Consider the following 56,726-nt stretch of genomic DNA (forward strand, 5'->3'; position numbering starts at 1 on the left):
GACCGGCTCGGCCGGTCCGGGCCCCCGTGCGCGAAGGGGCGCCGGTCTCAGAACAGCCGCAGCTTGTCGTCCTCGATGCCGCGCAGCGCGTCGTAGTCGAGCACCTGGCAGCCGATGCCGCGGTCGGTCGCGAGGACCCGGGCCTGCGGTTTGATCTCCTGCGCTGCGAAGACGCCGCGCACCGGAGCGAGGTGCGGGTCGCGGTTCAACAGCTCCAGGTAGCGGGTGAGTTGCTCCACCCCGTCGATCTCGCCGCGCCGCTTGATCTCGACGGCGACCGTCTGCCCGGCGCCGTCCCGGCACAGGATGTCCACCGGGCCGATGGCCGTCATGTACTCGCGCCGGATGAGCGTGTAGCCCTCACCGAGGGTGTCGATGCGGTCGGCGAGGAGTTCCTGGAGGTGTGCTTCCACGCCGTCCTTGATCAGCCCCGGGTCCACGCCGAGTTCGTGCGAGGAGTCGTGGAGGATCTCCTCCATCGTGATGATGAGCTTCTCGCCCGCCTTGTTGACGACCGTCCAGACGCCTTCCTCGTCGCCCGCGCCCTCCTTCAGCGTGCACGGCGGCGACATCCAGTTCAGGGGCTTGTAGGCGCGGTCGTCCGCGTGGATCGAGACGCTGCCGTCGGCCTTGACCAGGATCAGACGGGGAGCCGACGGGAGGTGGGCGGTGAGCCGGCCGGCATAGTCGACGGAGCACCGGGCGATGACGAGACGCATGGTCGGCAACGCTACTCGACGCACCGTGCCGTACGCGATTCGCCCGTCCTGCTCCGCTCGCGCCCGAGGGAGGCTCCGCCGGGCGCCGTCCCATTTTTCCCTGGATCACCCGTGTTCACTTGTGGCCGATTGTGTGCCCAACTCGACCGGCCGGTCCTCGCATTCGCCTGGTAAGCCCTCGTTTCGTTGCCTACCGTAGGAACGGGAGGTCGCGAGGTGTGTACTCACCGTGTTCGGTATCGCGAACTCCCTCATCTGTCCGGCAACCCCTGCTGGTCGGGGGTGCGAGAGGAGAACCCATGTCGCTCGACGTCTCACCGGCCCTACTCGAACAGGCCGAGCGAGGCGAGGTCGACGAAGCAGCTTTCGTCGACTGCGTCCGGACCTCCCTGCCCTATGCGTGGGAGATGATCAGCTCCCTGGTGGCCCAGCTGAAGGTGGACGGCGGAGAATTCGCCGACAACCAGACGCCCCCGCCGGACGAGCAGGCGCGCGGTCAGCTGCTGCGCGCGCTCGCGAGTGATGCCATACGCGGCGCGCTGCAGCGGCACTTCGGTGTGCGGCTGGCTTTCCAGAACTGCCACCGGGTCGCGGTGTTCCCGCTGGACGCCTCGGCCGACGAGCGGCTGTCCCGCTTCACGTCGGTGCGCAGTCAGCTGCTCAACCAGTCGCCGGAGCTCCGGGACTGCTGAGGGGGGCAGGTTCTTCCGTCTGGATCGGGCCGGATCGCCACACCGCGAACCGGCGTGATCCAGGCGCGAGGACCTGGTCGTCGGTTTGCCGCCCCGCCCGCGGGAGGTGCATGGAGGGCCGGGGCGGCAGGCCCGCCCGTGACGGCACGGGTCAGGCCAGGTGGGGGAGTACCTCGGCGCCGAGCCGTCGTACGGTCTCCTCCGTCGCCGCCAGGTCGCCGGAGCCTTCGACGAGCAGGGCGAAGCGGGAGATGCCGGTGCGCTCGAAGGTCGCGGCGAGCCGGTCCGCGCACAGCCTCGGCGTCCCCACGGGGTGCAGTGCGCACAGCAGCTCCGTGTAGGCCAGCGGATCGCGCATCCGGCGGCTGCGGCCGTCCACCGTGACATGGGCGTCCAGGCCCTGTTTCAGCCAGCCCGGCATCGCCTTCAGCAGGGTCTCCTCCGCGTCCGCGCGCCGGTCGGCGATCTGGCAGACCCCGGCCGAGACATGGGCCGCGTCCCGGATCGCCTCGGCCGGGTGCCCGGCGGCCCGTGCGCTGCGCCGCCACAGGGCGATCATCTCCGCCTTCTCCTCGTCGCCGACGTGCATCCCGAGCAGCATCGGCAACCCGCGCTCGGCGGCCAGCCGGACGCTCGCCGGTGAGGTGCAGGCGACGACGACCTCGGGTCCCGGGGCATCGGTCAGCGCCTCTGAGGGGCGGGGCACGACGGCGACCTCGCGGAAGCCGAACCGGTCGCCGGAGGCCGACACCGACGGCTCGCGCAGCCAGCGCACCAGCAGATCGAGTGATTCGGGGAACCCCGTCTCGTACGCCGCGAGGCCCGTCCCGAAGACCTCCAGGTCGACCCACGGACCGCCACGGCCCACGCCCAGCGAGAACCGGCCGCCGCTCGTCACGTGCAGCAGGGCGGCCTGTTCGCCCAGGGCGACCGGATGGGCGGTGGGCAGCACGCTCACCGCCGTCCCCACCCGCAGCCGGCGGGTGCGGCCGAGCAGCAGCGCGGCCAGGGTGATGGCCGACGGGCACGTCCCGTACGGTACGAAGTGGTGCTCGGCGAGCCAGACCGCGTCCAGGCCGGCCTCCTCGGTGACCTCGGCCGTCCGGACCGCGCGGTGCAGCGCCTCCCCTTGGCCCTGCCCGGGGAACTGGGCCGCCAACACGAAACTTCCTACGCGCATCGCTCTTCCTGCTTCCTCGGCTCCGACGCGGAGCTCCCCCACCGGGCATAACCGCACGACACGTGCCGAGGTCACGGCCTGGCGGAGGGATTTCCGGATTGTCTGCGGAATTGACCGTTCCGTAGAGCGACTTGTGCGGTTCGGCAGGCGATCCGGTTCCTTGCGCGTCCGCCCGGCGGCGCCGCGTACGCTGGACGGACCCCGTCCTTCCACAGAACCGGTGAGGTGTCCCGTGTCCCCGCGTCGCAACCGCCCCAAGGGTCCTGGCTCGTCCGGCCGGAGCGCCGAGGACGACGCGGCGAGTCGCTACGGGGGCTGGCAGTCCACCGAGAGCTGGCAGGGCGAGGAGTGGAACGTGCGCCATGTCGCGGGTGCCAGCGCGGCGGGCAAGACGTACCGCTGCCCCGGCTGCGACCAGATGATCGGCTCGGGCGTCCCGCACGTGGTGGCCTGGCCCGAGTACGCCGGGGTGGACGACCGCCGGCACTGGCACAAGTCCTGCTGGAACGCGAAGGACCGCCGCACCACGCGAGTGCAGCGGTCCCGTAACGCGCCGAAGTTCTGAAAGCGGGGCCTCCACGGCCCCCAGGGTCCGCGGACCTACACGTCCCGCTCCCGCAGCAGCGCCCACGCGCCGGCGCCGAAGGCGGCCGTCACACCCAGCATGATCCACAGCGGGTCCCAGCCCGACGGGCCGGAATCGCTCAGCGAGCTGGAGTAGAAGACGCCCAGCTGGTTCGGGATGGAGTACTCGAACAGGGCGGTGCGCACCGGCTCCAGCGACCGCGTGAACATGAACAGCGCGATGACCAGCGGCGCGAGCACCACGCCGATCATGATGGTGATGGCGCCCGCCGAGTGCCGCAGCACCGAGCCGATGAGCAGCGAGATCAGCCCCAGCAGCGCCAGGTAGAGGCTGACGCCGACCGTCGCCTTGAACCACTCGCCGCCGGACGGCCGGCGCGCGCCCCTGCCGTCGAGCATCGCCGACTGCGCGACGGCGACCACCGCGGTGCACGCCAGGGTGATGACGAAGGAGAGCAGGAAGAACACCAGCGCCTTGGCAGCCAGCACCCGCCCCCGGGTGGGGCACGCGGTCATCGTGGTGCGGATCATGCCGGTGCCGTACTCGGAGGCCGTGGTCAGCACGCCCAGCGTGATGATGCAGATGCTGCCCAGGAGCACGCCGAAGAAGCCCAGCGTCAGCGCGTTCTCGTTACCGGACAGGTCGCTGGAGGAGTGGGCGACCACCCCGCCGGTCAGCAGCCCGATCCCGATCACGAGGACGACGAACACACCCAGGGTCCACAGTGTGGAGCGCACCGACTTGATCTTCGTCCACTCGGAGGCGAGGGCGTGCCCCAGGTGCGTGCGGACGACGGGGATCGGCGAGGTGTAACCGGGGTGCGAAGAAGCGGCCCCCGCCTCCCAGGCGGGCGGTGCGGCCGGCGGCATCGGAGTCTGCGGCGTGCTCATCGGGCGTCCTCGGACTTGGTGAGGTCACTTGCGGGGGAGGCCGGGGCGGCCTGCGCGTACGGGTTGGGCGTGCCCGCGCCGGGCTGCGCCTGCGGCGGTGGCGGGGCGTACCAGCCGGGCTGGCCCTGGCCCGGCACCGGCACCGGCGGCTGGGTACCGGGCGGCAGCGGCTGCATCAGACCGGCCTTCTCGTCGGTCGTCGAGCGGTAGTCGACCACCGCCTGCGTCATCCGCATGTACGCCTCCTCCAGCGAGGCCTGGTGCGGCGACAGCTCCCACAGCCGTACGCCCGCCTCGTGCGCGAGGTCGCTGATGCGGGGCAGCGGCAGGCCGGTCACGCGCAGCGCGCCGTCCTGCTCGGGCAGCACCTGCCCGCCCGCCTCGGTCAGCGCGGAGGACAGCTTCTCCCGCTGCTGCGGGTCGGTGCCGGGGGTGCGGACCCGGGCGAAGTCGGCGGAGTTGGCGGAGATGAAGTCCGTCACACTCATGTCGGCGAGCAGTTGGCCGCGCCCGATGACGATCAGATGGTCCGCGGTCAGCGCCATCTCGCTCATCAGGTGACTGGAGACGAACACGGTCCGTCCCTCGGCGGCCAGCGCCTTCATCAGGTTCCGCACCCAGAGGATGCCCTCGGGGTCGAGGCCGTTGACCGGCTCGTCGAACAGCAGCACCTGCGGGTCGCCCAGCAGCGCCGCCGCGATGCCGAGCCGCTGCCCCATGCCGAGCGAGAAGCCCTTCGAACGCCGGCGGGCCACCTCCTGAAGGCCGACCACGCCCAGCACCTCGTCGACGCGGCGGGCCGGGATGCCCGACAGCTGGGCCAGGGACAGCAGGTGGTTGCGGGCGCTCCGGCCACCGTGCACCGCCTTGGCGTCCAGCAGGGCGCCCACCTGGCGCGGGGCGTTGGGCAGTCTGCGGTACGGATAGCCGCCGATCGTCACCGTGCCCGCGGTGGGGTTGTCCAGGCCGAGGATCATCCGCATGGTCGTCGACTTGCCCGAGCCGTTCGGCCCGAGGAAGCCGGTCACGGCACCGGGCCGCACCTGGAAGGAGAGGTTGTTCACGGCGGTCTTGGCGCCGTAGCGCTTGGTCAGGCCGACTGCCTCGATCATGCTCCGGTCCCATCGGAAGGTAGCCGTCCCGAGGTTCAGGACAGCGGGGCGCACGCCCCCGTAAGGCTTAGGAGGATATCCGGGCGCTGACGGTTCCGGCCAAAAGAAAGTAAAGGCGAGTGGGGCTGGTACGGCGTGATCTGCGGGGATACGCCCTCAGGCATCCCGCTTGCGCAGGAGCGCGTAGCCCACCGCGAGCGCCGCGAGCACCCACAGCGCCATGATGCCGAGACCGCCCCAGGGACCGTAGGGGGTGTCGTCGCCGACCCGGGGGATCACCCGCAGGATGCGGCTGCCCGCCTGGTCGGGAAGGTACTGGCCGATCTTCTTCGTCGCCGAGACATTCCCGAGGATGTTGGAGATCAGGAAGAAGAACGGCATCAGGATGCCCAGGGACAGCATCGGCGAGCGCAGCATCACGGCGACGGCCATCGAGAACACCGCGATCAGGGTCATGTACAGCCCGCCGCCGATCACCGCGCCCAGCACACCCGGCGCCTCCAGCGAGGTCCGCAGCGAGCCGAGCATCGCCTGCCCGAGGAAGAACGCGGCGAAGCTGGTGGCCATGCCGACGAGCAGGGCCAGGAGGGCCGCGACGGCCACCTTGCTCGCCAGGAAGGCCCCGCGCCGGGGGACCGCGGCCAGCGACGTGCGGATCAGGCCCGTGCTGTACTCGTTGGACACCACCAGGACCCCGAAGACGATCATCGCCAGCTGACCGAGGGTCATGCCCGCGAAACTGACGAAGGTGGGGTCGAAGGAGAGCCGCTCGCGCGCGGGCATGTTCCCGAACTCGCTCCTGGTCAGGCCCGAGATCAGCATGCCGAGGGCGATGGTGACCACCGCCGCCAGGGACAGGGTCCACACGGTCGACGCCACCGACCGGATCTTGGTCCATTCGGACCGGATGACCTGGGTCGCCGCCATGCCTCAGCCCTCCACCGTCGTCCGCGCCGCGCTCTCCTCGAACCCCGCCGGAGCCGCCGCCGTCCTGCTGTTCCAGTCCACGCCCCAGGGCCGCCCGGCCGGCTCCGCGTGCGCGTGGTACTCCACCGAGGAGGCGGTCAGCCGCATGAACGCCTCCTCCAGGGAGGACTGCCGGGTACTCAGCTCGTGCAGCACCACCTGGCTGCGCGCGGCCAGCTCCCCGATCTCCTCGGAGCTTTTGCCGTCCACCTCCAGCGCCCCGTCCCCGGCCCGGACGACCTGGATCCCGGCCCCGTGCAGCGCCTCCAGCAGCCGCTCGCGGTCGGGGGTGCGCACCCGGACGCAGGAGCGCGCGTTGCGTGCGATGAAGTCGGCCATCGAGGTGTCCGCGAGCAGCCGCCCCTGCCCGATGACCACGAGATGGTCGGCGGTCAGCGCCATCTCGCTCATCAGATGGGAGGAGACGAAGACCGTCCGGCCCTGTGCGGCCAGCGACTGCATCAGGCTGCGGATCCAGTGGATGCCCTCCGGGTCGAGCCCGTTGACCGGCTCGTCGAACATCAGGATCCGCGGATCGCCGAGGAGCGCCCCCGCGATGCCGAGGCGCTGGCTCATGCCGAGCGAGAACCCCTTCGCCTTCTTCCGCGCGACCGCCGTCAGACCCACCGTCTCCAGCACCTCGTGCACCCGGCGGGTGGGGATCCCGTTGCTCTGCGCCAGGCACAGCAGGTGGTTGTACGCGCTGCGCCCACCGTGCACGGCTTTGGCGTCCAGCAGCGCACCGATGTACGTCAGCGGGTCCCGCAGCTCGTGGTAATGCCGGCCGTCGATGCGCACGTCCCCGCCGGTGGGGTGGTCCAGGCCCAGGACCATCCGCATGGTCGTGGACTTCCCGGCACCGTTGGGCCCCAGGAACCCGGTGACGGTGCCCGGCCGCACCGTGAACGTGAGGTCGTCGACCGCGACCTTCTCGCCGTAGCGCTTGGTCAGGCCCGCCAGCTCGATCATGCGGCCACGCTAAGGGTGCGCCGAGCCCCCCGCCACCGGAAGGCGGCGGGGGGCTCGGCGATCATCGGTCCGTGACGCGTGTGCTCCGACCGGGCCCACTTCCCCGTACTTGCTTACCGGCCCGTACTTGCTTACCGGGTCTGCTGCGCGGGAACCCCCCGGGAGACCGGCTCGTCCTCGGCCGGGGTGCCCGCGGCGGCCACCGCGGCACCGGTCAGGGTCGCCAGCATCTCGCGGACGTTCGTCAGCTGGGCGTTGATCGAGTCGCGGCGGTTGGTCAGCGCCGCCAGCTCGCGCTCGGACTCCGAACGGATGCGGTCCGCCTTGGCGTTGGCGTCGGCCACGATGTCCTCGGCCTGACGCTGCGCCGTCTCCACGGTCTGGCGGGCGCGGCGCTCGGCGTCCGTGCGCAGCTTCTCCGCCTCCAGGCGCAGCTGCTCGGCGCGGTGCTCGATCTCCGCGAGCCGCTTCTCCGCCTTCTGCTGGCGCAGCGTCAGGTCACGCTCGGACTGCTCGCGGCGCTTGGCCAGGTTCGTCTCGAAGTCGGCGGCGGCCTGCGCGGCCTTGGCGCGGGTCTCCTCGAAGAGGGCGTCCGCCTCCTCCCGCTTGGACTGCGCGTCCTTCTGCGCCTCACTGCGCAGCTGGGAGGCGTCGCTCTTGGCCTTCTCGACGATCCGGATGCCCTCGTCCTCGGCCCTGGCCTTGCGCTCCGCGGCGAAGGACTCGGCGTCGTTGCGGACCTGCTGGGCCGACGCCTCGGCCAGCTCACGGTGCTGCTCGGCCGCGCGCGCGGCCTCCTCACGCAGATCCTTGGCCTCCTCCTCCGCGAGGCGGAGGATCTTCTCGACCCGGGCGCCGAGACCCGCGTACGACGGTTCGGCGTCGGTGATCTGGGCCTGGGCGCTCTGCGTCTCGAGGTGGAGCTCCTCGATGCGCTTCTCCAGCATCTTGGTCTGGGAGCGGGCGTCGGCGAGGTCTGAGTCGAGCCTGGCGATGTAATCGTCCACCTGAGCGCGGTCGTACCCACGCCGCACATGCTCGAAGCCGTAGGGGGAAGTGTCGCTCATGGGGTTCCTGTCGAATGAGACCGGTGAGGTGATAGGTCGAATCCTAGGGGCCGAAGCGGTGTGTCATCGAGCGGATACGTGTTTGATCTGGAGAATGACACCTCTTTTGAGTGGCTGACCGCCCGAGCGCTTGCCAAGTACCCCGGCGGAGCCTTCGGAAGCTCCCCCGTGAGGCCCCGAATTCACCCAGAAGGCTAACCTTCTGACTACCCCTCTGACGACTTCCCGCCCGAACGCGGCGCACCCACCGTCGCGCCCGCCCTGACTCCGGTGTCCTTCCCGGACGACGGTGCCTCGAAGGACTCCAGCGCCTCCAGCACGTCCTGGACCCGCGAGATCTCGGCGTTGATGTCCTCGCGCCGGCGCACCAGGATCTCCAGCTCGCGCTTGCCCTCCTCGACCGTGCGCCGCGCCTCCTGGACCGCCTCCGCCTTCAGCTCCTCGGCCTCCTTGACGAGCTTCGCCTTCTTCTGCTCGGCCTCCTTCAGCAGCCCCTCGGCCTTCTTGACCGCGGCGATGCGCACCTTGCCCGCCTCGGAGTTGGCGTCCGAGACGATCTCCTTGGCCTTCGCCTGCGCCTTGCCCAACTGCTCCTCGGCGGCCTTGATCAGCGCGTCGCAGCGGTCGCCGGTCGACTTCATCGTCTCGGCGGCCTCGCGGCGGGCCCGCTCGTGCAGTTCCTCGATCTCCGAGGTGAGGCGCTCGCGCAGCTCCTCGGCGCGCTCACGGATCTGCGTGGCGTCCCGGCGGGCCCCGACGAGCAGCTCGTCCGCGTCCGTACGGGCCTTCTCCACCGCCGTGTTGCCCTGGACCGTCGCCTCGGCCAGGATCCGCTCGGCCTCCTGGCGGGCCGCGCCCACCATCGTGTCGGCCTGGGACTCCGCGTCCGCCTTGGTCTTGACCGCGCTCCCCTGCGCCTCGGTGAGCAGCTTGTCTGCCTCGGCGGTGGTCTCGGTGATGAGCTTGTCGACCTGCTCGGCCGCCTCCGAACGCCGCTTGTTGGCGTCCTGGCGCGCCTCGTCCAGGGTCCGCTCGGCCTCCTCGCGGGCCGCCGTCACCAGCCGCTCGGCCTCCGCCGCGGCCTCGGCCTTCACCCGGTCGGACTCGGTACGGATCCGCTCAGCACGGGACTGCGCCGAGCCGACCGTCTCGGCGGCCTCGGCCCGCAGCCGCTCCGCGTCCCCGGTGGCGTCCGAGATCAGCTTCTCCGCCGTGGCGACGGACTGCGCCCGCACCCGCTCGGCCTCGGCGAGCGCCTCGGTCCGCACCCGCTCGGCCTCGGCGGCCGTCTCCGTGCGCAGCAGGTCGGTCTCGGCGACCGCGTCGGCCCGCAGCCGGTCCGTCTCGGCGACCGTGTCCGCGCGCAGCCGGTCGGCCTCCGCGGCCGTCTCCGTCTGCAGCCGCTCCGCCTCCGAACGCGCCTCGGAGATCAGCGTGTCCGCCTGGGTCGCCGCGTCCGAACGGATCCGGTTCGCGTCGTCCCGGGCGTCCGCACGCGTGCGCGCGGCGGCCTGCTCGGCCTGCGCGATCGTGTCGGAGGCCTCGGTGCGCACCCGCTGCGCGTGCTCGGCGACGTCCGTACGGATCCGCTCGGCCTCCGCGATCGCCTCGGACACCGTGCGCTCGGCGAGCGCCTTGGCGGCCTCGGTCTCCTCGCCCGCCTCGCGCCGCAGCCTTGCCGCGTCCTCGCTCGCCCGCTCCCGCTCGGCGTAGGCGTCGGCGCGGACCCGGTCCGCCTCCTCTTCCGCCTCCCGCTTCGTACGGTCCGCGGAGTGCTCGGCGGCCGAACGCAGCCCGGCGATCTCCTCCTGCGCCTGCTCGTGCAGCCCGGCCACGGAGTCCCGTACCTGCTGCGCGTGCTGCTCGGCGGCCGAGACCATCTCGGTGGCGCGCCGGTCGGCCTCCTCGACCAGCCGGACGGCCTCGGCCTGCGCCTCCTCCACCCGCCTGCGCGCCGAAGCCAGCAGCTCCTCGCTCTGCTCGCGCGCCCGCTCCCGCTCCTGGCCCGCCTCCTGGCGCGCGGAACCGAGCAGTTCCTCGGCCTCGCGGCGGCGCCGGGCGGCCTCCTCGCGGGCGGCGTCCAGCGTCTCGGACGCCTCCGCGCCCAGCCGCTCGGCGGCGGCCTGCGCCTCGGCGCGGACCCGGTCGGCGGTCTCCTGGGCCTCCGTCTTGAGCCGCTCCGCCTCGGCCGCGGCCTCCGAACGCAGCCGGACGGCGACCGCCTCGCCCTCCGCGCGGGACGCCGACGCGTCCGCGGCGGCCTCGTCGCGCAGCCGCTCGGCCTCCGCCTCCGCCTGCTGCTGGAGCGTGCGGATCCGCTCGGCCGCCTCGCTCCGCAGCCGGTCGGCCTCCTCGGTGGCCTCGCGGCGGATCCGTTCGGCCTGCTCACGGGCGTCGGTGAGGGCCTGCTCGGCGGCGGCCAGGCGCTCCTCGGCCTCCGCGTGCAGCCGGGTCAGCTCCTCGGTGGCCTCGCTCTGCCGGGCCGCCAGCGCCCGCTCGGTCTCCTCGCGCAGCTCCGTCGCGGCCCGCTCGGCGTCCGCCCGTACCGACTCGGCGTGCTCGTCGGCCTCCGCGCGGTGCCGCTCGGCCTCGCCGCGGGCGCGCTCCAGGGTCTCCTCGGCCTGCCGGCGCAGCGCGGTGGCGCGCTCGATGGCCTCCGTGCGGACCTTCTCGCTGTCGGCCGTCGCGCTCCCGCGCAGCTCGTCCGCGTCCGCCTTGGCCTTGGCCAGCAGCTCCTCGGCGGACTTCGCCGCCTCCTCGATCTGCGCCACGGCCTCGCGCCGGGCCTCCGCGCGGATCTTCTCGCCCTCGGCGACCGCGTCGGAGCGCAGCTGCTCGGCCTCGCCGCGCAGCCGGCGCGCCTCCTCCTGCAGCTCGACCGTCTTGGCGCGGTACTCCTTGGTGTCGTCCTTCGCGGCGCCCTTGAGCTGCTCGGCGATGTCGTGCGCCTCGGCGCGCAGCCGGTCCGCCTCGGCCTCCGCCTCCGAACGGATCCGCTCGGCCTCCTCGGACGCGGCCTTCGTGGTCTTCTTGGCGTCCTCGGACGCCTTGTTCAGCACGTCCTCGGCGGTCTTCGCCGCCTTGGACAGCTGGGTGGCCGTCTCCTCCGCGGTGACGCTGCGGGCCTTCTCCGAGGCCTCGGCGACGATCTTCTCCGCCTCGGCGCGCGCGTCCGCGACCAGCTGCTCGGCCTCGGACTTCGTGCTCTCGGCCTCCTTGGTGGCCTCCTCGACCAGCCGGGCGACCTGCTCCTTGGCCGTGCGGGTGCGCTGCTCGTTGGCCGACTCGGCGCTCGCCAGCGCCTTCGCGGCGCTCTCCTTGGCCTCGGTGACCAGCTTCTCGGCCTCGCTCTGCGCCTTGCGCAGCGCCTCCTCGGCCTCGGTCATCCGCTGCTCGGCGGCCCGGCTCAGCTCGGCGCTCTGCCGACGGGCGGCGTCCGACTCGCTGGCCGTGGAGCTGCGCAGCCGCTCGGCGTGGTCGGTCGCCTCCTGGGCCTGGGTGGAGGCCGCGGTGAGCAGGCGTTCGGCGTCGGTGCGGGCGCGGCGCAGGATCTGCTCGGCCTCGGCGCGCGCCGACTCGGCCTCGCCGCGCAGCCGCTGCCGGGCCTCGGCGGTCAGCCGCTCGGCCTCGGCGCGCGCGGCGGCCATGGCCTGCTCGGCCTCGGTGCGGGACTCGTCGAGGAGGCGGCGGGCCTGCTGCTCGGTACGGGCACGCAGCTGCTCGGCCCAGGCGACGTTCTCGTTGACGTGCGACTCGACGGTCTGCCGGCGCTCGGCCAGCTCCTGGTCGAGCTGCTGGCGCCGGGACACCGCCTCCTGGTGCAGCTCTGCCTGGAGCTGGGCGGCCTGTTCGGCGTGCTCCTGGAGGATGCGCTGGGTCTGCGCCCGGGCCTGGCTCAGCTCGCGCTCGGCGTCGGCGCGGATCTGCTCGGCCTGCACCTGTGCCTGGCGCAGCAACTGCTCGGCCTGGTAACCGATGTCCGCGCTGTCGTAGGCGGGCCGGGTCATGATGGTGCGGCGCGCCTCGTGCAGCTTGGCGCGCAGCACCTCGACCTGGTAGCCGAGGTCCTCGGCGTGCTGGATCGCCTTTTCCCGCTCGGTCTTCAGCCGCTCCATCTCGGCCTCGAACCGAGAGAGGTGGTCGACGTCAGCCGCCGGCTCTCGCTCCTGGCGTTCGTAGCCCCGCACTGCGCGGTCCCATCCGTCCCCTGGTCGCAAGCCTGTCCAAACGAGCTCCGTCCATCCGCCGAACGGGGCCCCCGGGGGAATGGTGTCAGATCAACGGCGGAGCATGGGCTGCTGCCCCGTCGCTCGTCCCCCGAAACCCGGACCCCGGCGGTCCTGCCATCCTCGACGGCACGACCGGACCGCCCCGTTGCCGGGGACGATCGCCCCCAACCCTACCGGCCCTTATGTACGTCGGTCAGTGCTCGGCCGACTCAACGGGCGCCGAAGTGACCAGTTCTGTGAGGACGCCATGGCAGTCCTTGGGGTGCAGGAAGGTGATCCGTGACCCCATGGAGCCGCGTCGCGGCTCCTCGTACAGGACGCGTACGCCCTTGTCCCGGATGTCCGCTGCCTCCGCGTCGACGTCCGCGGTGCCGAAGGCGATGTGGTGGACGCCCTCCCCGTTCTTCGCGAGCCACTTCCCGACGGCGGAGTCCTCGCGGGTCGGTTCCAGGAGCTGGAGGTAGGAGGCGCCGCCGTCGGACGTCTCGTTGATCTTGAGCATGGCCTCGCGCACGCCCTGCTCCTCGTTGACCTCGGTGTGGAACACCTCGAAGCCGTAGGTGGCCCGGTAGAACTCGACGGTCGCGTCGAGGTCGTGGCAGGCGATCCCGATGTGGTCGATTCGCGTCAGCATGGTCTCAGTGCAGCGCGAGCGGGGTGGTTACGCAACGTGCGCGCGATCACACCGACGGCCCGATGACGGGGCCGACCGCCGCTCAGTACATTCGAAGTAAACCCTCGTTCACTCCTCGGCCGCGCAGGCCGGTAAGGGGAATCGCAGCTCATGTCTTCTGGAATTTCCGGTACGACCGGCTCGGTGATCGTCGCCGGCGCGCGTACGCCCATGGGCCGGCTGCTCGGCTCGCTCAAGTCGTTCTCCGGCGCGGATCTGGGCGGTTTCGCGATCAAGGCGGCCCTGGACCGTGCGGGCATCGGGGGCGACCAGGTGCAGTACGTGATCATGGGCCAGGTGCTGCAGGCCGGCGCGGGGCAGATCCCGGCCCGGCAGGCCGCCGTGAAGGCGGGCATCCCGATGAGCGTCCCGGCGCTCACGATCAACAAGGTGTGCCTCTCGGGCCTCGACGCGATCGCGCTGGCCGACCAGCTCATCCGCGCGGGTGAGTTCGACATCGTCGTGGCCGGTGGCCAGGAGTCCATGACCAACGCCCCCCACCTGCTGCCGAAGTCCCGCGAGGGGTTCAAGTACGGCGCGGTGGAGATGCTCGACGCGATGGCGTACGACGGTCTGACCGACGCCTTCGAGAACATCGCCATGGGCGAGTCGACGGAGAAGCACAACACCCGCCTGGGCATCGGCCGCGCCGCGCAGGACGAGATCGCCGCCCTGTCCCACCAGCGCGCCGCCGCCGCCCAGAAGAACGGCGTCTTCGAGGCCGAGATCACCCCGGTGGAGATCCCGCAGCGCAAGGGCGACCCGGTGCTGTTCAGCAAGGACGAGGGCATCCGCGGCGACACCACGGCCGAGTCGCTGGCCAAGCTGCGGCCCGCCTTCACCAGGGACGGCACGATCACCGCCGGTTCCTCCTCGCAGATCTCCGACGGCGCCGCCGCGGTGGTCGTGATGAGCCGGGCCAAGGCCGAGGAACTGGGCCTGGACTGGATCGCCGAGATCGGTGCCCACGGCAATGTGGCGGGTCCGGACAACTCCCTGCAGTCCCAGCCGTCCAACGCGATCCTGCACGCCCTGAAGAAGGAGGGCCTGGAGGTCTCCGATCTCGACCTCGTCGAGATCAACGAGGCCTTCGCCGCCGTCGCCGTGCAGTCAATGAAGGACCTCGGCGTATCCACGGAAAGGGTGAACGTGAACGGCGGCGCGATCGCCCTGGGTCACCCGATCGGGATGTCCGGCGCCCGTCTCGTGCTGCACCTGGCGCTGGAACTGAAGCGGCGGGGCGGCGGCGTCGGCGCGGCGGCACTGTGCGGCGGCGGCGGCCAGGGCGACGCGCTGATCGTCCGGGTCCCCAGGGCCTAAAGGCGCCCGGTCCTGGAGTCCGGCCGGACCGGCCGGTGAGCGGGGTATCCCCCGACCGACCTCTCCCCGTACGTTCGAAAGCGTCGTACGCGGAACTCGTGAACGGAGCTGTGATGCAGGACGTCTCCTCTCTGGTGGCCCAGGCCAGGGACGGCCGGCCCCGGGCCGTGGCCCGGCTGATCTCCCTGGTGGAGGGGGCGTCCCCGCAGCTGCGGGAGGTCATGGCGGCCCTCGCCCCGCTGACCGGCAACGCCTACGTCGTCGGCCTCACCGGCTCGCCGGGGGTCGGCAAGTCGACCTCCACCTCCGCGCTGGTGACGGCGTACCGCAAGCAGGGCAGGCGGGTCGGCGTGCTCGCCGTCGACCCGTCCTCGCCCTTCTCCGGCGGCGCGCTGCTCGGCGACCGGGTCCGCATGTCGGAGCACGCCTCCGACCCCGGCGTCTATATCCGCTCCATGGCGACCCGTGGCCACCTCGGCGGCCTCGCGTGGGCCGCGCCGCAGGCGATCCGGGTGCTGGACGCGGCGGGCTGCGACGTGATCCTGGTGGAGACGGTCGGCGTAGGCCAGTCGGAGGTGGAGATCGCCTCCCAGGCCGACACCAGCGTCGTCCTCCTCGCCCCCGGCATGGGCGACGGCATCCAGGCGGCCAAGGCCGGAATCCTGGAGATCGGTGACGTCTACGTCGTCAACAAGGCCGACCGGGACGGCGCGGATGCCACCGCCCGCGAGCTGAACCACATGCTGGGCCTCGGTGAGGCCCGCGGCCCCGGCGACTGGCGCCCGCCCATCGTGAAGACGGTGGCGGCCCGCGCCGAGGGCATCGACGAGGTCGTCGAGGCCCTGGAGAAGCACCGCGCCTGGATGGAGGAGCGGGGTGTCCTCACCGAACGCCGCCGCGCCCGCGCGGCCCGCGAGGTGGAGACCATCGCCGTCACCGCCCTGCGCGAACGCATCGGCGACCTGCACGGCGACCGCCGTCTGAGCGCCCTGTCCGAACGCATCGTCGCGGGCGAACTGGACCCGTACCGAGCGGCCGACGAACTGGTGGCGGGCCTGACCGAGCGCTGACCCGCCTCTGGCCGGGGGTGAGCGCGCCGGGGGAGGGACCGCCCGGCGCGCTCGCGGCGGAGCGTCGGTTCCCGCCGGGAGGCGTCGATGACTGCCGGGACGGGCCGGGGCCTGCCAGGACGGGCCGGGGCCCGGGCGGGACCGCTGTCCTCGTCCGCCCCGGCGGGTCCACCCGCCCGGCCCCGGGCGGGTGGCGGTGCGCCGCTAGGGGAGGCCCCGTTGGCCCCGCAGGTGCTCCGCGATGGGCTTCAGGGACTTGTCCAGCTCCGTCAGCGCCTCCGGGTCCAGCAGGTCGATGAAGTGGCGCCGTACGGACGCCACGTGGTGCGGGGCGACCTTCCGCATCGTCTCCATGCCGTGCTCGGTGAGGACGGCGTACAGCCCGCGGCGGTCGGACTCGCAGTTCTCCCGGCGCACCAGGTCCGCGTTCTCCATACGGGTGATCTGGTGCGAGAGGCGGCTCTTGGACTGGAGGGTGGCGGACGCGAGGTCGCTCATCCGCATCCGTACGTCCTCCGACTCGGAGAGGTTCACCAGGATCTCGTAGTCGTTCATCGTCAGGCCGAACGGCTGCAGGTCCTTCTCGAGCTGGTACGTCAACAGCCTGTTGACCTCCAGGTGGGTGCGCCAGGCGCACTGCTCCGCTTCCGTCAGCCAGCGCGTGGCCGTCTCGGTCTCCATGAATGAAGTCTACCTAAGAAGTTGAAAGGCGAACTAGTGAGGGTGGCGTGACGGCGCGCACGCGTTCGAGCCGTCACACTCCGCAGACTACCGCTCACAGCCCGAAGCGACGCTGGAGGTCTCCCAGCTGTCCGGGAAGGCGCGGTGCGCCGGCCTGCTGTCCGTGCCCCCCGGAACCCGCCCCGCCGGGCACCCCGGGCTCGTCCGGAGGGGCTCCGACGGCCTGCTCGGCCATCAGGGCCTCCGTCGACTGGAGCAGCACCGTGCCGGCCCCCACGAACTCGAACTGGTGCTCCTCCCCGGAGGCCCCGCCGAGCCCCGTCATCGCACGTAGACCACCCAGGACCCCGGTCAGGTACCCGTGGTCGTAGTGATGGCACGGAGAGGGACAGTCGGCCCAGCCGACGAGCGCCTGGGGGTCCACGCGGATCGGGGGTTCCATGAAGACCACCGGCCCGTTCGACGCGGCCACGAACTTCCCGGTTCCGATCAGCGTCAGGAAGCCCGGCACGATCGACTGCTTCAGCGCGAGACTTGGCTGAAAAGCGAGCAAGTTGCCCGAGCGAATGGTCAGATTGCCGTCGTCCAGGTCGTAGGAGTTCACATCGAAGGCCCGGTCGGCGAGGAGCATCTTGCCCGAGCCCTCCGCCACCACCCAGTCCGCGGCGTGCAGAGGCGAATGGAACGACGTCCGCACCAGACGGTCCAGCCGCCCGTGCCCGAAGCCGTTGAACTCGATCGCCCCGTAGTAGGCGATCATCTTCCCCTTCTGCAGGAACCACTGGCTGCCCTTCAGCTCCACGCAGAAGGTGTAGTGGTTGACGTTGTCGTCGGCCGGCAGCGTCATCGGGTCGTACACCACGGGCCCGGCGCCGGGCGTTCCGTACGCGCTCACAGCTTCTCCTCCGACGCCTGGACGTAGACCATGCCGCTGCCGCTCAGCTCCAGCTGGAACGCCTCCCCCGACCCCCGCCCCACCATGTCCCGCCAGCCCAGCGCGGTCGACAGCTTGTTGCGGACGTCACCGTGATGGGCGACGTAGGCCTGCGGGTCGACGTGGACCGGGCGCTGCGGGGTGACGGGGATCTCCAGGACCCCGCCGTGCGCCATGACCGCCACCGCGCCGTGCCCCTTCAGGGTGGTCGTGAACAGTCCCTGGCCCGTCACCTGACCGCGCACCATGCCCATGACCCCGCCCTGCGAGCCCATGAACATCGTGCCCTGCTGGAGCGTGCCCTCGAAGGCGAGCAGCCGGTCCGCCTCCACGTACAGCGTGTCGCCGGACAGGCCGATCACCTGGATGTGGTGCCCGCCGTGCCCGAAGAAGACCGTGCCGCTGCCCTCCACGGTCATCAGGGGCGTCGCCTCGCCCGCGACGCGGCGCCCGATCATGGACATCAGGCCCCCCTGACCGCCCTGGATGTTCGGGGTGAAGGAGACGTCCCCCCGGTACGCCAGCATCGCGCCCCGCTGGCTGAACAGCCGCTGCCCCGGCACCAGCGTGGCCTCGACCATCTTCGAGTTGATCTCACGGAAGGTCATCTCACACGTCCCCCGCGATCGTGTTCCGCTCGCTCGGCTGCACGTACACCAGGCCGTCCCCCTCGAAGCGGATCTGGAAGGCATCCCCGCCGCCCTCGCCGAGGAAGGTGCGGAAGGTCACGCCGGACTGGAACGTCTGCCGCAGGTTCCCCTGGTGCGCGATGTACGCGCCGGGGTCGACGATCAGCGGGTACTGCGCGCTCACCCGCAGCACCACGGCGGGCCCGTCCGACATGATCGCCGCCTGCCCGCTGCCCTCGACGGTGGTCGTGAACAGCCCGTTGCCCTGGGAGGCGCCGCGCAGACCCGTGAAGGTCGTGCCCGTCCGCAGCCCCGCGTCCGTCGCGAGCAGGTTGCTCGACTCCACGTACAGCTTGTCCCCCTGGAGCCGGACGAGATTGATCTCGGACGCCCGGTCCGCGAACCAGCAGGTCCCCTGCCCCCGCACCTCCATCACGGTCATCTGCTCACCGGTGAGCCGCCGCGTCACCATCCCGCGCAGGCCCTCACCGCCACCTGTCAGCTTCTTGAAGGCCATCTGCCCGTCGTACGCGACCATCGAGCCGTTCTTCGCCTTCACGGCGTCCCCGGTCATGTCGACGGCGAGCACCTTGCTGCCTTGCAGTCGGAACATCGCCACGCACTGAAGGTAGCGGCGAAGGGGGAGGAGAAGACAGGACCCACGGGTGGACACCGCCCCTGAGCGCCCCCCTAGGGGCCGGGACCCGAGCCGGTTTGCCACAATGGACGAAACTTTGTGCCTGCGTTCACAAACCCGGCCGCAGCCCCCGTGCCTCTCCCACCGAAGGTGACCTGTGGACATCAAGACCGCCACCGCCCTCCGCCGCCTCCGCCTGGTCTCCGCCCCCGAGGCGGTCAGCTTCATCCTCCTGCTGGTCTGCTCGGTCCTGAAGCGGACCACCGACTTCAACGCGGTGCCCGCGATGGGCTCGATCCACGGCGTCCTCTTCGTCCTCTACGTGATCTTCTGGGCCGACGCCTGGAACCGCACCAAGTGGCCGCTGAAGACCGCCGCCCTCTACTTCGTCCTGTCGGTCCTGCCCACCGGCGGCTTCTTCGCCGAGCGCAAGCTGAAGCGCGAGGCCGAGGACGCGGTCATCGCCTCCCGCGCCCGCCGCGAAGGAGTGGTGAACGCGTGATCGTCGCCTTCTCCGTGACCCCGCTGGGCGTCGGGGAGGACGTGGGCGAGTACGTCGCCGACGCCGTCCGCGTGGTCCGCGAGTCCGGCCTGCCCAACCGCACCGACGCCATGTTCACCTCGATCGAGGGTGAGTGGGACGAGGTCATGGATGTGGTCGGGCGCGCCGTGGCCGCGGTGGAGGCCCGTGCCCCCCGCGTCTCCCTCGTTCTCAAGGCGGACATCCGCCCGGGCGTGACGAACGGCCTCACGGCCAAGGTGGAGACGGTCGAACGGCACCTGGCGGGGGAGTAGCCCGCCGGCGCTGTGCCCTCCGCCTGCGCCGTGGACTCCGTCGGCCGTTCACTCGCCGGAGGGCGTCAGCACCGGTGCGGCCGCCCCGGACGGCTTCAGGGCGGCTGCTCAGGCGCAGGCCGCCGCCCCGGAGGTCTTCCACTCCGCCGAGGGCGGCGGCATCGGTGCGCCCACCCGGCCGCACACGCCGCCGACGGTGCGTGCTCCCTCGTCCACTGCCCCCGGCCGCGCTCCCGCCTGCCGTCCGTGCGTTCGCCTGCCGGGTGCGCGCCCCCGCCTCGCCGACGGTCCGTCCTCCCTCGCCCGCCGCCCGGGCCCGCGCCTCACCGGCCGCCCCTGCCTCCTCGCCCGCCGCCCTCGACGGCATACCCCGTCGGCCGTCCGTGCCCCTCGCCCTCCGGACAGGCCCCCACGCGCCGCCGCCCGCCCACGTCCCTCGCCCCCCGGCTGCGCCCCCCACGCGCCGCCGCCCGCCCACGTCCCTCGCCCCCCGGCTGCGCCCCCCACGCGCCGCCGCCCGCCCGAGCCCCTCGCCCGCCGGACGCGCCCCTCACCCGCCGGACGCGGCCAGTGCCATCCCCAGCGGTGTCCGTTCGTACAGCACCCGGTGCCCGTACCGCCGCGCCGTGAGCAGCCCCGCGTCCCGCAGCACCGTCAGATGCGCGGACACCGACGAGGGGGCCAGAGCGAGCCGGTGCGCCAGGTCCGACGTCGTCGCGGGGTCCGTCAGCGCGGCGAGCACCGCGGCCCGCCCGCGCCCGAGCAGCCGTACCAGCGCCCGAGTCTCCGCCGCGTCCGGCTCGCTCCACAGCCCCGCCAGGCCCCGCGCCGGATAGACCAGCGTCGGCTGCCACGGCGGCTCGAAGCCGCTGATCACCTCCGGCCACGAGAACACGCTCGGCATCAGCACCAGCCCCTGCCCGCCCAGATCGCGCCCGTGCTCGCCGTGCCAGTCCACGGTCAGCGTCCGCCCCTCCCAGGCCAGCCGCCGGTCCAGCTCGGGCAGCAGCGCCTCGAGGCCGACCTCGGCCAGCCGCCGCGAGTGGAAGGCGATGTCGGCCTCCAGCAGCGCCCGCAGTCGCGGCCACTCCGGTTCCACCAGCACGCTCCACGCGGCCTCCATCAGGTCGGCGAGTTCCCGCACCGCCCGCGCCGGATCGGCGAGCAGCGCCCGCCCCTGGGGCGAGCGCAGCGCGCCCGGCGTGTCCGCCAGCGCCCGTGCCAGGTCCTCCCGGGCCGCCACCGGATCGGCCGCCCGCACCGCCGCGATCTCCTCCTCGAACGTCGCCGCCGGACCGAGCGGCGGCGGCCCCAGGAAGTCCGGGCTGTGCCCGCGCCGCGGCATGAGCAGCCACAGCGGCGCCAGATCCAGCCCGCGGGCGGTCTCCCCGATGCGCCGCAGCCAGTGCGGGTGGTACCCGTGCCGGTCCGGCCGCCCCAGCGTCCGCACCGCCTCCTGGGTCTCCCACAACGGCGACAGGGCGAACCGGCACCGCAGCAGGTCGTCGTCGCCGAAAAGCAGACGGAACGGCATGCGCACCCCACGGACGAGGAAGATTCGGCTGTCGCCGAAAGACTAGGGCCCGCGCCGGACCGCCCGCACGCTGCCGTGCATGCACCAGCGCTACGCCCGGGCCTTCGCCGTCCCCGAGTTCCGAGCGGTCTTCGCCGCCCACGCCCTCTCCCTGCTCGGCGTGATCGTCAGCGAGATCGCCCTGTCCGTCCTCGTCTACGACCTCACCGGCTCGCCCCTGGTCAGCGCCCTCACCTTCGCGCTCGGCTTCCTGCCCTACGTCGTCGGCGGCACGCTCCTGGCCGGCCTCGCCGACCGTTTCCCGGCCCGCCGGGTCCTGGTGACGTGCGACCTGGTGTGCGCGGCGTGCGTGCTCCCCATGGTCACGCCGGGGGCGCACATCGGTGTCCTGCTCGCGCTGCGATGCGCCCTCGCCCTCGTCTCACCGGTGTTCCAGGGCACCCGCATGGCCACCCTCGCCGACATCCTCGGCGACGGCGACCTGTTCGTCCTCGGCCGCTCCCTGCTGCGGATCGTCTCGCAGAGCGCGCTGCTCGTCGGCTACGGCCTCGGCGGGCTGCTGCTCACCGTGGTGAGCCCCCGGCACGCCCTGCTGATCACCGTGGCCACCTTCCTCGCCTCGGCCGCCCTGCTCCGCCTCGGCACCCGGCGCCGCCCCGCGCGCACCGGGAAGTCCGGCGCGCTGGTCGGCGACTCACTGCGCGGCGCCCGGCAGGTGCTCGCCGACCGCAGGATCCGCGTCCTGCTCCTGCTGTTCTGGGTGCCGCCCATGTTCGCCGTGGTCCCCGAGGCCCTGGCGGCGCCGTACGCCGCCGCGCTCGGCGCCGGATCCACCGGGCTCGGGCTGCTGATGTGCGCGCTGCCCGTCGGCACCGTGGCGGGCGAGCTGTACGCGGGCTCCCGGCTGCGGCCCGCCGCCCGGGAACGCATCGCCCTGCCGCTGGTCAGCCTCGCCCTGCTCCCGTACCTCGGCTACGCCCTCCACCCCGGCCTGCCCGTCTCGCTCCTCCTGCTGCTCGTCTCCGGCGCCGGGTCGGCGTACACGCTGGGCCTGGACCAGTGGTTCGTCGCCGCCGTGGCCGAGGAACTGCGCGGGCGGGCGATGACCCTGCTCACGGCCGGGCTCATGACCGTGCAGGGCGTGGGCATGGCGCTCGCGGGCGTCGCGGCCGAGTTCGCCGGGGTGCGCGCGACGGTCGCGGGGGCCGGGGCGCTGGGCACGGTGTCCTGCGTCCTGCTGGCCGGCGCCGCCCGGCGCACCGCGCCCGCCCTGCCAGGAGCCCCGGAGACCGAAGGGCGAGACAGGGCTGAGCGCGATATGACCGGCGGGTAGGGTCTGATGCCGTGCCGAAGCCCCTCAGTCTCCCCTTCGACCCCATCGCACGCGCCGACGAGCTCTGGAAGCAGCGGTGGGGAAGCGTGCCGTCCATGGGGGCGATCACCTCCATCATGCGCGCGCACCAGATCCTGCTCGCCGAGGTCGACGCGGTGGTCAAGCCGTACGGGCTCACGTTCGCGCGCTACGAGGCCCTGGTGCTGCTCACGTTCTCCAAGGCCGGCGAGCTGCCGATGTCCAAGATCGGCGAGCGGCTCATGGTGCATCCGACGTCCGTGACGAACACAGTGGACCGCCTGGTGAGGTCGGGCCTGGTGGCCAAGCGCCCCAACCCCAACGACGGCCGCGGCACCCTCGCCGTCATCACCGACAAGGGCCGCGAGGTCGTCGAGTCGGCCACCCGCGACCTGATGGCGATGGACTTCGGCCTGGGCGCCTACGACGCCGAGGAGTGCGCGGAGATCTTCGCGATGCTGCGGCCGCTGCGGGTGGCGGCGCACGACTTCGACGAGGACTGACGCGCCGGTCGCCGGCAGCGCGCCCCGGGGCAAGATCTCCCGGAACGGGCGGTTACGCTCGACTCCATGAAGAAGAGCGTGCTGACCCGCTACCGCGTCATGGCCTACGTCACCGGCGTGCTGCTGGTCCTGCTGACCCTCGGCGTCATCGCCAAGTACGGTTTCCAGATCGACGGGGCGGCGAAGTTCACCACCGTGATCGGCATCGCACACGGCTGGCTCTACGTCATCTACCTCGTCGTCGCCTTCGACCTGGGCTCCAAGGCGAAGTGGCCGGTGGCCAAGCAGCTGTGGGTGCTGCTCGCCGGGACCGTGCCCACCGCCGCCTTCTTCGTCGAGCGCCGGATCAGCCGCGAGCTGGAGGCCAAGGTCACCGACCGCGCCCCGGCCGTCGCCGAAGCGTAACCGCACCGCCGTACCGCACGCGTACGGCGGTCAGCCGTCGACATTTACTAGGACGTCCTAGTAAATTTGGAGCATGGACGCTGACGCCATCGAAGAGGGCCGCCGCCGCTGGCAGGCCCGGTACGACGCCGCGCGCAAGCGCGATGCGGACTTCACCACGCTCTCGGGTGATCCCCTGGAGCCGGTCTACGGGCCCCGGCCGGGGGACACGTACGAGGGCTTCGAGCGGATCGGCTGGCCCGGTGAGTACCCCTTCACCCGCGGGCTGTACCCGACCGGCTACCGCGGGCGGACCTGGACCATCCGCCAGTTCGCCGGGTTCGGCAACGCCGAGCAGACCAACGAGCGCTACAAGATGATCCTCGCCGCGGGCGGCGGCGGACTGTCGGTCGCCTTCGACATGCCCACGCTCATGGGCCGCGACTCCGACGACCCGCGCTCCCTGGGCGAGGTCGGCCACTGCGGGGTGGCCATCGACTCCGCCGCCGACATGGAGGTCCTCTTCCGGGACATCCCGCTCGGCGACGTCACCACCTCGATGACGATCAGCGGGCCCGCCGTGCCCGTCTTCTGCATGTACCTGGTCGCCGCCGAGCGCCAGGGCGTGGACCCCGCCGTCCTCAACGGCACGCTCCAGACCGACATCTTCAAGGAGTACATCGCCCAGAAGGAGTGGCTCTTCCAGCCCGAGCCGCACCTGCGCCTCATCGGGGACCTGATGGAGCACTGCGCCTCGAACATCCCCGCCTACAAGCCGCTGTCCGTCTCCGGCTACCACATCCGCGAGGCCGGGGCCACGGCCGCGCAGGAGCTGGCGTACACCCTCGCCGACGGCTTCGGCTACGTCGAGCTGGGCCTCAGCCGCGGCCTGGACGTCGACGTCTTCGCGCCCGGCCTGTCCTTCTTCTTCGACGCGCACGTCGACTTCTTCGAGGAGATCGCCAAGTTCCGCGCGGCGCGCCGCATCTGGGCCCGCTGGATGCGCGACGTGTACGGCGCGCGGTCCGACAAGGCGCAGTGGCTGCGCTTCCACACCCAGACCGCCGGTGTCTCGCTCACCGCCCAGCAGCCGTACAACAACGTCGTCCGCACCGCCGTCGAGGCGCTCGCGGCCGTGCTCGGCGGCACCAACTCACTGCACACCAACGCCCTCGACGAGACCCTCGCCCTGCCCAGCGAGCAGGCCGCCGAGATCGCGCTGCGCACCCAGCAGGTGCTGATGGAGGAGACCGGCGTCGCCAACGTCGCCGACCCGCTGGGCGGATCCTGGTACGTCGAGCAGCTGACGGACCGGATCGAGGCGGACGCCGAGAAGATCTTCGACCAGATCAAGGAGCGCGGCCTGCGCGCCCACCCCGACGGGCAGCACCCGATCGGGCCGGTCACCTCCGGCATCCTGCGGGGCATCGAGGACGGCTGGTTCACGGGCGAGATCGCCGAGTCCGCGTTCCGCTACCAGCAGGCGCTGGAGAAGGGCGACAAGCGGGTCGTCGGCGTCAACACGGCCACCGGTTCCGTCACCGGGGACCTGGAGATACTGCGGGTCAGCCACGAGGTGGAGCGGGAGCAGGTGCGGGCGCTCGGGGCGCGCCGCGGCGGCCGGGACGACGCGGCGGTGCGCAGCTCGCTGGACGCCATGCTGGCCGCCGCGCGCTCGGGGGCCAACATGATCGAGCCGATGCTCCGGGCCGTACGCGCCGAGGCGACGCTCGGCGAGATCTGCGGGGTGCTGCGGGACGAGTGGGGGGTGTACACGGAGCCGGCGGGGTTCTGAGGCGGCGGGGCGGCTGAGGGCGGCGGGCAGCGGCGGCGCGGCGTCGGGAGCCGCGGTCACCGGCGCGCCGTGGCAGGGCGCCCGGGGCCGTCGCGGTCCCGAGGGCGCGGCGGCGAGGCGGGCGCCCGGGCCGCCGTCACGAGGACGCGGCGCCCAGCCCCAGCAGCAGCACCCGCGTGAAACTGCGCACCCACTCCTCGTCCGCCGGTTCCGCGCTGACCAGGGTGCGGTGGACGACGGCGCCCGCGACGACGTCGAAGATCAGGTCGGCCGTGCGTGCGGCTTCCCCGGGGCCCGTCTCCGGGGGCAGTTCGCCGCGGGCCTGCGCCCGCGCCCGGCCCTCCAGGACCAGCCGTTTCTGCCGCTCCACGATGGAGCCGCGGATCCGTTCGCGCAGGGCGTCGTCGCGGGTGGACTCGGCGACCACGGCCATCAGGCCGCTCTTGGCCTCGGGGCGGGCGAGGATCGCCGCGAACTGGAGGACCACGCCCTCGATGTCGGCCGCCAGGCTGCCGAGGTCGGGCAGCCGCAGTTCGTCGAAGAGTTCGGCCACGGCGTCGACGACCAGTTCGTTCTTGCCCGCCCAGCGGCGGTACAGCGTCGTCTTCGCAACCCCGGCGCGGGTTGCCACGTCTGACAGGGTGAGCTTCGACCAGCCCAGCTCGACCAGGGCCGCACGGGTGGCGGCCAGGATGGCCGTGTCCGCGGCGGCGCTGCGCGGGCGGCCGGCGCGGGCGGGCGGGGTGCGGCTCTGCATCCCCCGACCATAGCCGGGCGACCTCACGGCCTTGCACGCGCGGGAAACCGGCGGGTCCTGTGTGGCCGTGAGGGAGATCACCGGGAGACGGTTTCGCGGAGGCACGCCGTGCCATTACGCTACGGGTCGTAGCGAAAGCGGGGCCGCAGCCCCCGCGAGCGACGACCACAAGAGCATCACGCACGCAGCACACGCAGTCATCACGCACGGCCGGCACACAGCACGGACCATCAGAATCCGGCGCCCGGTGGGGACCAGGCGCCCGGCACGGTCCGGTTCATCCGGTCGTTTTCACTCAGACACGCGGAACGGGGGAGGATAGACGCATGCAGCCACGGAACATGTCCATGAGCGGAGTCGTCGACCTCGCCGCGGTGAAGGCGGCCCAGGAGGCCAAGGCGAAGGCGGAGCAGGCGCGCGCCCAAGCGGCCCGCGAAGGCGGGGCGGGGGCCGTGTCGCCCGCCGACCTCGTCATCGACGCCGACGAGGCCACCTTCGAACGCGATGTCCTGCAGCGCTCCGCCGAGGTGCCGGTCGTCATCGACTTCTGGGCCGAGTGGTGCCAGCCCTGCAAGCAGCTGAGCCCGGTCCTGGAGCGGCTGGCCGTCGAGTACAACGGGCGCTTCCTCCTCGCCAAGATCGACGTCGACGCCAACCAGATGCTGATGCAGCAGTTCGGTGTCCAGGGGATCCCCGCGGTCTTCGCGGTGGTCGCCGGGCAGGCGCTGCCCCTCTTCCAGGGGGCGGCGGGCGAGGCACAGATCCGGGAGACGCTCGACCAGTTGGTGCAGGTCGCCGAGGAGCGCTTCGGCCTGACCGGTCTCACCGTCGATCCGGATGCCGAGCCGGGCGGCCAGGCGCCGCAGCAGGCCCCGGCGGCCGGTCCGCACGAGTCGCTGCTCAACGCGGCGGCGCAGGCGCTGGACGCCGGTGACCTCGGCGGCGCGGCCCAGGCCTACAAGAACGTCCTCGCCGAGGACCCCGGCCACCCGGAGGCGAAACTCGGTCTCGCCCAGGCGGAGTTGCTCCAGCGGGTCCAGGGCCTGGACCCGCAGAAGGTCCGTCAGGAGGCGGCCGAGAAGCCCTCGGACGTGCAGGCCCAGATCACCGCCGCCGACCTCGACCTGGTGGGCGGTCATGTGCAGGACGCGTTCGGCCGGCTCATCGAGACCGTACGGCGCACCGCGGGCGAGGACCGGGACGCGGTGCGGCTGAGGCTGCTTGAGCTGTTCGAGGTCGTCGGCTCGGAGGACCCGCGGGTGAGCGAGGCGCGCCGGGCGCTGGCACGGGCCCTGTTCTGAGCCCCGCGGGGGCCGCGGCGCCGACCAGTCGCTAAACGCCAGGGCCTGTGATGCCCGGGTGAAAGATCTGCCGACGAGTCACCACAGCGGCCGTGCTTTACCAAAACTTGGTAATCACGGCCGCTGTTACTGCGAGTAAGGGCAGGGTGTCGGTCTGACCGGTTCCGTCCGGAGATCAACATCTTTGTTCTGCCCATTGTTGCCACCCAGTGTCGCCGTTCGGGGCCGGTGCGTCGAACGGCGGTTATCCGGCCGTTACTAGCGAGTAACGAACCCCCTTGTGCGGGCGGCGAGAATGCACCACGATCGGCGACGCTCGGTCCATTCCCGTACCCCGGCAGCCGGCCGGGACGCGGGATGTCTGGGTCCCCACCGAGCAGGGCCGGCGGCAGTGGCGTCGGTCCTTGGGACAGGGGGGTCTTCGCCTTCCGGCGAAGCCTGTCCAGCAGGGTTGTGCGTGATGCGTGTCAGGCGCGACCAGTGGTTGTCGCTCGGGGGTGATCGCCGGTGATTCGGGCGCGTTCCGCGCCACCGAGCGCGGGCGCTCTCCTTCCCGAGGACGTAGCACTTCTCCCATCCCTGCCCGGCCGAACCCCCGTCGGGGGCGGGCCGAGGCCAGGAGATGTACGTCCGAGAAGGAGGAAATATGGAGTCCCAGGTGCGTGGCGGGACCAGATGGAAGCGGTTCGCTGTGGTCATGGTGCCCAGCGTCGCCGCCACGGCGGCGATAGGCGTGGCCCTGGCCCAGGGCGCGCTGGCCGCTTCGTTCAGTGTGTCGGGGCAGGAGTTCAAGGTTACGGCCGACGAACTGAACGGCAAGAAGTTCACGCAGTACGGAGCGGTCGACCCCGGGTACACGCTTTCCGGCAAGCAGACCGCTCACGCCGTGGCGGTGTCGTCGTTCGAAAGCGCGACGATCAAGAACCTCTGCCAGTCGGTCGTCACTCCCGACATCCCGTTCGTCGGGACCATCACCCTGAAGCTGCAGGCTGGAGACAGCAGCGACGCAAAGCAGCAGGTCTCGGCGGACAAGCTCTACATCGACATCGCGGATCTGAAGACCACGGGCTACGCCCAGTTCGGCAACATCGACATCGGTGTGGCCGCCGGTGACACCGGCAACCCTGACAAGGGTGGCAAGGGCATCGGCATGAAGGGCGGCAAGGAACAGGCCAACGGTGCCGGCTTCGCCCAGCAGGCCGACACGGCCAAGCTGGTCGGGGTGCAGCAGACGGCGTGGGCCACGACCGCGGGCACCTTCACGCTGCCCAAGCTGCACATGTCGCTGCACAGCGGCAGCGGCAGGGGCGTCGAGTGCTACTGAGCACCCGCTGACGGGCGGGGAGGAAGGTACTCCCCGCCCGTCCACTCCCGAGCCGCGCTTCCACCCCCCACATCTCCACCGCACCACCACCCACAGCAACGCTGCACCAGGGAGCTGTTTTCCATGAGCGCCGAGACTTCCGCCGTGCCCGGCCAGTTCACCCGCCGGAGGCTGCAGTTCCGCGCCTGGCGAGGCAGCCGGCCCTTCTGGGCCGGTCTGTTCGTCCTGCTCGGTGGCTTTCCGATCATGTACTTCCCGTACGCGCATCTCCAGGTCGGCCACCTGACCCTCGCCATGGCCACCACCGCCGGCGCGGGCTCCCTGATCATCGGCGTGTTGCTCGTCGTCCTGGGCATCAGCCTCTGGTTCCAGAAGCACATCCGGGTCTTCGCGGGCGTCGCGTCGATCCTGCTGGCGCTGGTGTCCCTCCCCGTGTCCAACTTCGGCGGCTTCCTCATGGGCTTCCTGCTCGCCCTCCTCGGCGGTGCGATGGCCGTCTCGTGGGCACCGGGCAGGCCGCCCGCGCCGGAGGCGGCCGAGGAGACCGGGACGGCGGACGCGATGGGTGAGTCGAACGACCTGTCAGGAACGAGCCCGGCCAACGGGGCGAACGGGAGGCACAGTGCCGGCTGACGAGGTGACCCACGGGGCTGATGTGGAAGAGCCCCGTGCGAGAACCGGGCCCCGCCACGCGGCTCCCAAGAGGCCGCTGTTCACCAGGTTCCACATGCCCGCGGGCAAGGCGATAGCCACCGTGGCGATGCCCACGGCGGTCCTCGTGGGGATGGGCTTCACGTCCTCGCTCGCCCTCGCCGACAACAACCACAACTCGACCACGTCGGCGTCGTCGTCCGAGACGATGTCGCCCGAGGACTACAAGAAGTGCGTCGAGGCGCTGGAGAAGTCCAAGGACGACTCCTCGGCCTCGCCCACGCCTTCGGCCTCCGCGAGTGCCACCGACTCCGCCAAGGACAAGGGCAAGGACGGGGACAAGGCCAAGGACAAGACGGACGCCGAGGACGAGACGGACGCCAAGGACGAGAAGGGCGGCACGCCGTCCCCGTCGGCCACCGACACCGGCAAGCCGGGCACGAAGGACAACGCCGCCGCGGGCACCTCCTCTTCGCCGGATTCAGGTTCCGACGACAAGGCGCACCCCACGGCGTCCGCCACCGCGTCCCCGTCCCCCTCGGCGACGGCGACCAAGAACAGCGGCCTGCTCGGCGGCCTCGGCGATGCCCTCGGCGACCTCCTGACCGGGGGCAAGAAGGACCCCGGGGCCGGTGACCGGACCGCCACTGCGTCTCCGTCCGCCACCCCCTCGGCGGATGCGAGCACGAAGGACCTGGGCAAGACGGCGTCCGACACCGTGAAGGACACCACCAAGAAGGTCACCGACACGGTCGACGGCACCGTGAAGGGCGCGACCGACGCGGCGTCCAAGGCGGCCGAGGACACCACCGGCGCCGTCAAGGACACCGTCAAGGGCACCGTCGACGACGCGAAGAAGAAGACCGAGGACGCCGTCAAGGACGCCACTTCCTCGCCCAGCCCGTCCACGAGCGCGAGCACGGACCCCGGGGACTGTCCGGCGGCCACCGACGCCCAGGGAGGCGTCGACAACAGGATGCCCCTGGCGGACGATCCGTGGTACCTGGACGCCAGCTCGCTGACGCTCAAGGGCGCCAGCTACAAGGGCGTCGTCGAGGTCAGGACCGCCAACGGCACGGTCAAGAAGGTCCTGAAGTACGTCATATCCGCCGGCACCGACATCGGCGACCTGCACCAGACGGTGAAGGACAAGGACGCCGGCAAGACGTACCACGTGCAGGCGGCCAAGGGGTCGACGTCCAAGATCACCGGCGGTGACACGGTGATGTACACCGAGAGCATCTCCGGCAACCTGCTCGGACTGCTCCCCATCACGTTCAGCCCGGACAGCCCGCCCCCGCTGGACATCCCGCTGATCTACTTCACCAAGGTCCACGTGGTCCAGGCGGCCCAGTTCGGCGGCAATCTGAACATTCCCGGAATGCACCTCTACACCACCGACGGCGTCTGAACGCCCCATCGAGCCCGTTCCGGGAGCCGCACCACGAGGGCGCCCCCGCCGATCCCGGCGAGGGCGCCCTCGATCGCGTACGCGAACCCGTACGGGCTCCGTGCCCGGCGACGTCAGTCGCGCTCGCCGCCGCCCAGGTGGTGGACGCGGACCATGTTCGTGGTGCCGGGGACGCCGGGCGGGGAGCCGGCGGTGATGATCACGACGTCACCCTCGTTGAACCGCTTGAGCTTGATCAGCTCCTGGTCGACCAGGTCGACCATTTCGTCGGTGCTGTTGACGAACGGCACGACGTGCGACTCCACGCCCCAGCTGAGCGCCAGCTGGTTGCGGGTGGACTCGTCCGTGGTGAAGGCGAGGATCGGCTGGGTCGCGCGGTAGCGGGACAGCCGTCGGGCCGTGTCGCCGGACTGGGTGAAGGCCACCAGGCCCTTGCCGCCGAGGAAGTCGGCGATCTCGGCGGCGGCACGGGCCACCGAACCGCCCTGCGTGCGCGGCTTCTTGCCCGGGACCAGCGGCTGCAGACCCTTGGAGAGCAGCTCCTCCTCGGCCGCGGCGACGATCTTCGACATCGTCTTGACGGTCTCGATCGGGTACGCGCCCACGCTCGACTCGGCGGACAGCATCACCGCGTCGGCGCCGTCCAGGATCGCGTTGGCGACGTCGGAGGCCTCGGCGCGGGTCGGGCGGGAGTTGGTGATCATCGACTCCATCATCTGGGTCGCCACGATCACCGGCTTGGCGTTGCGCCGGCACAGCTCGATCAGGCGCTTCTGCACCATCGGGACCTTCTCGAGCGGGTACTCCACGGCCAGGTCGCCGCGGGCCACCATCACGCCGTCGAACGCCATCACGACGTCCTGCATGTTCTCCACCGCCTGCGGCTTCTCCACCTTGGCGATGACCGGGACGCGACGGCCCTCCTCGTCCATGACGCGGTGGACGTCGGCGACGTCCTTGGCGTCCCGGACGAAGGACAGGGCCACCATGTCGCAGCCCATGCGGAGCGCGAAACGCAGGTCCTCGATGTCCTTCTCGGACAGCGCGGGCACGTTCACGGCCGCGCCGGGCAGGTTGATGCCCTTGTGGTCGGAGATGACGCCGCCCTCGATGACGATCGTCTTCACCCGCGGGCCCTCGACGTCCAGGACCTTCAGCTCGACGTTGCCGTCGTTGATCAGGACCTGGTCACCGCGCGAGACGTCGCCCGGCAGCCCCTTGTACGTCGTACCGCAGATCTGCTTGTCGCCCGGGACGTCCTCGGTGGTGATCGTGAACTCGTCACCCCGCTGCAGCTCGACGGGGCCCTCGGCGAAGGTCTCGAGGCGGATCTTCGGGCCCTGCAGGTCGGCGAGTACGGCGATGGCCCGGCCGGTCTCCTTGGACGCGGCACGGACCCGGTCGTACCGGCCCTGGTGCTCGGCGTGGGTGCCGTGGCTGAAGTTGAAGCGGGCCACGTTCATGCCGGCCTCGATCAGCGCGACGAGCTGCTCGTGGGAGTCGACCGCGGGGCCGAGAGTACAGACGATTTTCGAACGGCGCATGGGGCGATCCTATCGGTTTGTTTCGCTGCGGAATATTCCGTCTGGCGGAATATACAAGTGGGCGGGTCTGCGCTCAGTCGAGTGCCGCTGGAAGTGCCGGTGGGGATGCCGGTCGAATTCGGTTGTCCTCGCTTGTCCTTGATTGTCTTCTCTCGCTCGTCCTTACCCGGGCTTACTCGTCCTTTCCTACGAGGGCATAGGTCTGCGCGGCGATCTCCATTTCCTCGTCCGTGGGGACGACGGCCACGGCGACCCGCGCGCCCTCGGGCGAGATCAGCCGCGCCTCGCCACCGCGAACGGCGTTCCGCGCGCCGTCCACCGCCAGGCCCAGCCCCTCCAGGTCCGCGAGGGCCGCCGCGCGCACGAAGTCCGCGTTCTCCCCGACCCCGGCCGTGAAGGCGACCGCGTCCACGGTGCCGAGTACCGCGTAATAGGCGCCGATGTACTTCTTCAGCCGGTGGATGTAGATCTCGAAGGCGAGCCGCGCCTGCTCGTCGCCCTCCTCGATCCGGCGCCGTATCTCCCGCATGTCGTTGTCGCCGCAGAGGCCGAACAGACCGCTCCTCTTGTTGAGAAGAGTGTCGATCTCGTCCATGGACATTCCGCCAACGCGCTGCAAATGGAAGATGACCGCCGGGTCCAGGTCGCCCGAACGCGTGCCCATCACCAGCCCCTCCAGCGGGGTGAGCCCCATGGAGGTGTCCACGCACCGCCCGCCGCGCACCGCCGAGGCGGAGGCGCCGTTGCCCAGGTGCAGCACGATCACGTTGACGTCCTCGGGAGCCTTGCCCAGCAGCTCGGCCGTCCTGCGGGAGACGTAGGCGTGCGAGGTGCCGTGGAAGCCGTAGCGACGCACCCGGAACCGGTCCGCGAGCTTCGGCTCGATCGCGTAGCGGGCGGCAGGCTCCGGCATCGTGGTGTGGAAGGCGGTGTCGAAGACGGCGACCTGCGGCAGGTCGGGGCGCAGCGCCGTGGCGGTGCGGATGCCGGTGAGGTTGGCCGGGTTGTGCAGCGGCGCCACCGGGATCAGCCGCTCGATCTCGGTGAGGACCGCGTCGTCGATGACGGTCGGCTCGGTGAAGAACATGCCGCCGTGCACCACGCGGTGCCCGATCGCGGCCAGTTCGGGGGAGTCCAGGCCGAGCCCGTCCCTGGCCAGTTCCTCGGCGACGGCCTTCAGCGCGCCGTCGTGGTCGGCGATCGGGCCGTTCTGCTCCCGGGTCTCGCCGCCGGTCAGACAGGTGTGCTTGAGCCGGGAGGTCTGCTCACCGATGCGTTCGACCAGGCCGACGGCGAGCCGGCTCGCGTCGCGCATGTCGAGCAGCTGGTACTTCAGCGACGAGGAGCCGGAGTTGAGGACGAGGACGCGGGTCGCATTCACGGTGTTCGAGGTTCTCTCTGGGACGTCAGCGGGCGGGCGTGGTGGGCGTGGCGGGTGCGGCCGTGGTGGGCGCGGCGGGTGTCCTGGCCTGGTCCTGGGCCTGGATCGCGGTGATGGCGACGGTGTTGACGATGTCCTGGACGAGGGCGCCGCGGGAGAGGTCGTTGACCGGCTTGCGCAGGCCCTGGAGGACCGGGCCGACCGCGATCGCGCCGGCCGAGCGCTGCACGGCCTTGTACGTGTTGTTGCCGGTGTTCAGGTCGGGGAAGACCAGCACGCTGGCCTGGCCGGCGACCTCCGAGCCCGGCAGCTTGGTCGCGGCGACCGACGGCTCCACGGCGGCGTCGTACTGGATCGGCCCCTCGATCATCAGGTCCGGGCGGCGCAGCCGCACCAGGTCGGTCGCCTCGCGCACCTTGTCCACGTCGGCACCCGAGCCGGACGTGCCGGTGGAGTACGACAGCATCGCGATCCGCGGCTCCACCCCGAACTGGGCGGCGGTGGCCGCCGACTGGACGGCGATGTCGGCGAGCTGCTCGGCGTCCGGGTCGGGGTTGACCGCGCAGTCGCCGTAGACGAGCACCTTGTCGGCCAGGCACATGAAGAAGACGGAGGAGACGATCGACGCCTCCGGCTTCGCCCTCCCGTCGCCCGCCACCGCCCCACCCGACGCGCTGCGCGCGGCCCCCCTTGTCTTGATGATCTCGAAGGCGGGCCGGATGGTGGCGGCCGTGGAGTGCACGGAACCGGAGACCATGCCGTCGGCCAGACCCTCCTGCACCATCAGCGTGCCGAAGTAGTTCACGTCGGAGACGACGTCGTACGCCAGCTCGACCGTGACGCCCTTGTGGGCGCGCAGCCGGGCGTACTGCTCGGCGAAGGAGTCGCGCAGCCCGGAGACGGCCGGGTCGATGAGCTGGGTGCCCGCGAGGTCGATGCCGAGGTCGGCGGCCTTCTTGCGGATCGCGTCCACCGGACCGAGCAGCGTCAGGTCGCACACCCCGCGGCGCAGCAGTACCTCCGCCGCGTGCAGCACGCGTTCCTCGGTGCCCTCGGGCAGGACGACCCGGCGCTTGTCGGTGCGGGCCTGTTCGAGCAGCTTGTGTTCGAACATCATCGGGGTGAGCCGGTCGCTGCTCGGCGCGGACACCCGCTTGTTGAGGTCGGTGGTGTCGACGTACCGCTCGAACAGGCCGAGGGCGGTCTCCGCCTTGCGCGGGGTGGCCGCGTTCAGCTTGCCCTCCAGGGAGAACAGGCGTTCGGCGGTGGGGAAGCTGTTGCCGGACACCGAGACGACGGGGGTGCCGGGGGCGAGCCGGGCGGCCAGCGTCAGGATCTCCTCGCCGGGCTCCTCGCCCAGGGTGAGCAGGACGCCGGCGATCGGCGGGGTGCCGGCGCTGTGCGCGGCGAGCGAACCGACGACCAGGTCGGCGCGGTCGCCGGGGGTGACGACGAGGCAGCCGGGGGTCAGCGCCTTGAGCAGGTTGGGCAGCATGGCGCCGCCGAAGACGAAGTCGAGCGCGTCGCGGGCCAGCCCCGAGTCGTCGCCCAGCAGGATCCTGCCGTCCAGGGCGTGGGTGATCTGCGCGACCGTCGGCGCCGACAGGGCGGGCTCGTCGGGCACCACGAAACAGGGCACGGGCAGGCGGCCGGTCAGCCGCCCGGCTATCTCGTCGCGGTCCTCGCGGGCCACCCGGTTGGTGACCATGGCCAGGACGTCGCAGCCCAGGCCGTCGTAGGCGCGGTAGGCGTTGCGGGTCTCGGCGAGCACCGACTCGGCGCTCTGCTTGCGGCCGCCGACGACGGGGATCACCGAGGCGCCGAACTCGTTGGCGAACCGGGCGTTGAGGGACAGCTCGTCGGGGAGCTGGGTGTCGGCGAAGTCGGTGCCGAGGACGAGGACGACGTCGTAGTCCCGGGCCACCCGGTGGAAGCGGTCGACGAGCGTGGAGACCAGCTCGTCGGTGCCCTGCTCGGCCTGGAGCGAGGACGCCTCGTGGTAGGCCATGCCGTAGACCGTGGTGGGGTCCTGGGTCAGCCGGTAGCGGGCGCGCAGCAGTTCGAAGAGGCGGTCCGGTCCGTCGTGGACCAGGGGGCGGAAGACGCCCACCCGGTCGACCTGCCGGGTCAGCAGCTCCATGACACCCAGCTCGACGACCTGGCGGCCGTCACCGCGGTCGATGCCGGTCACGTACACGCTGCGGGTCACGCGGGCTCTCCGTTTCGTCGGGGCGGGGGTGCGCGGTGGAGGTGCGGGGACGTACGGGGGGACAAAAATCGCCCACCGAGGTGAGCGGAACCCTCTTGACAATACCCCCGCCGCTAGATAAGGCGCCCGTCAAGAGAGCGGGGCTCCCGGCAGGCGGCCAGGGCCCCCGTCAAGACGTAGCCGCCCCCGGGACGTGAAACAATCGGACAGGATCACCGGTGTCAACAGTGGGCAGGAGACACAGCACGATGCGTATCGGAGTTCTCACGGCAGGCGGCGACTGTCCGGGACTGAACGCGGTGATCCGGTCGGTGGTGCACCGGGCGGTCACGACGTACGGCGACGAGGTCATCGGTTTCGAGGACGGCTACGCCGGCCTGCTCGACGGACGCTACCGCGAGCTGGGCCTCAACGCGGTCAGCGGCATCCTGGCCCGCGGCGGCACCATCCTCGGCTCCTCCCGGCTGGAGCGGAACCGGCTGCGCGAGGCCTGCGAGAACGCCTCCGACATGATCCACCGCTTCGGCATCGACGCGCTCATCCCGATCGGCGGCGAGGGCACCCTGACGGCCGCGCGGATGCTGTCGGACGCCGGGCTGCCGGTGGTGGGCGTGCCGAAGACGATCGACAACGACATCTCCTCCACCGACCGCACCTTCGGCTTCGACACCGCCGTCGGCGTGGCCACCGAGGCGATGGACCGGCTCAAGACCACCGCCGAGTCCCACCAGCGGGTGATGGTCGTCGAGGTCATGGGCCGGCACGCGGGCTGGATCGCCCTGGAGTCCGGCATGGCCGCCGGCGCGCACGGAATCTGCCTGCCCGAGCGGCCCTTCGACCCCGCCGACCTGGTCAAGATGGTCGAGGAGCGCTTCGCCCGCGGCAAGAAGTTCGCCGTGATCTGCGTCGCCGAGGGCGCCCACCCCGCCGAGGGCAGCATGGACTACGGCAAGGGCGCGATCGACAAGTACGGCCACGAGCGCTTCCAGGGCATCGGCACGGCGCTGGCGTACGAGCTGGAGAAGCGGCTCGGCAAGGAGGCCAAGCCGGTCATCCTCGGCCACGTCCAGCGCGGCGGCGTCCCCACGGCCTACGACCGGGTCCTCGCCACCCGCTTCGGCTGGCACGCGGTGGAGGCCGCGCACCGCGGCGAGTTCGGCCACATGACCTCGCTGCGCGGCACCGACATCGTGATGGTGCCGCTCGCGGAGGCCGTGACCGAGCTGAAGACGGTGCCGAAGGACCGCATGGACGAGGCGGAGTCGGTCTTCTAGACCTTCCTCCCGGCTTCTCGCGGCGCCTTTCCCCGGATCTTCCTCCCGGCTTCCCGCGGCGCCTTTCCCCGGATCTTCCTCCCGGCTTCCCGCGGCGCCTTTCCCGGGATCTTCCTACGGGGCTGCCTCGACCCGGGTCCAGAAGTGCTCCACGATCCGGTCGAGGAAGTCCCGGCCCGCGTCGCCCGCATCGCCGGCCGCGCTGGTGCCGCCCCAGCTCAGCGAGGCGACCATCTGCCCCTGGTAGTCCTGGTGCAGTTGCTGGAGGACCTTCTCCAGCAGCCGCCGCTCCAGGGGCACCGCCTTGCCCACCGGGCGGACGTAGCCCTGCCAGCGGGTGCCGACGGCGCTGCGCAGCAGCCCCGCGAGGTGCTCCTCGCGGCCGGTGACGGCGACGAAGTCGGGCAGCGACAGGGCGAGCACGTCGGCGAGCGCGGCCGACTGCCGCTCGGTGCCGCGCCAGTCCTCGCGCTCCTCCATCCGCAGGTACCGCGGCGGTTCGAGACCGACGGCACGGGCCACGTCCTCCGGCCGCAGGCCGCGGGCGATGCGGTGTTCGCGCAGGCTGCGCGGCCGCCCGATCAGCTCCGCCGGCGCGCACCACAGCACCCCGGCCAGCGCGGTCAGCTCCGGCCCCGAGGGCGAGGCGACCCCGCGCTCCCAGGCGACCACCAGGTCGGGAGTGACGTACCCCAGCCCGTAGGAGACCCGCATGCCGTGGGCGACGTGCTCGGGCCCCATCCCGAGCGCGGCGCGGATCCGGCGGGCGGCGGGGGCGTTGAACGGAAGAGCGGAGGGTGGCTGCACCCGCACAAGCTAGGAGGCCGCGGCCCCGGTGACTACGGGCCGTTCCCACAGGATGACGGGTTGTACGAACCTACGGACGCCGTGCCCGGCGCCTTGCCGCGCGCCGCCCCCTCACCGCCCCGGCCCCCACCGGTACACCAGCTCCGGCCTGCCCACCTGGCCGTACAGCGGGCGGCGGCCGGCGCGGCCGGTGTCCACCAGGTGTTCGAGGTAGCGGCGGGCCGTGATGCGGGAGATGCCGATGGACTCGGCGAGCCCGGCGGCCGTGAGGCCCTCGGCGGCGTCGCGCAGGGCGTCCGTCACGCGTCGCAGGGTGGGGGCGCTGAGGCCCTTGGGGAGGGCGGCGGGGCCGGGCGCGCGCAGGGTGGCGAGGGCGCGGTCGACCTCGTCCTGGCCGCTGGCCTCGCCGACCGCCGCGTGGAACTCGGCGTAGCGGACCAGCCGGTCCCGCAGGGTGGCGAAGGTGAACGGCTTGAGGACGTACTGGACCACGCCGAGCGAGACGCCCTCCCGCACCACCGCGAGGTCCCGGGCCGACGTCACCGCGATGACGTCCGCGTGGTGGCCGGCGGCCCGCAGCGAGCGGGCGAGCTGGAGGCCGTGCACGTCCGGCAGGTGCAGGTCGAGCAGGAGCAGGTCCACCGGCGTGCGCTCCAGCGCCCGCCGGGCCTCGGCGCCGGTGTGCGCCTTGCCCACCGCCACGAACCCCGGCACCCGGCCCACGTACATCACGTGCGCGTCGGCCGCGACCGGGTCGTCCTCCACCACCAGGACCCGGATGGGCTGTCCCTCCGGGCCGCCCTCCCGCTGTCTGCCGCTGCCGCCGTCCGTCATGCGCTCCGTCCCGCCGTCCTCGTGCTGTCTGTGCTGTCTGTGCTCCCGGTGCTGTCTGTGCTCCCGGTGCTCCCGGTGTCGTCCGTGCTGCCGGTGCTGTCTGCGAGGTCCGCGCCTTCGGTGCCGTCGTCCGGGGCCTTGCCGTCCGTGGCCTTGCCGTCCGTGGCCTCGCCGTCCGTGGGAGCCTGCGCGGGGGGCCGGGAGGCGGCCGCCGGCTCGCCCAGGGGGAGCCGTGCCTCGAACGCGGCGCCGCCCTCCGCCGCGTCCGTCACCGTCAGTGTCCCCCGGTGCCGCTGCACCGCCTGCCGGGCCAGCGCGAGCCCGAGCCCCCGGCCGCCGGGGCCGGCCGGCTTGGTCGTGAAGCCGCGCTGGAAGACCAGGTCCGCGTGGTCCGGGTCGACGCCGGGGCCGCTGTCCGCGACCCGCAGCAGCAGCTCGGTGCCCGCCGCGCCCACCGTCACCGTCACCCGGGCCCGCGCGCCGCCCTGGACCGCGTCCACCGCGTTGTCGACGAGGTTGCCGAGGATCGTCACCAGGTCCCGGGACGGCAGGGAGCGGGGGAGCAGCCCGTCGTCCAGGCCGCTGTCCTCGGACACCACCAGCTCCACGCCCCGCTCGTTGGCCTGTGCGGTCTTGCCGAGCAGCAGCGCGGCCAGCACCGGTTCGCCGACCGCCGCCACCACCTGGTCGGTCAGGGCCTGCGCCAGCTCCAGTTCCGCCGTGGCGAACTCCACCGCCTCCTCGGCGCGGCCCAGCTCGATCAGGGACACCACCGTGTGCAGCCGGTTCGCCGCCTCGTGCGCCTGCGAACGCAGCGCCTGCGTGAAACCGCGCTCGGAGTCCAGCTCGCCCATGAGCGCCTGCAGTTCGGTGACATCGCGCAGGGTGACCACCGTGCCCCGGCGCTGCCCGCCCGAGACCGGCGAGGTGTTCACGACCAGGACGCGGGCGTCCGTCAGGTGCACCTCGTCCACCCGGGGCTCGGACGCCAGCAGGGCGCCCGTCAGCGGGGCCGGCAGGCCCAGCTCGGTCACCGACCTGCCCACCACCTCCGCCTCGCCGGCCTCGCCGCCCACCCCGAGCAGTTCCCGGCCGCCGTCGTTGATGAGGGCCACCCGGTAGTGCGAGTCCAGCATCAGCAGGCCCTCGCGCACCGCGTGCAGCGCGGCCTGGTGGTAGTCGTGCATCCGGCTCAGTTCGTCGGCGTTCATGCCGTGGGTGTGCCGGCGCAGCCGCGCGTTGATGACGTAGGTGGCGACCGCACCCAGCGCGAGGATGCCGCCCGCGACCCCGAACAGGGCCGTGACCTGCTCCTGGATCCGCCGGCTGATCGCCTCGACCTTGATGCCGGCGCTGACCAGGCCGATGACGCGGCCGTTGTCCTCGACGGGGGTGACGGCGCGCACGGAGGGGCCGAGGGTGCCGGTGTAGGTCTCGGTGAAGGACTCGCCGCGCAGGGCGCGGGAGATGTTGCCGAGGAACGGCCTGCCGATCTCGTCCGGGTCCGGGTGGGTCCAGCGGATGCCCTGCGGAGTCATGATCGTGACGAAGTCGACCCCGGTGTCCCGCTGTACCTCGAGCGCGTACGGCTGGAGCTGGGCGGTGGGGTCGGCGGAGCGGATCGCGGAGCGCACGGAGGGGGAGTCGGCGATCGAACGGGCCACAGCCGTGGTCTGGCGGCGGGCCGCGCTCTCCGCCTGGCCGCGGTCGCTGACGAAGGTGAACAGCGCGTATCCGGCCACCACGAGCGCGAGCAGCACGGCCTGCATCGCGAAGAGCTGGCCCGCCAGGCTGCGAGGTCTGGGGAAGGCGGGTATGCGCATGCCGTCAGTCTGCCTCTCCGTTCTGGCGTGAACTAAATGAACGGAAGGGTGACCGCCCTCACACGACGGGAGATAGTCACGGCATCCCCGAAATCCCCCGGACGTGAGCCGCACGCCGGTGATGCCGATGACGTCGTCAAGGAGGGCCGCCGTGACCAGCGCAGCCGATACGGCACCTGCCGCACCCGCACCCGGGCCCGGCCCCGCAGCCAAGCGGGACCGCACCCACTACCTCTACGTGGCGGTGATCGCCGCCGTGGTCCTCGGCGTGATCATCGGGTTCGCCGCACCGGGCTTCGCCAAGGAGCTGAAGCCGCTCGGTACGGGCTTCGTGAACCTGATCAAGATGATGATCTCGCCGATCATCTTCTGCACGATCGTGCTCGGCGTCGGTTCGGTGCGCAAGGCCGCGAAGGTCGGCAAGGTGGGCGGCCTCGCCCTCGGCTACTTCGTCGCCATGTCGTTCGTCGCGCTGGCCATCGGCCTGGTGATCGGCAACCTCGTGCACCCCGGCAGCGGCATGCACCTCACCGAGGCGGTCAAGGGCGTGGGCCATGCCCAGGCCGACGCCGCGAAGGAGGGCCCGGTCGACTTCGTGCTCGGGATCATCCCGACCACGCTCGTGTCCTCCTTCACCGAGGGCCAGGTGCTGCAGACCCTGCTGGTCGCCCTGCTCGTCGGATTCGCGCTCCAGGCCATGGGCCGCAAGGGCGAGCCGGTGCTGCGCGGGGTCGAGCACATCCAGCGGCTGGTCTTCCGCGTCCTCGCCATGATCATGTGGGCCGCGCCGATCGGTGCCTTCGGCGCCATGGCCGCCGTCGTCGGCGAGACGGGCATCGACGCCCTGAAGGCCCTCGCCACGATCATGTTCGGCTTCTACGCCACCTGTCTGCTCTTCGTGATCGTGGTGCTCGGGGCGATGACCCGGCTGGTGGCCGGGGTCAACATCCTCCACCTGCTGAAGTACCTGGGCCGTGAGTTCCTGCTGATCCTGTCGACGTCGTCGTCCGAATCCGCGCTGCCCCGGCTGATCGCCAAGATGGAGCACCTGGGCGTGAGCCGCCCGGTCGTCGGCATCACCGTGCCGACCGGCTACTCCTTCAACCTCGACGGCACCATGATCTACCTGACGATGGCCTCGCTGTTCATCGCCGACGCCATGGACCAGCCGCTCTCCATCGGCCAGCAGATCACCCTGCTGCTGTTCATGATGATCGCGTCCAAGGGCGCGGCGGGCGTCACCGGCGCGGGCCTCGCCACGCTCGCCGGAGCCCTCCAGTCCCACAAGCCCGCCCTGGTCGACGGCGTCGGCCTCATCGTCGGCATCGACCGCTTCATGAGCGAGGCCCGCGCCCTCACCAACTTCGCGGGCAACGCCGTCGCCACCCTGCTGATCGGCACCTGGACCGGAGAGGTCGACAAGGACCGCGTGCGCCGGGTCCTCGCCGGTGACCTCCCCTTCGACGAGCGCACCCTCCTGGACGACTCCGAGCACGACGCGGTCCCCGCCGCCGGGCTCCCGGAGCAGCGGGAGGACGACGGGAAGGAACTGGCCAAGGCCTGACCGGGACCGGTACGCCGGCGCGCGAGCGGCCCCCGGGCCCGGCCCGCCGGCGTACTCACGGGGATCCCGGCGGTCCCCGCTCCGGACGCCCGGCCCCGCCTGAACCCGGGCCGGGCGTCCGGCGACGAAGAAGGCGTACACCGGCTGAGAGGACGTACACCGGCCGAGAATGCACACACCGGCCGGAGAAGGACGCACGCCGGCCGGAGAAGGACGCACGCCGGCCCAAAACGGCGTCCGTCCGGTCGAGAAGGCGTACGCCGACCGAAGAAGCCGCCGAGCGGCCGAGGCTCTCCCCCGTGGGCCCCGGCCGCTCGGCTTTTTCGCGTGCTCCGGGGGTTCGGGCGGGGCGGGGGCCGATGGGCCGCTGACAATCGCTCGGCCGCTCCACCGCTCCACCGCTCAGCCGCTCAGCCGCGACACCAGTGCCCCCGCCGGTGCGGCCGGTACCCCCGCCGACGTGAGGACCGTGACGGCGGCCGAGCGGCCCGCCTCGCCCGCGGCCAGCAGGCCGTCGTTCACCGCTTCCATCAGGGCGAACAGGATCTGCTCGTGGACGTGCGCGAGCGCGGGCGCGGGCAACGGGGAGCTGAAGACGCCCCGCTCGACACCGTGCTGGAGCAGGTCCGCGCACCTGCTGCGCACCGGGGCCAGGCGCTCGCGGATGCCCTCCATGGTGACGGTGCGCTGGGCGAGCGCCACCAGCAGCCGGTAGCGGTCGGCGATCGGCCAGATCGCCAGCACCGAACGCGCCAGCGCCTCCGCCGGGTCCTCGACGCCCTCGCGGCCCCTCGCGTGCGCGTCGGCCAGCACCTGCACGGCGTCGTCGACGAGCGTGCTGATCAGCGCCTCGCGGCTGGGGAAGTGCCCGTACACCGTGCGCCGTACGACACCCGCGGCGCGCGCGATCTGGTCCATGGACGCGTCGGGGTCGCGCAGCAGCTCGGCGAGGGCGACGTCGAGGATGCGTCGCCGGTTTGCGTCGGCGCGCGTGGTGTTACCCGTGGTCATGGCTGACATTGTGCCCTCCTCGCGACTTGCACACAGTTGTGCAGCGGCGTACATTGCACATGGTTGTGCAAATGCACACCACTGTGCAAGTAGTCACCGTGCAAGTAGCCGTACGTGCCCGCGGTCACCGTGCACGTACCGTCGCGCATCCGAGGAAGGCGACCCCTGCCATGCGACTCGTCATGACCGAACCGGTCGACAGGACGGACCGCCCCTACGCCCGGCGCTGGTGGGCGCTCCTGGTGCTCTGCCTGAGCCTGCTGATCATCGTGATGGCCAACACCGCCCTCACCGTCGCCGCCCCCGACATGACCCGCGACCTGGGTCTGTCCGGCGCCGACCTGCAATGGGTGATCGACGGCTACACCGTCCCCTACGCGGCGCTGATGCTGCTGCTCGGCGCGATCGGCGACAAGTACAGCCGACGCGGCGCCCTCGCCCTCGGACTCGTCGTCTTCGGCGGCGGAGCCGTCTTCGGCTCGCTCGCCGACAGCGCCGCCACCGTCATCGCCGCCCGCGCGGTCATGGGCGTCGGCGCCGCCCTGATCATGCCCGCCACGCTGTCCCTGCTGGCCGCCACCTTCCCGCGCGCCGAACGCGCCAAGGCCATCACCCTGTGGACCGCCACCGCCGGACTCGCCATAGCCGCCGGGCCGGTCGTCGCCGGCGCGCTGCTCAAGAACCACGGCTGGGCCTCGACCTTCCTGATCAACGTGCCGATCGCCGCGGTCGCCCTCGTCGCCGCCTTCGTCCTCGTCCCGCCGTCCAGGGCGAGCCGGCCGGCCGACGGCGACCACCGCATCGACTACGTCGGCGGCCTGCTGTCCGTGCTCTGGGTGGGCTCCCTGGTCTACATGATCATCGAAGGACCGCACTTCGGCTGGGACACCAAGGCGGTCACCGCGGCCGTCGTCGCGGGCGCCGGCCTGCTGGCCTTCGTCCTGTGGGAACTGCGCCACCCGCGCCCCATCCTCGACGTGCGCCGCTTCACCGACCGCCGCTTCGCCGGCTCCAACCTCGCCGTCGCCCTGTTCTTCCTGGCCGTCTTCGGCGCCTTCTACTACCTCACCCAGCACCTCCAGTTCGTGCTCGGCTACGACGCCCTCGCCACCGGCGTCCGGATGCTGCCGCTGGCCGGCGCGGTCTTCGTCGGCTCGGCCCTGACCGGCTACCTCACCCCGCGCGTCGGCATGAAGTGGACCGTCACCGCGGGCATGGTCGGCGGCACCGTCGCGCTCGCCCTGCTCACCCAGGTCGACGGCTCCTCCTCGTACGGCGACTTCGTGGCGCCCCTGATCATCCTCGGTCTGGCCATCGGCCTCGCCCTCTCGCCCTGCACCGACGCGATCATGGGCGCGTTCCCGGAGCCCGAGCTGGGTGTCGGCGGCGCCGTCAACGACACCTCGATCGAACTGGGCGGCTCGCTCGGCATCGCCATCCTCGGCTCGCTCCTGTCGACCTCGTACTCCTCCCACCTCGCCGACGCCACCACGGGCAGCAAGCTCCCGGCGAGCGCCCTGGCCACCGCCCAGGACTCCGTCGGCGCCGGATACGCCGTCGCCCAGGGCATCGGCGAGAAGGCCCGGCACCTCGCCGCGCAGGCCGCGCAGACGACCGACCCCCACCAGGCCGCCCAGCTGAAGGCCCAGGCCGGGCAGCTCGTCCAGGGCGCCCGGCAGATGAAGGACGCCGTCGGCTCCTCCTTCGCCGACGCCGTCTCCCACACCAGCCTGATCGGCGCCGTGATCCTCGGCGCGGGCACCCTCGCCGTGGCCCTGCTGCTGCCGCGCCGCACCGCCCGCGCGACGCAACCGGCGGAGGAGGCCAAGGAGCCCGTGGGCAGCGGCGTGAACTGAAACGCCCCTGGTCGGCGTCTCTTACCGCGATGCACTACCGTGCCGTGCCGGATCGACCGGCGCGGCACGGCCGCGTACACACGCACACGCAGATGGAGGCAACGGGGGATGGCGATCGACTGGGACCGGCGCACGTGCGCGCGCAAGGGCCATGTGACCTACGCGCCGGACGACCCCCGGCTGCGCATCCGGCTGCACGCCGACACTCCTGTCGGCGAGGTCTGGCGCTGCCTGCGCTGCGGCGACTTCGCGCTCGGCGACCCGCACGGTTCGGGACCGGCCGCCGAAGCCCCGCTCGTGCCGCGCGGCAAGGTGCTGCGGGACCTGTTCATCCTGCGCTTCCTCGCCCTGGAGCGGGTCGTGCGCGGGGTGTTCATCGTCCTGGTGGCGGTCGCCGTCTGGAGATTCAGCAACAGCCAGGACGCGGTGCGCCGCCTGTTCAACGAGTACCTGGACGTCTTCCGCCCCGTCTTCAGGCACTTCCACTACGACCTCGACCACTCACCGGTCGTCGGCACCATCCAGAAGACCTTCGGCTACAAGCACTCCACGCTGCTGCTGGTGGCCGGACTGCTGCTGGCCTACGCGCTGATCGAGATCGTCGAGGCCGTCGGCCTCTGGTACGCCAAGCGCTGGGCGGAGTACCTGACGGTGGTCGCCACCGCCGCCTTCCTCCCGCTGGAGATCTACGAACTCACCGAGCACATCAGCGCGGTGAAGATCGCCACCCTGGCCCTCAACATCCTCGCCGTCCTCTACATCGCCGTCACCAAACGCCTCTTCGGCCTGCGCGGCGGGCGCCGCGCCTTCGAGGAGGAACGCCGCAGCGCCTCGCTGCTGGAGGTGGAGGAGTCGGCGGGGGTGATGGTCTGAAGTCCTTGCCTTGACGCCGACGTCAACCCGTACCGTCGTCGACATGCGAATCGGCGAGCTGGCCGAACGGGCCGGGACCACGACGCGGACGCTGCGGTACTACGAGTCGCGCGGACTGCTGCCCGCGCGGCGGGACGCGCACGGGTACCGGACGTACGACGAGCGTGACCTGCGGCTGCTGCGGCAGATCAGGACGTTGCAGGACTTCGGGTTCGACCTGGAGGAGACGCGGCCCTTCGTGGAGTGCCTGCGGGCCGGGCATCCGCAGGGGGACTCCTGTCCGGCGTCGCTCGTGGTCTACCGGCGCAAGCTGGACGAGCTGGACGCGCTGATCGGCGAGCTGGGGGCGGTGCGCGCGCAGGTCGCCGCCCAGCTGGCGCGGGCCGAGCTGGCGCGGGACGGGCTGGCCGCCGAGTCGCTGGTTCCGGGGGGTCCGGAACCGGTGTGCGAGCTGGGAGGGCGGAAATGACGAGCCAGGCCAAGGCTGTGGCCGAGGTGACCGACGCGGACTTCGCGGGGGAGGTGCTGGGCGCCGAACTGCCGGTGCTGGTGGAGTTCACCGCCGACTGGTGCCCGCCGTGCCGGCAGATGGGTCCGGTGCTCAGCGCGCTCGCCGCGGAGGAGGCCGACCGCCTCAAGGTGGTCCAGCTGAACGTGGACCGCAACCCCGACATCACGAACGCCTACAAGGTGCTCTCGATGCCGACGTTCATGGTGTTCCGCGGCGGCGAACCCGTACGGTCCATGGTCGGCGCGCGGCCCAAGCGGCGGCTCCTCGAGGAGCTGGCCGACGTACTGTGAGGCGCCCACCACCACGAGAAATCCCCCGGGCAATTGCGCTCGGGGGATTTCTTTGCGTATATTCAGTGGTTCGCGACTTCACGAAGATTGTGGTCGCGGAGAAGTCCAGTGACCACAGTATATGCGGGCGGGAGTGGAATTGTCAAACACCGGATTCTCCGACGATGAATTGCGGCAGGAACAGGAATTCATCGACGGGCTGTACGCGCGCGTCGACGCGCTGCGCGGTGACACCGAGGCCTCCGTCACGGACGCCCTCGCCCAGGGCAACACGCCCATGCAGGCCCGGCTGGAACGGGACATCCTCGTCGCCGAGCGCTCCGGACTGCTCGCCGCGCTGAACTCCGTGGACGGCTCGCTCTGCTTCGGGCGGATCGACCTGTCCGACGGCGTCACCCATCACATCGGCCGCGTCGGGCTGCGCGCCGACGACGCCGAGCGCACCCCGGTCCTGATCGACTGGCGGGCCGCCGTCGCCCGCCCGTTCTACCTGGCCACGGGCCACACCCCGATGGGTCTGCGCCGCCGACGGCACATCTCCAGCGAGGGCCGCCGGGTCACCGCCCTGCACGACGAGATCCTCGACCTGGGCGACGCCACCCGCACCGGCCACGAGGACCCGACCGGCGACGCGGTGCTGCTGGCCGCGCTGAACTCCGCGCGCACCGGCCGGATGGGTGACATCGTGCGCACCATCCAGGCCGACCAGGACCGCATCATCCGCGCCCCGCACCGCGGCGTGCTCGTGGTCGAGGGCGGGCCCGGCACCGGCAAGACCGCCGTCGCGCTGCACCGGGCCGCCTACCTGCTCTACGAGCACCGGGAGCTGCTCGCCCGCCGGGCCGTGCTGATCGTCGGCCCCAACCCGGCCTTCCTCGGCTACATCGGCGAGGTGCTGCCCTCGCTCGGGGAGACGGGCGTGCTGCTGGCGACCGTGGGCGAGCTGTTCCCCGGCGTGAAGGCGACCGCCACCGACACCGCCGGGGCCGCGGCGGTCAAGGGCCGCGCGGACATGGCCGACGTGCTCGCCGCCGTCGTACGCGACCGGCAGGCCCTGCCCGACCCGGTCATCGCCATCGAGCACGACCGCGAGGTCCTGATGCTCGACGAGGGCCTGGTGAGCGTGGCCCGTGAGCGCACCCGCGCCGCGAAGCTGCCGCACAACGCGGCCCGTGAGCACTTCGAGGGCCACATCCTCAACACCCTCACCGACATGGTCGCCGAGCGCATCGGCACCGACCCGTACGACGGCACCAACCTCCTCGACCCGTCCGACATCACCCAGATCCGCGACGAACTCGCCGACAACCCCGAGGTCTGGTCCGCGATCGACCAGCTGTGGCCGCGGCTGACCCCGCAGCGCCTGGTCGCGGACTTCCTGGCCGGCCCGCAGGGATACGTCGGCGACGAGGACGCCGCCGCGATCCGCCGCCCGGTGACGCGCGCGTGGACCGTCGCGGACGTCCCCCTGCTCGACGAGGCCGCCGAACTGCTCGGCGAGGACGACCGCGTGGCCCGCGCCCGCGCCGATCGTGAGCGCGAGACGCAGGTGGCGTACGCGCAGGGTGTGCTGGACGTGTCGTACGCCTCGCGGACCTACGAGTTCGAGGACAAGGACGAGGAGGACTCCGAGGTCCTGTCCGCGCACGACATCATCGACGCCGAACGGTTCGCCGAGCGCCAGGAGGAGGACGACCACCGCAGTGCCGCCGAGCGCGCGGCGGCGGACCGCACCTGGGCGTTCGGGCACATCATCGTCGACGAGGCGCAGGAGCTGTCGCCGATGGCGTGGCGGCTGCTGATGCGGCGCAGCCCGACCCGTTCCATGACCCTGGTGGGCGACCCCGCGCAGACGGCCGAGGCGGCCGGTGTCGGCTCCTGGGAGGGCATCCTCCAGCCGTACGTCGAGGACCGCTGGGAGCACACCCGGCTCGGCGTCAACTACCGCACGCCCGCCGAGATCATGGACGTCGCGGCGGCCGTGGTCCGCGCCGAGCACCCCGGCTTCGAGCCGCCCAGCTCGGTGCGCTCGACGGGCGAGAGGCCCTGGCTCCGCGCCACCGACGACCTGCCCGGCGCGGTCGAGAAGGCCGTCGCCGAACTCACCCCCGAGGAGGGCCGCCTCGCCGTCATCGCCCCGCGCGACCTGCACCGCCGCCTGGCCGCCCGCCTGGAGGGGGTCACCGCCGGTGCCGAGCCCGACCTGACGCACACGGTCGTCCTCCTCGACCCGCGCCAGGCCAAGGGCCTGGAGTTCGACTCCGTGCTGGTCGTCGAGCCGGGCCGCTACGGCACGAGCGATCTGTACGTGGCCCTGACCCGGGCCACGCAGCGGCTGGGGGTGCTGCACACGGGGGCGCTGCCGCAGGCTCTGGCGGAGGCGTTCGCGAAGTAGCGCGGGGGCGGGTGCCGCCGCCCCGGGTCCCCGCCGGGCCGCTCACGCCGGGCGCAGCCACACCGTCGCCAGTGGGGGCAGGGTGAGGCGGATGCTCGCCGGGCGGCCGTGCCATCCCTGGGGCTCCGGCTTGACGGGGTCGGGGTGGACGACGCCGCCGCCGCCGTAGCCGGCCGCGTCGGTGTTGAGCACCTCCCGCCAGGCGGGCACGTCGTCGGGGACGCCGAGGCGGTAGTCGTGGCGGACGACCGGCGAGAAGTGGGAGACCGCCAGCAGCGGGCCGCCGTCGGCGTCGCGGCGCAGGAAGGCGACCACGTTGTCGTCGGCCGCGTCGCCGGTGATCCACTCGAAGCCGTCGGGGTGGACGTCTCGCGCCCACAGGGCCGGCGTGGCGCGGTAGACGGAGTTGAGGTCGCGGACCAGGTCCAGCACCCCCCGGTGGTCGGCGGCGGCTCCGTAGGACGCATCGAGCAGCCACCAGTCCGGGCCGCGCGTCTCCGACCACTCCGCTCCCTGCGCGAACTCCTGTCCCATGAAGAGGAGTTGCTTGCCCGGATGTGACCACATGAAGGCCAGGTAGGCGCGCAGGCCGGCGCGCTGCTGCCACCAGTCGCCGGGCATCTTCGACACCAGCGAGCCCTTGCCGTGCACCACCTCGTCGTGGGAGATCGGCAGCACGTAGTTCTCGCTGTACGCGTACACCATCGAGAACGTCATCTCACCGTGGTGGTAGGCGCGGTGGACCGGTTCGTGGCTCATGTACTGGAGCGTGTCGTGCATCCAGCCCATGTTCCACTTCAGCCCGAAGCCGAGGCCGCCGAAGCCGCTCGGCCCGCGGTGGTGGGTGGCGCGGGTGACCCCGTCCCAGGCCGTCGACTCCTCGGCGACCGTGACCACGCCCGGCACCCGCCGGTAGACGGTGGCGTTCATCTCCTGGAGGAACGCCACCGCGTCCAGGTTCTCCCGGCCGCCGTGCTCGTTCGGCGTCCACTGGCCCGGCTCGCGCGAGTAGTCCAGGTAGAGCATGGAGGCCACCGCGTCCACGCGCAGCCCGTCGATGTGGAACTCCTCGCACCAGTAAACGGCGTTGGCGACGAGGAAGTTGCGCACCTCGCGGCGGCCGAAGTCGAACTCCAGGGTGCCCCAGTCGGGGTGTGCGGCGCGCAGCGGGTCGGAGTGCTCGTACAGCGGGCGTCCGTCGAACTCGGCCAGCGCCCACTCGTCACGCGGGAAGTGCGCCGGCACCCAGTCCATGATCACGCCGATGCCCGCCCGGTGCAGCGCGTCCACCAGGTACTTGAAGTCGTCCGGCGTGCCCAGGCGTGCGGTGGGCGCGTAGAAGCCGGTGACCTGGTAACCCCACGAGCCGCCGAAGGGGTGCTCGGCGACCGGCATCAGTTCCACGTGCGTGAAGCCCAGGTCCTTGACGTACGCGGGGAGCTGGCCCGCCAGCTGACGGTACGTCAGCCCGGGCCGCCATGACGGCAGGTGGACCTCGTACACCGAGAACGGCGCCTCGTGCGCGGGCCGCTGAGCCCGGCGGGCCCGCCACTCCTCGTCGCCCCACTCGTAGTGCGAGGCGTGCACGATGGACGACGTGGCCGGCGGGACCTCGGTACGGCGGGCCAGCGGGTCGGCGCGCAGGGTCTTCGAGCCGTCCGGCCGGGTGATCTCGAACTTGTACAGCTCGCCCTCGCCGATGCCCGGCACGAACAGCTCCCACACGCCCGTGCCGCCCAGCGAGCGCATGGGGTACGCGGTGCCGTCCCAGAAGTTGAAACCGCCGGCCACCCGTACGCCCCGCGCGTTGGGCGCCCACACCGAGAAGCGGGTCCCGGCGGCCCCCTGGTGCGTCGTCGGGTGCGCGCCGAGCGCCCGCCACAGCTCCTCGTGCCGCCCCTCACCGATCAGGTGCAGGTCGAGCTCGCCGAGGGCGGGCAGGAAGCGGTAGGCGTCCTCGGTGACCTGCACCGTCCCCTCGTACGCCACCTCCAGCCGGTACTCCGGCACCTCGCCGAGCGGCAGCAGCCCCGAGAAGAAGCCCTCTCCGTCGTGCTCCAGCTCCACCTGGAGCTCCCCGGCGTGAACGGCGACGCCCAGGGCGTACGGCCGGAACGCCCGCACGGCGATTCCGCCGGGCACCGGGTGCGCACCGAGCACGGAGTGCGGGTCGTGGTGCGTACCGGCGAGCAGCCGCTCACGGTCCGCGACGGCGACGGCGGGGGAGGGAGGGGCCTGCGTCGGGGCCGTTCGCGTCGGTGCCGTCTTCTTCGCGGCTGCTTTCTTCGCGGCTGCCTTCTTCGGCGCTGCCTTCTTCGGGGCCGCCTTTTCGGCAGCGGCTTTCGCGGCGGGACTCCTGCTCGCCGGCGGCTTCTTCGTCGCCGCTTTCTTCGCCGCCGTCTTCGTTGCCGACGCCTTCTTGACCATGGCTTTCCCGGCTGTGGCTTTCTTGGCCGCGGCTTTCTCGGCAACGGGCTTGTCCGCCGCCGTTTTCCCGGTCACCGTTTTTCCGGTCGCCGTCTTCTCCGGCGCCGTCTTCCTGGCTGTGGTCTTCCCGGCTGCCGTCTTCCCGGCTGCCGTCTTCCTGGCCGGGGCGGCCTTCTTCGCGGCGGCCTCGGCCGGCTGCTTCGGGTCCGGACCGCTGGCGGGGGGTCGGGCAGTCACGGGCGGGGCCTCCTCGGCGAAGGATCGGGGCAGGACGGGGGTGGTGCCCGGTGGGCGGCCGGGTCAGACGGGCTCGGCGCCCGCGGCGAGGCGGCGCACCGCCGAGAGCGGCACGGGGAGCCAGTCGGGGCGGTGCCGGGCCTCGTAGAGGACCTCGTAGACCGCCTTGTCGGTCTCGTAGGCCCGCAGCAGCACCGGGTCGGTGCGCGGGTCGCGCCCGCCGGCCTCGGCGTATCCGGTGCAGTACGCCGCCCGGCAGGCCGCCGCCCACTGGGGGACGGGCGTGCCGGGCGCCGAGTGCGCCGCGTAGTCGAAGGAACGCAGCATCCCGGCGACGTCCCGCACCACGGGCTGGGCCATCCGCCGCTCGGCCAGCGACTTGGCCGGTTCGCCCTCGAAGTCGATCAGCGACCACTGGCCGGAGGGGGAGCGCAGGCACTGCCCCAGGTGGAGGTCGCCGTGGATGCGCTGGGCGGTCCAGGTGTGGCCCTCGGCGGCGAGATCGGCCAGCGCCGTGAAGGCGGAGTGCAGCCCGGGGGCGTACGGCCTGAGCGCGGGCACCGCCTGGGCCGCCGCCTGGAGGCGCTCGGTCATGCCGTCGACCAGCGTCTGGACCTGGAGGTGCGCCAGGCTGACCATGGGCAGGGCGCGGGCCAGGGCCGTGTGGACCTCGGCCGTGGCGCGGCCCAGCGCCCGGGCCTCGGCGGTGAAGTCCTCGCCCTTGGCCAGCTCGCGCAGCGCCAGTTCCCAGCCGTCGCAGGCGCCCTGCACGAACGGCTGGAGCACGGCGAGAACGTACGGTTCCTCGCCCGCGTCCCCGGCGTCGGCGGTCATCCACGCGGTCGGCGCCGGGACCCGGGGGCAGCCCTCGCGGGCCAGCGCCAGCGGCAGCTCCAGGTCTGGGTTGACGCCGGGCAGGACCCGGCGGAGCAGTTTCAGGATGAACGTATCGCCATAGACCACCGACGAGTTGGACTGCTCGGCGGTCACCACCCTGGGCACCAGGTCGGGGCGTATCTCCCCGCGCCGTTCGCACCGCAGCCCGCCGATGCGGGCCCGGGTGCGCAGCGCCTCGAGGATCACCTCGGCGGGCCGGGGGTCGTACAGCGCCTCGTACACGGTGCGCCCGGCGAGCGGGCCCTCGTGGACGTGGCCGATCAGCGCGGGCGCCAGTCTCGGGGGCAGCGCCTCGCGCACGCCTATGAGCAGCTGGTAGCAGTCGCCGGGGTGCGGGACGCCGGCGCCCTGCGCGGCGGGGAGCGGCTGGTGGGCGCGGACGAGCAGGTGGTACAGCCCCAGCTTGCCCTCGGGCGGGAGCAGCTCGGTGGCCGCGACCAGGGAGAACGCGGTGACGGGGCGGCCCTTGCCCGCGAACCAGCGCTGCCGGGGCAGCCACTCGCGCAGCAGCGGGTCGAGGGACGCGAGGAGGCCGGCGCTGCCGGCGGTGACAGAGCGTGTGACGGCTTGCGACATGGCTTCCGACATGGCGTCGCGTCCAATCGCTGGTCGGGTGTGACTCACGCGTGCCCGCCGGCGGGGCGGCGGAAACCGCCCCGGGCGGCAGGCCTAGGCGGCGGCGTCCCTGCGCAGCCGGAACCAGTAGAAGCCGTGGCCCGCCAGGGTCAGCAGGTACGGCAGCTCCCCGATGGCCGGGAAGCGCACCCCGCCGAACAGCTCGACCGGGTGCCGTCCGATGAAGGCACTGAGGTCCAGCTCGGTGGGCTGGGCGAAGCGGGAGAAGTTGTGCACGCAGAGCACCAGGTCGTCCTCGTACTCGCGCAGGAAGGCGAGGACGGCGGCGTTCGAGGACTGCAGTTCGGTGTAGGCGCCGAGGCCGAAGGCGGGGTTCTGCTTGCGGATCTCGATCATGCGGCGGGTCCAGTGCAGCAGCGACGAGGGGGAGGACATGGAGGCCTCGACGTTGGTGACCTGGTAGCCGTAGACCGGGTCCATGATCGTGGGGAGGTAGAGGCGGCCGGGGTCGCTGGAGGAGAAGCCGGCGTTGCGGTCGGGGGTCCACTGCATGGGGGTGCGCACGGCGTCGCGGTCGCCGAGCCAGATGTTGTCGCCCATGCCGATCTCGTCGCCGTAGTAGAGGATCGGGCTGCCGGGCAGGGACAGGAGCAGGGCGGTGAAGAGCTCGATCTGGTTGCGGTCGTTGTCCAGGAGGGGCGCGAGGCGGCGGCGGATGCCGATGTTGGCGCGCATGCGCGGGTCTTTCGCGTATTCCGCGTACATGTAGTCGCGCTCTTCGTCGGTGACCATTTCCAGGGTCAGCTCGTCGTGGTTGCGCAGGAAGATGCCCCACTGGCAGTTGGCGGGGATCGCGGGGGTCTTGGCGAGGATCTCCGAGACCGGGTAGCGCGATTCACGGCGTACGGCCATGAAGATGCGCGGCATGACGGGGAAGTGGAACGCCATGTGGCATTCGTCGCCGCCGCCGGTGAAGTCGCCGAAGTAGTCGACGACGTCCTCGGGCCACTGGTTCGCCTCGGCCAGGATCACCGTGTCCGGGTACTGGGTGTCGATCTCCTTGCGCACCCGCTTGAGGAACTCGTGGGTGGCGGGGAGGTTCTCGCAGTTGGTGCCCTCCTGCTGGTACAGGTAGGGCACCGCGTCGAGGCGGAACCCGTCGATGCCGAGGTCCAGCCAGAACTTCAGCGCGGAGATCATCTCCTCCTGCACGGCCGGGTTCTCGTAGTTCAGGTCCGGCTGGTGCGAGAAGAAACGGTGCCAGTAGTACTGCTTGCGCACGGGGTCGTACGTCCAGTTCGACGCCTCGGTGTCGACGAAGATGATCCGAGCGTCCTGGTACTGCTTGTCGTCGTCGGCCCAGACGTAGTAGTCGCCGTAGGGTCCGTCGGGGTCCTTGCGGGATTCCTGGAACCACGGGTGCTGGTCGCTGGTGTGGTTCATGACGAAGTCGATGATGACGCGCATGCCGCGCTGGTGGGCGGCGTCGACGAACTCGACGAAGTCGGCCAGGTCGCCGAAGTCGGGCAGCACGGCGGTGTAGTCGGAGACGTCGTAACCGCCGTCTCTGAGAGGTGACTTGAAGAACGGCGGCAGCCACAGGCAGTCCACGCCGAGCCACTGGAGGTAGTCCAGCTTGGCGGTCAGGCCCTTCAGGTCGCCGATGCCGTCACCGTTGCTGTCCTGGAAGGAGCGGACCAGGACCTCGTAGAAGACGGCACGTTTGAACCACTCCGGGTCGCGGTCCTTTGCGGGAGTGTCCTCGAAGGTGTCCGGGACGGGCTCGTTGACGATCATGTTGTGGGTGACCCTCCGATCTGCGGGGTGGACGGTCGCAGGACGGTGAGGACGTGCGCGGGCCTGTGGCCCGGTTCGAGTCGCACATAGTTGGCCCTGCCCCAGTGATAGGTCTCGCCGGTCAGCTCGTCGCGCACCGGCACCGACTCGTGCCATTCCAGGCCGAGTTGCGGCATGTCCAACGAGACCGTGGCCTCCTGGGTGTGGTGCGGATCGAGGTTGGCGACCACCACAACCGTGTTCGATCCGCTCCGCTTCGAGTAGACGATCACCTCGTCCTTGTCGGCGTGGTGGAAGTGCAGGTCGCGCAGTTGCCGCAGGGCGGGGCTGCGCCGGCGGATGTCGTTGAGGCGGGTGATGAGGGGGGCGATGGTGCGGCCCTCGCGTTCGGCGGCTGCCCAGTCGCGGGGTTTGAGCTGGTACTTCTCGGAGTCGAGGTATTCCTCGCCGCCTTCTTCGAGGGGGGTGTTCTCGCAGAGTTCGTAGCCGCTGTAGATGCCCCAGGAGGGGGAGAGGGTGGCGGCGAGGACGGCGCGGACCTCGAAGGCGGGGCGGCCGCCGTGCTGGAGGTAGGCGTGGAGGATGTCGGGGGTGTTGGTGAACAGGTTGGGCCGCATGTAGGCGGCGGCCTCCCCGGTCAGTTCGGTGAGGTAGTCGGTGAGTTCCTGCTTGGTGTTGCGCCAGGTGAAGTAGGTGTAGGACTGCTGGAAGCCGATCTGGGCGAGGGTGTGCATCATCGCGGGGCGGGTGAAGGCCTCGGCGAGGAAGACGACGTCGGGGTCGGTGGTGTTGATCTCGCCGATGACGCGTTCCCAGAAGACGACGGGTTTGGTGTGGGGGTTGTCGACGCGGAAGATGCGTACGCCGTGGTCCATCCAGTGGCGCAGGATGCGGACCGTCTCGGTGACGATGCCGTCCATGTCGGCGTCGAAGGCGACGGGGTAGATGTCCTGGTACTTCTTGGGCGGGTTCTCGGCGTGGGCGATGGTGCCGTCGGGGCGGTGGTGGAACCACCGGGGGTGTTTGTCGACCCAGGGGTGGTCGGGGGAGCACTGGAGGGCGAAGTCGAGGGCGGTCTCCAGGCCGAGGTCGCGGGCGCGGTGTACGAAGTGGTCGAAGTCGTCGAGGGTCCCCAGGCGGGGGTGGAGGGCGTCGTGGCCGCCTTCGGGTGAGCCGATGGCCCAGGGGACGCCGACGTCGTCGGGGGTGGCGGTGAGGGTGTTGTTGCGGCCTTTGCGGTGGGTGGTGCCGATGGGGTGGATCGGGGGGAGGTAGACGACGTCGAAGCCCATGGCGGCGATGGCGGGCAGGCGGCGTTCGGCGGTGCGCAGGGTGCCGTGGGGTTCTTCCGCGGTGCCCTCGGAGCGGGGGAAGAACTCGTACCAGGCGCCGTAGAGGGCGCGCTCGCGTTCGACCTGGAGGGGCAGCGGGTCCGAGGCGGTGACCAGCTCGCGCAGGGGGTGGCGGGCCAGGACCGCGTCCACCTCCGGCGTCAACGCCGCCGCCAGCCGGGAGGCGGCCGGCCGCTGCCCGTCCCGCAGGGCCGCCCCGGCGGCCAGCACGGTGTCCCGCTCGGGCCCCTCGGGCACGCCGGCCGCCGCCCGGGCGTACAGCAGGGCGCCCTCCGTCAGCACCAGCTCGGTGTCGAGACCCGCCGGGATCTTGATCCGGGCGTGCCGGCGCCAGGTGGTGACCGGGTCTCCCCACGCCTGAACGGTGTACGTCCAGCGGCCCGGCTCGCCGGCGGTCACGGTGGCGCCCCAGCGGTCGGTGCCGGGCGCCAGCTCGCGCATCGGCGTCCACGGGCCCGGCCGCCCCTGCGGGTCGCACAGGACCACGTTCGCCGCGACCGCGTCATGGCCCTCGCGGAACACGGTGGCCGAGATCTCGAACGACTCGCCGGTCACCGCCCTGGCGGGCCTGCGGCCGTGCTGGACGACCGGCCGGACGTCGAGGACGGGGATCCGCCCGACGGCGGTGGCGTCCCGGGCGGGGGACGGCGCCGGGGGCGCGGACGGCGGTGAGGACGCGCCCGCGGCGGACGGCGGCAGCGGGCCCGGGGGCGCGACGGCGTCGGCCGCGGGCGCCGCCGGGTCTGCCGGGACCACCGGGTCTGCCGGTGCCGCCGGGTCCGCGGCGCGCGGCCTGCGCGCGCCTTTCCTGCCGTTGGCCGGGGGTGGTGCCGAGTGGTGCGTGGCGGGCATGACCGCTCCTGTCCGCGTCAACGAGGGTGTGGGCGGATGTCAGTGGGGAGGTTGGT

Annotated in this window: 47 protein-coding genes; 21 read left to right on the forward strand and 26 right to left on the reverse strand. The window is 71.9% G+C overall.

The features are described from left to right. Positions 1-47: 47 nt before the first annotated feature. Positions 48-719: an endonuclease NucS gene (gene nucS, locus ACFC02_RS10060; RefSeq protein WP_360969278.1), complete on the reverse strand. Its 672-nt coding sequence runs from the start codon at positions 717-719 to the stop codon at positions 48-50. Positions 720-1,018: 299 nt separating this feature from the next. Between nucS and ACFC02_RS10065 the strand changes: the two genes are divergently transcribed. Next, positions 1,019-1,411: an SCO5389 family protein gene (locus tag ACFC02_RS10065; RefSeq protein WP_360969275.1), complete on the forward strand. Its 393-nt coding sequence runs from the start codon at positions 1,019-1,021 to the stop codon at positions 1,409-1,411. A gap of 151 nt (positions 1,412-1,562) precedes the next feature. Here ACFC02_RS10065 and ACFC02_RS10070 read toward each other — a convergent pair whose 3' ends face one another. Then, the gene (locus tag ACFC02_RS10070) at positions 1,563-2,591 is read right to left on the reverse strand and encodes an LLM class flavin-dependent oxidoreductase (protein ID WP_376354824.1); all 1,029 of its coding nucleotides are present in this window, start codon (positions 2,589-2,591) and stop codon (positions 1,563-1,565) included. Between the two features lie 232 nt (positions 2,592-2,823). Between ACFC02_RS10070 and ACFC02_RS10075 the strand changes: the two genes are divergently transcribed. Continuing rightward, positions 2,824-3,156, forward strand: coding sequence for an ATP/GTP-binding protein (locus ACFC02_RS10075; protein WP_376354827.1), 333 nt, complete (start codon positions 2,824-2,826; stop codon positions 3,154-3,156). A 35-nt stretch (positions 3,157-3,191) separates the two neighbouring features. Here ACFC02_RS10075 and ACFC02_RS10080 read toward each other — a convergent pair whose 3' ends face one another. From ACFC02_RS10080 to mce, 7 genes are all read right to left on the reverse strand, one after another. Next, positions 3,192-4,067, reverse strand: coding sequence for an ABC transporter permease (locus ACFC02_RS10080; RefSeq protein WP_376354830.1), 876 nt, complete (start codon positions 4,065-4,067; stop codon positions 3,192-3,194). Continuing rightward, positions 4,064-5,179 carry an ABC transporter ATP-binding protein gene (locus tag ACFC02_RS10085; protein WP_376354833.1) on the reverse strand — a complete coding sequence of 372 codons (1,116 nt, stop codon included), beginning with the start codon at positions 5,177-5,179 and terminating at the stop codon, positions 4,064-4,066. Before ACFC02_RS10085 ends, ACFC02_RS10080 begins: the two co-directional genes overlap by 4 nt. A gap of 156 nt (positions 5,180-5,335) precedes the next feature. Beyond that, positions 5,336-6,106 carry an ABC transporter permease gene (locus ACFC02_RS10090; protein WP_376354835.1) on the reverse strand — a complete coding sequence of 257 codons (771 nt, stop codon included), beginning with the start codon at positions 6,104-6,106 and terminating at the stop codon, positions 5,336-5,338. A 3-nt stretch (positions 6,107-6,109) separates the two neighbouring features. Continuing rightward, a complete protein-coding gene (locus ACFC02_RS10095; RefSeq protein ID WP_376354838.1) occupies positions 6,110-7,114 on the reverse strand; it encodes an ABC transporter ATP-binding protein in 1,005 nt (334 codons plus the stop codon). A 131-nt stretch (positions 7,115-7,245) separates the two neighbouring features. Next, positions 7,246-8,181, reverse strand: a complete 936-nt coding sequence (locus tag ACFC02_RS10100) for a cellulose-binding protein (RefSeq protein WP_376354841.1) — start codon at positions 8,179-8,181, stop codon at positions 7,246-7,248. A gap of 206 nt (positions 8,182-8,387) precedes the next feature. Beyond that, positions 8,388-12,368, reverse strand: a complete 3,981-nt coding sequence (gene scy / locus ACFC02_RS10105) for a polarized growth protein Scy (RefSeq protein ID WP_376354844.1) — start codon at positions 12,366-12,368, stop codon at positions 8,388-8,390. A 235-nt stretch (positions 12,369-12,603) separates the two neighbouring features. Continuing rightward, positions 12,604-13,044: a methylmalonyl-CoA epimerase gene (gene mce / locus ACFC02_RS10110; protein ID WP_376354847.1), complete on the reverse strand. Its 441-nt coding sequence runs from the start codon at positions 13,042-13,044 to the stop codon at positions 12,604-12,606. A gap of 150 nt (positions 13,045-13,194) precedes the next feature. On the opposite strand from mce, the gene ACFC02_RS10115 reads away from it, so the two are divergent. Together ACFC02_RS10115 and meaB are read left to right on the forward strand one after the other, a co-directional pair. Further along, complete coding sequence (locus ACFC02_RS10115) at positions 13,195-14,403, forward strand: acetyl-CoA C-acetyltransferase (protein ID WP_376354850.1); 1,209 nt, start codon at positions 13,195-13,197, stop codon at positions 14,401-14,403. Between the two features lie 113 nt (positions 14,404-14,516). Next, entirely contained in the window at positions 14,517-15,473 is a 957-nt protein-coding gene (gene meaB, locus ACFC02_RS10120; RefSeq protein ID WP_376354974.1) for a methylmalonyl Co-A mutase-associated GTPase MeaB, read from the forward strand. 204 nt (positions 15,474-15,677) lie between these two features. On the opposite strand, the gene ACFC02_RS10125 is transcribed toward meaB, so the two are convergent. The 4 genes from ACFC02_RS10125 to ACFC02_RS10140 form a co-directional block, all read right to left on the reverse strand. Next, on the reverse strand, positions 15,678-16,154 hold the full coding sequence (locus tag ACFC02_RS10125) for a MarR family winged helix-turn-helix transcriptional regulator (RefSeq protein WP_376354853.1): 477 nt from the start codon (positions 16,152-16,154) through the stop codon (positions 15,678-15,680). A gap of 94 nt (positions 16,155-16,248) precedes the next feature. Continuing rightward, positions 16,249-17,049, reverse strand: coding sequence for an AIM24 family protein (locus tag ACFC02_RS10130; RefSeq protein WP_376354856.1), 801 nt, complete (start codon positions 17,047-17,049; stop codon positions 16,249-16,251). Next, positions 17,046-17,696: an AIM24 family protein gene (locus tag ACFC02_RS10135; RefSeq protein WP_376354859.1), complete on the reverse strand. Its 651-nt coding sequence runs from the start codon at positions 17,694-17,696 to the stop codon at positions 17,046-17,048. The genes ACFC02_RS10130 and ACFC02_RS10135 overlap by 4 nt, the downstream gene beginning before the upstream one ends. A 1-nt stretch (position 17,697) precedes the next feature. Next, positions 17,698-18,330 (reverse strand): AIM24 family protein, encoded by a 633-nt coding sequence (locus tag ACFC02_RS10140; RefSeq protein ID WP_376354976.1) that lies wholly within the window; start codon positions 18,328-18,330, stop codon positions 17,698-17,700. 181 nt (positions 18,331-18,511) lie between these two features. Between ACFC02_RS10140 and ACFC02_RS10145 the strand changes: the two genes are divergently transcribed. Both ACFC02_RS10145 and ACFC02_RS10150 read left to right on the forward strand, forming a co-directional pair. Continuing rightward, positions 18,512-18,856, forward strand: coding sequence for a DUF3817 domain-containing protein (locus ACFC02_RS10145; RefSeq protein WP_360969235.1), 345 nt, complete (start codon positions 18,512-18,514; stop codon positions 18,854-18,856). Then, positions 18,853-19,149 carry an MTH1187 family thiamine-binding protein gene (locus tag ACFC02_RS10150; protein WP_360969232.1) on the forward strand — a complete coding sequence of 99 codons (297 nt, stop codon included), beginning with the start codon at positions 18,853-18,855 and terminating at the stop codon, positions 19,147-19,149. Before ACFC02_RS10145 ends, ACFC02_RS10150 begins: the two co-directional genes overlap by 4 nt. A 550-nt stretch (positions 19,150-19,699) precedes the next feature. On the opposite strand, the gene ACFC02_RS10155 is transcribed toward ACFC02_RS10150, so the two are convergent. Next, positions 19,700-20,683 carry a DUF5937 family protein gene (locus ACFC02_RS10155; RefSeq protein WP_376354863.1) on the reverse strand — a complete coding sequence of 328 codons (984 nt, stop codon included), beginning with the start codon at positions 20,681-20,683 and terminating at the stop codon, positions 19,700-19,702. A gap of 79 nt (positions 20,684-20,762) precedes the next feature. On the opposite strand from ACFC02_RS10155, the gene ACFC02_RS10160 reads away from it, so the two are divergent. From ACFC02_RS10160 to ACFC02_RS10175, 4 genes are all read left to right on the forward strand, one after another. Continuing rightward, entirely contained in the window at positions 20,763-22,016 is a 1,254-nt protein-coding gene (locus ACFC02_RS10160) for an MFS transporter (protein ID WP_376354866.1), read from the forward strand. An 11-nt stretch (positions 22,017-22,027) separates the two neighbouring features. After that, positions 22,028-22,537, forward strand: a complete 510-nt coding sequence (locus ACFC02_RS10165; protein WP_360969223.1) for a MarR family transcriptional regulator — start codon at positions 22,028-22,030, stop codon at positions 22,535-22,537. Between the two features lie 66 nt (positions 22,538-22,603). Then, a complete protein-coding gene (locus tag ACFC02_RS10170) occupies positions 22,604-22,942 on the forward strand; it encodes a DUF3817 domain-containing protein (protein WP_360969221.1) in 339 nt (112 codons plus the stop codon). Between the two features lie 73 nt (positions 22,943-23,015). After that, the gene (locus tag ACFC02_RS10175; RefSeq protein ID WP_376354870.1) at positions 23,016-24,716 is read left to right on the forward strand and encodes a methylmalonyl-CoA mutase; all 1,701 of its coding nucleotides are present in this window, start codon (positions 23,016-23,018) and stop codon (positions 24,714-24,716) included. Positions 24,717-24,852: 136 nt separating this feature from the next. Here the strand turns inward: ACFC02_RS10175 and ACFC02_RS10180 are convergent, their stop codons facing one another. Further along, positions 24,853-25,473 carry a TetR/AcrR family transcriptional regulator gene (locus ACFC02_RS10180; protein WP_376354873.1) on the reverse strand — a complete coding sequence of 207 codons (621 nt, stop codon included), beginning with the start codon at positions 25,471-25,473 and terminating at the stop codon, positions 24,853-24,855. Between the two features lie 326 nt (positions 25,474-25,799). Between ACFC02_RS10180 and ACFC02_RS10185 the strand changes: the two genes are divergently transcribed. From ACFC02_RS10185 to ACFC02_RS10200, 4 genes are all read left to right on the forward strand, one after another. Beyond that, on the forward strand, positions 25,800-26,774 hold the full coding sequence (locus ACFC02_RS10185) for a tetratricopeptide repeat protein (protein WP_376354876.1): 975 nt from the start codon (positions 25,800-25,802) through the stop codon (positions 26,772-26,774). 646 nt (positions 26,775-27,420) lie between these two features. Next, positions 27,421-28,098, forward strand: a complete 678-nt coding sequence (locus tag ACFC02_RS10190; protein ID WP_376354879.1) for a DUF6230 family protein — start codon at positions 27,421-27,423, stop codon at positions 28,096-28,098. 123 nt (positions 28,099-28,221) lie between these two features. Further along, the gene (locus ACFC02_RS10195) at positions 28,222-28,731 is read left to right on the forward strand and encodes a DUF6114 domain-containing protein (protein WP_376354882.1); all 510 of its coding nucleotides are present in this window, start codon (positions 28,222-28,224) and stop codon (positions 28,729-28,731) included. Next, positions 28,721-30,160 (forward strand): hypothetical protein, encoded by a 1,440-nt coding sequence (locus tag ACFC02_RS10200; protein ID WP_376354885.1) that lies wholly within the window; start codon positions 28,721-28,723, stop codon positions 30,158-30,160. The genes ACFC02_RS10195 and ACFC02_RS10200 overlap by 11 nt, the downstream gene beginning before the upstream one ends. Positions 30,161-30,273: 113 nt before the next feature. Here the strand turns inward: ACFC02_RS10200 and pyk are convergent, their stop codons facing one another. The 3 genes from pyk to pta all read right to left on the reverse strand — a co-directional run bounded on the left by pyk (position 30,274) and on the right by pta (position 35,294). Beyond that, complete coding sequence (pyk, locus tag ACFC02_RS10205; RefSeq protein WP_376354887.1) at positions 30,274-31,704, reverse strand: pyruvate kinase; 1,431 nt, start codon at positions 31,702-31,704, stop codon at positions 30,274-30,276. Positions 31,705-31,876: 172 nt separating this feature from the next. Next, complete coding sequence (locus ACFC02_RS10210) at positions 31,877-33,085, reverse strand: acetate kinase (RefSeq protein ID WP_376354890.1); 1,209 nt, start codon at positions 33,083-33,085, stop codon at positions 31,877-31,879. 25 nt (positions 33,086-33,110) lie between these two features. After that, the gene (pta, locus tag ACFC02_RS10215; protein ID WP_376354893.1) at positions 33,111-35,294 is read right to left on the reverse strand and encodes a phosphate acetyltransferase; all 2,184 of its coding nucleotides are present in this window, start codon (positions 35,292-35,294) and stop codon (positions 33,111-33,113) included. Between the two features lie 248 nt (positions 35,295-35,542). On the opposite strand from pta, the gene ACFC02_RS10220 reads away from it, so the two are divergent. Next, complete coding sequence (locus ACFC02_RS10220) at positions 35,543-36,568, forward strand: ATP-dependent 6-phosphofructokinase (protein WP_376354896.1); 1,026 nt, start codon at positions 35,543-35,545, stop codon at positions 36,566-36,568. A gap of 114 nt (positions 36,569-36,682) precedes the next feature. On the opposite strand, the gene ACFC02_RS10225 is transcribed toward ACFC02_RS10220, so the two are convergent. From ACFC02_RS10225 to ACFC02_RS10235, 3 genes are all read right to left on the reverse strand, one after another. After that, positions 36,683-37,381, reverse strand: a complete 699-nt coding sequence (locus ACFC02_RS10225; protein ID WP_376354899.1) for a helix-turn-helix domain-containing protein — start codon at positions 37,379-37,381, stop codon at positions 36,683-36,685. Between the two features lie 105 nt (positions 37,382-37,486). Then, entirely contained in the window at positions 37,487-38,209 is a 723-nt protein-coding gene (locus ACFC02_RS10230; RefSeq protein ID WP_376354901.1) for a response regulator, read from the reverse strand. After that, a complete protein-coding gene (locus ACFC02_RS10235) occupies positions 38,206-40,032 on the reverse strand; it encodes an ATP-binding protein (RefSeq protein ID WP_376354903.1) in 1,827 nt (608 codons plus the stop codon). The genes ACFC02_RS10230 and ACFC02_RS10235 overlap by 4 nt, the downstream gene beginning before the upstream one ends. Before the next feature lie 127 nt (positions 40,033-40,159). Between ACFC02_RS10235 and ACFC02_RS10240 the strand changes: the two genes are divergently transcribed. Further along, the gene (locus ACFC02_RS10240) at positions 40,160-41,596 is read left to right on the forward strand and encodes a cation:dicarboxylate symporter family transporter (protein ID WP_376354978.1); all 1,437 of its coding nucleotides are present in this window, start codon (positions 40,160-40,162) and stop codon (positions 41,594-41,596) included. Positions 41,597-41,998: 402 nt separating this feature from the next. Here the strand turns inward: ACFC02_RS10240 and ACFC02_RS10245 are convergent, their stop codons facing one another. After that, positions 41,999-42,616, reverse strand: a complete 618-nt coding sequence (locus ACFC02_RS10245) for a TetR/AcrR family transcriptional regulator (RefSeq protein ID WP_376354906.1) — start codon at positions 42,614-42,616, stop codon at positions 41,999-42,001. A 161-nt stretch (positions 42,617-42,777) separates the two neighbouring features. Here ACFC02_RS10245 and ACFC02_RS10250 point away from each other — a divergent pair, with 161 nt between their 5' ends. The 5 genes from ACFC02_RS10250 to ACFC02_RS10270 all read left to right on the forward strand — a co-directional run bounded on the left by ACFC02_RS10250 (position 42,778) and on the right by ACFC02_RS10270 (position 48,532). Further along, on the forward strand, positions 42,778-44,463 hold the full coding sequence (locus ACFC02_RS10250) for an MFS transporter (RefSeq protein WP_376354909.1): 1,686 nt from the start codon (positions 42,778-42,780) through the stop codon (positions 44,461-44,463). A 108-nt stretch (positions 44,464-44,571) separates the two neighbouring features. After that, the gene (locus ACFC02_RS10255) at positions 44,572-45,336 is read left to right on the forward strand and encodes a DUF2127 domain-containing protein (RefSeq protein ID WP_376354912.1); all 765 of its coding nucleotides are present in this window, start codon (positions 44,572-44,574) and stop codon (positions 45,334-45,336) included. Positions 45,337-45,379: 43 nt separating this feature from the next. Then, a complete protein-coding gene (locus ACFC02_RS10260) occupies positions 45,380-45,805 on the forward strand; it encodes a MerR family transcriptional regulator (RefSeq protein ID WP_376354915.1) in 426 nt (141 codons plus the stop codon). A 17-nt stretch (positions 45,806-45,822) separates the two neighbouring features. Next, positions 45,823-46,137, forward strand: a complete 315-nt coding sequence (locus ACFC02_RS10265) for a thioredoxin family protein (protein ID WP_376354980.1) — start codon at positions 45,823-45,825, stop codon at positions 46,135-46,137. 121 nt (positions 46,138-46,258) lie between these two features. Next, positions 46,259-48,532 carry a HelD family protein gene (locus ACFC02_RS10270; protein WP_376354917.1) on the forward strand — a complete coding sequence of 758 codons (2,274 nt, stop codon included), beginning with the start codon at positions 46,259-46,261 and terminating at the stop codon, positions 48,530-48,532. Between the two features lie 42 nt (positions 48,533-48,574). Here ACFC02_RS10270 and glgB read toward each other — a convergent pair whose 3' ends face one another. From glgB to ACFC02_RS10290, 4 genes are all read right to left on the reverse strand, one after another. After that, the gene (gene glgB, locus ACFC02_RS10275; RefSeq protein ID WP_376354920.1) at positions 48,575-51,196 is read right to left on the reverse strand and encodes a 1,4-alpha-glucan branching enzyme; all 2,622 of its coding nucleotides are present in this window, start codon (positions 51,194-51,196) and stop codon (positions 48,575-48,577) included. Positions 51,197-51,259: 63 nt separating this feature from the next. Beyond that, complete coding sequence (locus ACFC02_RS10280; protein WP_376354924.1) at positions 51,260-52,669, reverse strand: maltokinase; 1,410 nt, start codon at positions 52,667-52,669, stop codon at positions 51,260-51,262. 93 nt (positions 52,670-52,762) lie between these two features. Beyond that, positions 52,763-54,466, reverse strand: coding sequence for a maltose alpha-D-glucosyltransferase (treS, locus tag ACFC02_RS10285; RefSeq protein ID WP_376354927.1), 1,704 nt, complete (start codon positions 54,464-54,466; stop codon positions 52,763-52,765). After that, complete coding sequence (locus tag ACFC02_RS10290) at positions 54,463-56,670, reverse strand: maltotransferase domain-containing protein (RefSeq protein WP_376354930.1); 2,208 nt, start codon at positions 56,668-56,670, stop codon at positions 54,463-54,465. Before ACFC02_RS10290 ends, treS begins: the two co-directional genes overlap by 4 nt. Between the last annotated feature and the right edge of the window lie 56 nt (positions 56,671-56,726).

Source organism: Streptomyces sp. NPDC056160 (assembly GCF_042268205.1).
Lineage (GTDB): Bacteria > Actinomycetota > Actinomycetes > Streptomycetales > Streptomycetaceae > Streptomyces.

Coding starts and splice junctions, on each gene's coding strand:
- nucS (WP_360969278.1), bottom strand. CDS start 719: ATGCGTCTCGTCATCGCCCGGTGCTCCGTCGACTATGCCGGCCGGCTC.
- ACFC02_RS10065 (WP_360969275.1), top strand. CDS start 1,019: ATGTCGCTCGACGTCTCACCGGCCCTACTCGAACAGGCCGAGCGAGGC.
- ACFC02_RS10070 (WP_376354824.1), bottom strand. CDS start 2,591: ATGCGCGTAGGAAGTTTCGTGTTGGCGGCCCAGTTCCCCGGGCAGGGC.
- ACFC02_RS10080 (WP_376354830.1), bottom strand. CDS start 4,067: ATGAGCACGCCGCAGACTCCGATGCCGCCGGCCGCACCGCCCGCCTGG.
- ACFC02_RS10085 (WP_376354833.1), bottom strand. CDS start 5,179: ATGATCGAGGCAGTCGGCCTGACCAAGCGCTACGGCGCCAAGACCGCC.
- ACFC02_RS10090 (WP_376354835.1), bottom strand. CDS start 6,106: ATGGCGGCGACCCAGGTCATCCGGTCCGAATGGACCAAGATCCGGTCG.
- ACFC02_RS10095 (WP_376354838.1), bottom strand. CDS start 7,114: ATGATCGAGCTGGCGGGCCTGACCAAGCGCTACGGCGAGAAGGTCGCG.
- ACFC02_RS10100 (WP_376354841.1), bottom strand. CDS start 8,181: ATGAGCGACACTTCCCCCTACGGCTTCGAGCATGTGCGGCGTGGGTAC.
- mce (WP_376354847.1), bottom strand. CDS start 13,044: ATGCTGACGCGAATCGACCACATCGGGATCGCCTGCCACGACCTCGAC.
- ACFC02_RS10115 (WP_376354850.1), top strand. CDS start 13,195: ATGTCTTCTGGAATTTCCGGTACGACCGGCTCGGTGATCGTCGCCGGC.
- meaB (WP_376354974.1), top strand. CDS start 14,517: ATGCAGGACGTCTCCTCTCTGGTGGCCCAGGCCAGGGACGGCCGGCCC.
- ACFC02_RS10125 (WP_376354853.1), bottom strand. CDS start 16,154: ATGGAGACCGAGACGGCCACGCGCTGGCTGACGGAAGCGGAGCAGTGC.
- ACFC02_RS10135 (WP_376354859.1), bottom strand. CDS start 17,696: ATGACCTTCCGTGAGATCAACTCGAAGATGGTCGAGGCCACGCTGGTG.
- ACFC02_RS10140 (WP_376354976.1), bottom strand. CDS start 18,330: ATGTTCCGACTGCAAGGCAGCAAGGTGCTCGCCGTCGACATGACCGGG.
- ACFC02_RS10155 (WP_376354863.1), bottom strand. CDS start 20,683: ATGCCGTTCCGTCTGCTTTTCGGCGACGACGACCTGCTGCGGTGCCGG.
- ACFC02_RS10160 (WP_376354866.1), top strand. CDS start 20,763: ATGCACCAGCGCTACGCCCGGGCCTTCGCCGTCCCCGAGTTCCGAGCG.
- ACFC02_RS10170 (WP_360969221.1), top strand. CDS start 22,604: ATGAAGAAGAGCGTGCTGACCCGCTACCGCGTCATGGCCTACGTCACC.
- ACFC02_RS10175 (WP_376354870.1), top strand. CDS start 23,016: ATGGACGCTGACGCCATCGAAGAGGGCCGCCGCCGCTGGCAGGCCCGG.
- ACFC02_RS10180 (WP_376354873.1), bottom strand. CDS start 25,473: ATGCAGAGCCGCACCCCGCCCGCCCGCGCCGGCCGCCCGCGCAGCGCC.
- ACFC02_RS10185 (WP_376354876.1), top strand. CDS start 25,800: ATGCAGCCACGGAACATGTCCATGAGCGGAGTCGTCGACCTCGCCGCG.
- ACFC02_RS10190 (WP_376354879.1), top strand. CDS start 27,421: ATGGAGTCCCAGGTGCGTGGCGGGACCAGATGGAAGCGGTTCGCTGTG.
- ACFC02_RS10195 (WP_376354882.1), top strand. CDS start 28,222: ATGAGCGCCGAGACTTCCGCCGTGCCCGGCCAGTTCACCCGCCGGAGG.
- pyk (WP_376354887.1), bottom strand. CDS start 31,704: ATGCGCCGTTCGAAAATCGTCTGTACTCTCGGCCCCGCGGTCGACTCC.
- ACFC02_RS10220 (WP_376354896.1), top strand. CDS start 35,543: ATGCGTATCGGAGTTCTCACGGCAGGCGGCGACTGTCCGGGACTGAAC.
- ACFC02_RS10230 (WP_376354901.1), bottom strand. CDS start 38,209: ATGACGGACGGCGGCAGCGGCAGACAGCGGGAGGGCGGCCCGGAGGGA.
- ACFC02_RS10235 (WP_376354903.1), bottom strand. CDS start 40,032: ATGCGCATACCCGCCTTCCCCAGACCTCGCAGCCTGGCGGGCCAGCTC.
- ACFC02_RS10240 (WP_376354978.1), top strand. CDS start 40,160: ATGACGTCGTCAAGGAGGGCCGCCGTGACCAGCGCAGCCGATACGGCA.
- ACFC02_RS10245 (WP_376354906.1), bottom strand. CDS start 42,616: ATGTCAGCCATGACCACGGGTAACACCACGCGCGCCGACGCAAACCGG.
- ACFC02_RS10250 (WP_376354909.1), top strand. CDS start 42,778: ATGCGACTCGTCATGACCGAACCGGTCGACAGGACGGACCGCCCCTAC.
- ACFC02_RS10255 (WP_376354912.1), top strand. CDS start 44,572: ATGGCGATCGACTGGGACCGGCGCACGTGCGCGCGCAAGGGCCATGTG.
- ACFC02_RS10260 (WP_376354915.1), top strand. CDS start 45,380: ATGCGAATCGGCGAGCTGGCCGAACGGGCCGGGACCACGACGCGGACG.
- ACFC02_RS10270 (WP_376354917.1), top strand. CDS start 46,259: ATGCGGGCGGGAGTGGAATTGTCAAACACCGGATTCTCCGACGATGAA.
- ACFC02_RS10280 (WP_376354924.1), bottom strand. CDS start 52,669: ATGTCGCAAGCCGTCACACGCTCTGTCACCGCCGGCAGCGCCGGCCTC.
- treS (WP_376354927.1), bottom strand. CDS start 54,466: ATGATCGTCAACGAGCCCGTCCCGGACACCTTCGAGGACACTCCCGCA.
- ACFC02_RS10290 (WP_376354930.1), bottom strand. CDS start 56,670: ATGCCCGCCACGCACCACTCGGCACCACCCCCGGCCAACGGCAGGAAA.